This is a genomic window from Pseudomonas sp. B21-019 (genome assembly GCF_024749225.1).
Lineage (GTDB): Bacteria > Pseudomonadota > Gammaproteobacteria > Pseudomonadales > Pseudomonadaceae > Aquipseudomonas.
The window spans coordinates 3,894,257-3,951,927 of record NZ_CP087193.1 but is presented as its reverse complement, the minus strand read 5'-3'; the positions used below and the strand labels follow the sequence as shown (position 1 = coordinate 3,951,927).

Here is a 57,671-nt window from a genome sequence, read left to right as displayed (position 1 = left end):
CATGCTTCTGGCTCCTCATTCCTGTGCGAATGTATCTGTTAGCGCAGGCATGAGGAGTCAGTTGGTTCTTTTGTGATGGGTGTATTTTTCCCTGAACTGTGTAGGCAACTGACCCCATCGCGGGAAAGCTCTAATGTCAGTCAGTTAAGCCGTAATGCAATCTGTAGCAGCTGGCGAAGCCTGCGTTCGGCTGCTCAGCAGTCGTGAGTCGGACTAACGCGGTCAGCCTGATGCACCACAATCTCTGGTTTTACGACTGCTGCGCAGCCGAACGCAGGCTTCGCCAGCTGCTACAAGGAGTGCGTCGCGGCTGAAATTGTTTAACTGACTGGCATTAGGGCAAGCCCGCTCCCACAGGGAGATGCGGCCAAATGTGGGAGCGGAAGCCAATCACGCCTGCGCCGCCGTCACCGGCTGCTGTTCCGGTTTGCGCAGTGCCGTCAGCCGCGAGCCGCTGTAGTAGGTTTCGCGGAAGAAGCGCCAGCGACCGAACAGGTCGTAGACGTGGGTGATGCGCCCTTGCTCCTGGTAGTCCATGCGGATGTGCATTTTCATCGCCTGGATGTTGCGGGTGTCGCAGACGTCGACGATCTTGTTGCAGCCTTTGGCCCGCATCGCGTCCCAGAGCTTGAACTGGGCGTCCATCGACAGGCTGGTGCCAAAGTAGAGCGGGATCATTTCACCGCCGAACTCGAAAAACTCACCGGGGTTGATCCGGAACCAGCAGCCGTAATAGTGCCGGTCGAAGTAGTCCCTGGCGCTGCCCCAGATGAATCCTATGGCATCACCTTCCTCGTTCACGTACATGTGTCCGGTGTGACCCTCGGCGGCGATTTCGGCCATGGCCTTGACGCGGTTACCGTAATACTTGGTGAACGCGGTGGCGTTTTCCGGGGTGATGTTCACCAGGCGCAAGCCCGAATAGGGCCGTAGATTTTGCGGCGCCACCGGGGTCACCAGATCACGTCCCAGCCACAGCAACTCTCGATGGAAGTACACATAGCGCTTCCAGAGCGACTGGAGCGTGTGGAGCAGGCCTTTTTGTTTGATGCGTTCGCGAATCTTGTCGATGGCGCTCATGAAGTCCTCCGAGGCCGAAGCCCGGGTGTGGTGGGTAACGTTTTCGATGGCGAAAAATCAGGATTTCAACGGGTGCAGTTCGGTCGGGTAGTGCGGCTCCTCTTTGGACGCCCTCGGCACAACGGCATAGGACACCCTTGGAACACCCGCAAGACGCTGTTCCAGCACAAGGCTCAGCGACTCGCCCGGGTCCAGATAGGCATCGCCAAAGTCGGCGCCGATATGGATCGGATGGACGACGATTTCCAGCAGGCCGTCGATTGGCATTGCCACGGTGCGCAGGTCGACCGGGGTGCAGACGTTCTGGGCGGTCGCTCCGGACAGGCTGTTCAAGCGATGGTTGAGCAACGTCTTGAACACTCGCTTGGGCACACTCAAATTACTGCCCAGATCGCGTGCCAGTCGCACGGGCACCCCTTGGCGGGCGGCAAACCGCGCGACGATTTCTCCGATGGGCCAGATGTTGTGCACATGCTGATGGGAATCGAGGTGGCTGGGGTGCAGGCCGTTGTCCAGGCAGCGTTGCCATTGGGCTTCGAGTTCCTCCAGCACTGCGTCGCGATCCAGGCGGTTGAGCCAGAGGCTGTGGCGGGGCAGGCTGAGGTCGAACTCACCCTGGCTGTCGCAGAACGTCGAACGTGTGAGAATCGACAGACTCAACGGCCGGCCATACGTGAGGTTGAAGTGCAGCCCGATCCGCCCCTTGAGCAATGGCTGCCGGGCCAGGACGCAGGCCGCTTCGAAGGCCGGCATGTTGGCCATGGCGGTCGCGGAACTGATGACCCCGGCGTGGAAGGCCCCCAGTATCACCGCGTTTTCGCTCGGGCTGAGGCCGAAATCGTCAGCGTTGACTATGACTTGGCGAGGCATGGCTGCCCTCTCTTTCTTGTTCGGTGGGTGCAGCGTCTTTCGCGACAATAGGAGCCTGTATAGGTGTAAGCGTAGGAGTAACCAGCGCCGCTGCACGCCTGGCTTGCCATTTTTTTAACCAGGGTTTGATGCGGTGCCAGAGTCGCAGCGCCAACCCCAGGGTGAGGCCGCTGGGGCGCCAGGAGTAGAAACTCCAGCGCCAGTGCTCCAGTTGCCCGGTCATGCGTTCCAGGAGTTGATGGCTGGAGTTTTCCAGGCTGATCCGCGAGGCGTCGACCCAGTGCCAGTTGTCGTCCAGCCCCCAGCGGATCCACTCTTCGAGCAGCACGCGACCGCTGCCCAGGCCGGCGTATTGCGGCAAGAACGCCAGGTTGTAATCGTACAACCGGCCCTGTTCCAGCAAGCCGATACGGTAGCTGATGCAGCGCCCGTCCAGTTCCAGCACCACCACTCGCACCAGTCCCAGTTCGGCGAGGGCGGTGAACGCTTGCTCGATCCATTGCCGGTAGCGGTCATTGGTGAAAATTCCCACGCCTTGAAGGCCTTTCCAGCTCAGTGCTTCGACTTTGCCGAGGGTCCGCAACAGTGGCCTGATGGTGGCGGCGTCGGGGGTTATCCGCCGGACCTCGGCACCGCAGGCCGCGATGCGTTTACGCGCACGGCGCAGTTTGTAGCGCGGGTCGCCGGATACCTCCTGGTGGTCGGCGTCGCTGATCAGGTGCACCGGCACCCGACAACTGAGGCGGCGTTCGCCAGTCGAGCTGTGGGTCATCCAGGTGGTCAGCGCACTTTCCTCGCCGATGGGTTCGGACAATTCATTGAGTTGCAGCATCGCGTGGGGCACGCGACGGCGGATGATCACCAGCGCCTTGCGCATGCTCTCGGCATCGAGGCAACTGAGCAGGGCCAAGCGATCGGTGAGGGGATAGCCGAGGTGATGCAGGACTCGAAACGGTAACCCGCCAAAGCGCTCCACGGACACCACCAACGGCAGGCACAAGGCCAATTCATCGCCGTGCCAGCCGAGCAGAACGTGCAAGCGCTCCCCGGCAACCAGTGCCTGTTCCGATGCGCGCAGCCAGGCGAGGGTGTTGAACGGCGTGTGGTCCGTCATGCGCCAGCGCAACCCCTCATAAGCGGCTGTTGGAAAGTCCGGAGCGCACAACGACGTGCGCCATTCGAATCGAGCCATCATAGATTCAGACCGCCGCATAACTCATGGACGTTCATGAGGCGCTCCAGCTCAGGGCGAACAGGGTTTGCCCTGGCAGGTCGAAGCTGACGCGACCGTCCTGACAGTTGAATTTGCCTTCGCGACTGCGGCTGTCGGCACCGAAATACACCAGCGCTCCCTTGGTCAGCGGGCAGGTCGCCCCGGCTAGATCGACACGCTGCAAGCGCGCGCCCTTATTGACGCCCAACAGGCTGCGTTGGTGTTCGGTGGCCATCGCCAGCACGTCGACTTCGAAGGCGTCGTTGTCCAGGCGCATGACGTTTTTCAGCCAGTGCTGCCGGATGAATTGTTGAGCCAATCCCACCGGTTTGAGCTCGAAACGATCGCCGGCCAGCACCCGCACCATGCCTTTGGGGTAGTTCGGTTCGTCGGCGGCCTGGAACCAGTTGAGCATGTCCAGCAAGCCGTCCTGCGCCGAGTTGATGACCACCGAGGCCCACCACAGCGAAGCGAAATGGGTTTCCTGATCGTAGGGGCTCAGGCTTGAGCCGCTGGACAGGTTGGTCTGGTCCAGCAGCAAGGCCTTGCGTGGCCGGCCCTTGGCATCGAGGCCCACCAGTTCGGCAGCGCGGCGCACGCTGTCGCGGTAGACCCGGGTCGCCAGCAGGTCGCGAACCATCCATTCATGCCAGGCGAGGGCGTCGATCTGCTCGCCGGACTCGGCCAGCAGGCGCCGCGCCCAGTCGATACCGCGCTTGTCGGCGGCATCGTCGGTGAACGGGCCGTTGACGAAGCGCGAACTGGCGGGCATGGCAATACGTATGCCGGCCTTGGCGTTGGCCGGGTCATTGCGCACTTGCTTGGCCATGCTGTTGAAGATCGCCTGGTAGTTGGCGTAGCTCGAGTAGTTGAGGTTCGGCTCGTCGGCGAACGCGATGTAGTGAGTGCCGCCGCCACCGAGGGCGCGGGTGGCGGTGAGCCAGGCGTCGAGGCCGGCGTTGCTCGTGGTGTCGGCGCGCAGATCGGCCTGACGCTGGCTGCCGGCCAACAGCGTGATGTCCTGTGTGATGCCGAAGCGGTTCTGATAGAGCTGGCGGAACGCATCTTCGTGGTGCGGATTTTGCGCCGTGACGTCGACGAAACTGTAATAGGAGCCCGCCTGAGGCTTGAGGGCGTCGAGCGCCGCGAAACTGGATTGCGGCGGCAGCACGTAGGGCAAATAAATGCCCAGGTTCGGGGTCGGGCCGAGCGTCTCTTTATGCAGGGTCAGCCGGGCCTGGCCAGCGTCCTCGCGCAGCGGCTTGAGTTGCTGCGGGTTCTGGGCGAACAGGTTTGCCGTGCCATCGAGCCAGAACGCGACCTTGCCGCTGCCTTGCAGGCGCAGGCGCCAGACTTGTTCGTCCTGGGTGACGGGCAGTTCGAGCTGATCGAATTGCCAATAGGCGCGATAGGGCTTGAGCATCAGCGACACTTGTTTGTTATCACCCACACGTTGGGCCAGCAGAGTGCTGACGCCACCGTGAAATTTGCCGGCCAGCACCGCGTGTTCCCCCGGTGCGACTTTGAAATACAGCTCATCGCCGCCACGGGTTTCGGCGCTGAAATGCACCTTGGCCGGGGCGAACAATGCCACGGTGCGTTCGTCGTGTTCGACGGTGTAGCGGCGGAAGCTGTAGCCCGGAATTTCCAGTCGATAGCTGGCGGCACCCGGCGCCAGCGGCCAGCTCTGCTTGCCGCGTGTTTCATTGGCGGCGATCAGGCGATCGCCCTTCAGGTTGCCGTTGCCGTCGAGCAGGTACAGGTGTTCTTCGTTGGCATCGGCCTGCCACGCCGGGACCCACTGGATGGTCAACGTGTCGGGGCGATCCGCTTGCAGGTACAGGCTGCCGTCGCGAATGTCGGTCCAGCGCATGGGCGCCGCCTGAGCGCTCAAACCAAGGCCCAGGCTCAACAGCAGCACCAGGGGTTTCATGCTGATTTCCGTTGCAGTATCTGAAGCATCGGTGCCACATCACTGGGCAGGATGATCAGGGTTTGCCAGAAGGGGACGCCGCTCAACCGGCAGTACATCACCAGCAGCGCGACGGTCACCGCCAGGTAGGCGATGGACGATGCCGCCGCGGCACCGACGATGCCATACAGCGGGATCAGCAACAGGTTCAGGGCCAGGTTCAGCAGCGCGCCGAGGCCCACCAGCAGCGAAACCGTGCCGGGGCGATTCTTGCCCAGCAAGTCCAGGCGCAGGATGCTCGCGTAGCAAAGACCGAGCAGCCCCGGCAGCAGCGCCAGCAAGGCTGGGTAGGCCGGTTGATAGGCAATGCCGAACAGGGTGACGATCAGCCATTGCCCGATCACGGCCATGGTCAGGCAGGCACCGAGCATCACCGTGGCGGTCAGGCGCAAGGCCAACGGCGTCAGGCGCTCCATGCCTTCGTCCTGTTGCAGCAGGCGTTTCATCAGGGGTGTGGTCACCGCTTCCGGGACGATCAGCAGCAACTCGGCGGCAGCGCTGGCCATGGCGTAATGACCCAATGCCGTACTGCCGAGCAAGGCACCGATGAACAGGTAATCGGAGCGCAGAATGACTTGCTGGAACAACAAATCGGGATGGCTACGAGCGCTGTAGCGCAACAGTTCTTTCTGGCTGGCGCGGTCCCATTGCAACGTCAAGGGTTGCGCACGGTTGAGCCAGACCCAGCCGGCCAGCACCACCAGGCTGATGCCGGCCAGCCAACTGATCAGCGCCGCTTCCAGTGCGGCGTCTTTCCACATCCAGAACAAGGCGATAAACAGCAGCAGTGGCGCCAGCGATTCCACCAGCCGCAAGGCATTGAACGCCACCACACCGCCCGACGCGTTGTGCAAGGTCAGCAGGCCGCTCTTGAGCACGGTCAACGGCACCGCCAGCAGCAACAGCCAGGCGAGCAATCCCAGTTGTGTGGTGATATCGAGTTCGCTGCCGAACTCGCGGGTCAGCGCCACCACCAGCAACGTCAGCAAACCCGCCAGCAGGCAACCGAATACCAGCACCTGACTCAGCAGCAAACCCATGGGCCGTTGCTTGGCCGCCTGATAACCCACCGCCGAATTCAGCCCGCCGCTGGTGGCGGCGCTGATCAAATCGGGCAGGGTACTGAGCAGCGCAAACAGGCCGCGCTCGCTGGGCCCCAGAATCCGCGCCAGCAACACGTTACGCAGCAGGCGCAGGCCGATCATCGCCAGTTTGGTGCCCATGCTCAGGGCCAGGTGTTTGAGGTAGTGGCTGCGACTCATGGCCGGGCTCCGCGGTAGATGCGCCACGACAGCAACTCCGGGTTGCGTGCCGTGCGCTGGCTGATGCCGATCCGTGGTAAGGCCAATGGATCGTCGACGCCACGGTAAATCCCGCTGGCGGTGCCCAGGGCAAACGCAAAGTCGTGGTCGGCCACATGCTCGCGCACCCGCGCATCGTGGTCGCCATTGGGGTAGCAATAGACCGGCAGCGGCCGGTTGCAGCCGTTCAACAGTGCATTGCGGCTGCGGCTCAATTCTTCATCCAGGTGTTGATCGTCAAGCTCGGTGAGGATCGTGTGGCTGGCGCCGTGAGGGCCAAAGCGGATCAACCCGCTGGCTTCCAGCGCGCGCACTTGATGCCAGTCCAGGGCCTGGGGCAACGACTCTTCAGGGCATTGATTGGTGAGCCGGTTCAGTTCGCCCGGCGGCAGGTTTTTCAGGCTTTGCAGAAAATGCAAAAGCGCCAGGCTACGGCGCTGCACATCCAGATCATCGAGCAGCACCGGTAACGGTCGCCCGATCTGTCGCAGGCATTCAATCAAGTGCGTCCGGGCTTTTTCACCGTGGCTGTGCCACAGGGTTTCCCCCAGGCTTTCCCACCAGAAGCGTTGCCGGCTGCCGATGAAATCGGTGGAGAGAAAAATACTCGCCGGCATCTGATACCTTTTCAACAACGGAAAGGCATTCAGCGCGTTGTCGCGCCAGCCATCGTCGAAGGTCAGTGCGACTTTGGGGCGCTCCGACATGGCGGTGCCGGGTTGCAGAATTTCCATCAGCGGCACGCAGTCGAAGTGTTTTTTCAACCAGAGCAGCAGATGGGCAAAGGCCTTCGGCCCCACGCACAGTTCATTTCGATGAGGCAGGTCGGCGGCGCGGTCATTGGGCAGCACCCGGTGCAGCATCAGGATCACCCCGGCACCGTGCAGTTGGTGGCGGCCTACCGGCGAGTTGAGATAGAGCCAGCCACTGGTGCGTTTTAATAATTGTCTGATCGCCATGACGCGGTCCTGTCAACGATTTTGCTCGGGGTTCCACTGCGCGTACCGCTGTCCACGCAGGAACTGCCACAGACCGATACTCATCCCGGCAAGGGTCACCAGGAAGAAGCCGGCGAGGCGAAAGGGTTTGGGCAAACGGTGTTGCACATCCAGCAGGCCGGCGATGGCCACCGCATAACCGAGCAGTTGCGCGATCAGGCTCAGGCGATAGAAGCCATGGACGTTCCACAACCAGAAGTTGCTCAGCAACAACGGCAGCAACAGGATCGGTGCCAGGCGTCGAATCAGTTTGTGGCTGATCAGCGCAATCGCATACAAGCCATGGCGCCAGGGATTCAACAGCTCCCGACGCTGGGCCAGGCTCTGCAAACCGCCGACGGTGACGCGCAGACGACGGCGCCATTGTTTGTCGATCTCATCGACGCCCTGGTCGATCACCCGGGCTGTGGGCACATAGACAATGCGTTTGTGCGCCACCGGCGCGCAGGTACTGATAAAGAAATCATCGTTGACCTCCGACGGCACGTTCTGGAACAACTCGCGACGCAGGGCGAGCAGGGCGCCGTCGGCGGAGACCATGCAGCCGGTACGATTTTCCACCATGCGCAGCCAGCCTTCGTAGTGCCGATAAAGGCTGTCGCCCAGGCTCAGGCCCTGGCCCGCCACCGGGATCAACATGTGCCCGGCGCAGGCCCCGACCTGTGGATCGGCCAGGGGCGCGAGCAATTGGCCGAGGGTGTCTGTCGACCATTGGTTGTCGGCATCGGTGAACACCAGAATCTCGCCCGTGCTTAGGGCAACGGCGGCATTCAAGGTGGCTGCCTTGCCCTGACGGGGCAGGTCGAGCACGCTGATGCGCGGGTCGATGACCTTGCGGGCGCAGGCCACGGTGTCGTCGGTGGAGCCGTCGCTGGCCAGAATGATCTGTAGCGAGCGCGCCTGATAATCCTGGGCGAGCAGGATGCGCAACTTCTCTTCGATGTACTGGGCCTCGTTGTGCGCGGCGATGACGATGCTCACGTTCATCGGCTGTGCCGGCCCATGACGGCGCGCGGGAAATAGCGGCGCGAGCAGCGTCAGCAGCAGCGGGTAGCCGAACCAGGCGTACACCGGCAATAACAGGCACCACCAGAAAATGAATTCAGCCACGGGCGGGTCTCCTGGCATTCCAGCGACAAAGGCTCAGGATGAGCGCGGCACCCGCCAGGTGCAGACGCACCCAATGCAGGCCCCAGAGTTGCAGCATCAGGCGCAGGTCGCGGTGTATCAGGCTCTGGCGCAGACTTTGGGCGAGCGCTGGCAGGCTGGTGACGAACAGCATGAATAGCGCCAGTAGGGGGGAACCGTTGAGCAGGGCGGATAGCGCCATGAAATCCAACACCCAGGCGATGATCGACAGCATCGGGAAACGCAGTAAACGCAGATTCATGCCGTGGCTGCGCAGTAATTGCAGGTGACTGCCCTGACGCCAGAACTCCTTGCCCAGCCATTCGCGCCAACTGCTCTCGTAACCCCAATGCAGGGCAACGCTCTGGTTGACGGACAGCAGGCGTGCGCCAGAGTGGGAAAGGCGCATGGTGAAATCTTTGTCTTCGCCGGTGCGCAGGTTTTCGTTGAAGCCGCCGACCTTGTCGAACCATGGACGACGCATCAACAGGTTGGAACTGGGCAGCCATCGCACTGCTTTCACCGTTTCATCGTTCGGGCGCAACGTGCGGCGTTGCCAGGCGTTGGCATACCACGGGGCTTCGGCCGGGGTGTGCAGGTCCAGTCCCAGGACGTCGACCTGAACCGCGTGTTGGATGCTCAACAACAGCGTGAGCCAGTCCTCGGGCATCTCGATGTCGGCATCGATGAAGCCCAGCCATTCGCCTGTCGCCATCGCCGCCCCGCGATTGCGCAGGGCGCCGATCAGCAGCCCGGGCAGCACCAGCACCTGCGCCCCGAGCTGGCGAGCGATGTGCGGGCCCTGATCGTTGGAGCCGTTATCGACCACAATCAGCTCGCATTCCATCCCGGCAGCCTGCGCGGCTTTTTTCGCGGCAAGCAAGGTGCGGCCGATGTGTCTGGCCTCGTTGTACATCGGGATGGCAATGCTGATGCGGTTCATGCCCTGGCCTCCGTCGGCGGACGTTCCTCAGCCTTGAGGCGCAACACCCAGGTCAGGGCGAGCATGATCCACAGGTACTTGTGATTCGGTGCGCTGAGGAACATCAAAAACAGTGTCAACGACAGATAACTGATCCCCAGGTGGGTGATCAGGTCAGCCTGTTCCCAATCCCGTCGCAGCATCCAGGCTTGACGGGCGCGGACCAGGTTATACATCCCAAGGCCGAGCATGCCGACGAACAACAGCCCGGCGGGAATCCCCAGTTCACTGAAGATTTCCATGTAGGTGTTGTGAGCACGGCGGTACAAGTCGCCGGGTTTGCGGTTGGCGGAAAACACCTTGGCGTACCCGGAGGTGGCGTAGTGCAGCGGGAAGGTGCCGGGGCCGGAGCCGAGTAACGGGTGTTCACGAATGATCTGGCTGCCGACCACAAGGTATGACGTGCGGCGGCCGAGGGATTCGTCCTGGCTTTTGGCGCCTTCTTTCAAGACGCTCAAGGACTGGATGCGCTTGAGGTAACCGGCCGGCATCGAATAAATCCCCACCGGGATCACGAGCGCAATGCTGAGCATGGCAAAACCCAAGTGGCGCGGCCGGATGCGTGGCAACTGCGCGCGGTAGTGCCAGGCGCCGATCATCAAGCTCAGGAACAGGACCACCAGCCCGGAGCGGGAATCGGTTTTGGTCATGCCGCCCAACAGTAAAATGCAGCAGCCGCCCCAGAACAATCGGTGCAACAGGTTCGGGCCGCGGATCACCAGCAGCAGGGCCAGCGGCACGGCGAAGGCGATCAGCAGGGCAAACGAGTTCGCGTCTTCCAACAGCCCGGCAGCACGGCCCTGGTCCTGATACTTGGTGGAGAACATGGCCAGCACAGAGGTTGCGGCGACGCTGAGAGTCACCAGCCGGGCGAACAGATCGAGGTTCAAGTCACGGCCAATCAGCAAGGTGATCACAAACAGCACCAGGCCGACGCTCAAATCCCGTAGATGACTTTGGGACATGTCCATGCTGTCGGTATTGATCATACTCAACCCGTACAACACCATGAATCCGATCAGGTAGCGCCAGATGTTGCTGCGCAGGCGCTCGGACGGAATCTGGTGAATGGCCAGTTGCAACATCAGGACCAGGGCCAGTGACGCACCGATGAATTTGGTGCCCGACAGCGCGTTGCCCTTGAAGAAACCTTCGAACGGCACCAGCGCCGCGATGCCCAATAACCCCCAGGCGGGTTTTCGGTAGAGCACACCGACAGCGACCATGCCCAGTACCGCGCCGGGCGCCAGATAGGGGTAAGGGCTGGCCAGCAAACCGAGGCAGACCAGGGCGAGCAGACTGACGATCGAGAGCGGAAAGATCACGCGCGTGCCTCCCGTGCAGTACGGATATAAAGCTGCGACCAGCGTTCGGCCAAGGCCTTCAGGTCGTAACGGTCCTGTTGCGTACGTCTTGCGTTGTCGATCAGTTCGCCAGCCAGTGCCGGCTCACTCAGCAGCGTGTCGAGCTGCCGGGCGAGGGCGACGCTGTCGGTGGGGGGCGCCAGCAGACCGTTGTGCCGATCCTCCAGCACATCGGGAATTCCGCCGACGCTGAATGCCACCACTGGCACTCCGGCCTGCATTGCTTCGAGCAAAATCATCGGCGTGCCCTCGGTGCGCGAGCTGATCACCAGCGCATCGAGTTGCGGCCACCAGCGGTTCATGTCGGTCTGGTAACCCGGCAGGGTGATGCGGTTGTGCAAGCCGGCGGCGGCAATTCGCGCCAGCAGGGTTTCCCGTTCCGGGCCATCGCCGAGCATCACCGCGTCCAGTTGCGGATGTCGCTGACACAGCGTAATCAGCGCATCGAGAAACAGGTCCGGGCCTTTTTCATGGGTCAGCCGACCGACGTAGCCCGCCAGCCAGCGCGGGTGTCTGGCGTTGTGGGGCAGCAAGCCGTTGGCGGTTGGCAGACCATTGGGAATCACTTGCAGCTTCTCCTTCCGAACACTGGCCTTGCGGTGCAGCGCCGCGATGCTTTCGGCCACGCACACCACCCGATTCACCGACGCGGTGCGGCACAGTTGCAGGCTCAGCCAGCCGTAGAAGCGTTGCTTGCGACTGCGCGGGGTGAACCCGTGCTGGGTAATCACCAACGGCAAGTCAAACAATGTCGCGCCGACCCAGCCAAACACCAGGCCTTTGAAATTGTGCGTATTGATCAGCGGATGTTCAGCCCGCCGATAACGTAAATGACCCAGCAATTGCCCAATTCCCGCGAAAGCGCGGCAGTCGATCCCGGCCTCGCGGAACCGGTCGATCAGCGCCGGCGGCGCATCCAGAAACAGCACCTGGTGGTGCCCCGGCGTCGCCAGGCAATGGTCCAGCAACATCCGCTCAGCGCCATAAAAGCCGCCGCTGCTGATCAAATGCATGATCGGCAGCGCGCTGGCGTTGAGCGGCCCGTTCAATGGCGCACCCAATACATGAGGCTAGGCACGGTCCAGTTCTTGTGCGGGTTGTTCGGCAGGACGTCCTGATCGTTGATCACCAACAGCACCGGCAAGCCCAGTTCATGGGTGATTTGCGCTGGATGTTTGAAGCTGTGATCGAAGAACTCACGCACGTAGACGAAGGCAATCGCCAGCAGCAGACCGGTCAGCATCCCGAACGGAATGATCAGCAGCGGTTTGGGAAACGCCACCTCGCTCGGTTCGAACGGCGGGCTGAGCACCCGGGCGTTAGACAAATCGCTGTCCAGCGCGCGAGCGGTGCTGCTTTCGGCAAAGCGCTGGGCGTAGGTGGAGAACGCCGCGTGCAAGGCATTGATCTCGGTATCCATCTGCTGCAGCTTGCTCTGAGCCACTTGCAACTGGTGGATGCGATTTTTGAACTCGGCGATACGCGCGGTTTTCTGGTTGATCACCGAGGTGACAATGGCCAGGTCGCTGGTGCGTTCCTGAATCCGGTTGCTGACGATTTTCAGGAACTGCTGGCGGGTGCGGGTAATTTGCTCGCGGGCCAGCAACATCGGTTCACTGCCCGGCTGGAACACCGCCAGGTCGTTCATGTAGCGGCTGACTTGAGTCGTCAGTTGCTCACCGATCTGCCGGATCTCCCGGTCTTCGAAGGCAATGTTGTCCACCGTGGTGGTGAAGGTGAAGGGGAAGGTGTAGTCGTTGAGCCGAGTGGTATTGTTGGCCGCCGCCAGCGCGGTTTTCAGGTAGTCGAGCCAGCGCTGGCTTTGCAGCAAGCGATCCTGATACTGGTTCAGGTTCTCTTCCTCGGTGTTGATGGCGTTGAGGCGGAAGGTGATTTCTTCCTTCGGATCGGACGCACCGATCTTTTCGAGCAACGCCAGTCGAGTGCCTTCCAGGCCATCGAGCCGCACCTGATACTGCTTCTTCTTGGTTTCGTAGAAGCTCTGTGGCAGGTCGATCGATTGCAGTTCCTGACGGCTGGCCAGGTAGTTTTGCAACATCGTTGCGACAAACCGGGTGCCTTGGGCCGGATCGCTTGAGCTGTAGATAATGGAGATCACGTTGGAGCCGGGCAGGGTGTCGATCTTCAGGTTATCGATGGCCTCCTGGGTGAAAGTATCCAGGGTGGTGTCCCGCACCGGATCGATTGCAAGCCCGAGCGCGCCGCGCACCGGGTTGATCACGTATTCACGCAAGGGGTTGGTCACGAAACTCTGGATCGGTACGGTCACCAGTTTGTTGAAGGCCCCGGGGTTGGGCGTGTACTCGCCTTTGGCCTGCAGGTCGCTGATGGTCTGACGGATCAGGGCCGGCGAGCGCAGGATATTGCTCTCTGTTTCCATATCCGCCAGTGACGGCGGAATGAAAGAGGCATCACCTTGGGTCAGGGATGTGGTGGCGTCTCCCTGAGAGAGTTTTTTGGACTGCACGAGCACCTGCGCGGTGATATCGAAGCTCTGTTTGAGCACCAGTGGCAGGAGCAGGGCGATCACTGCAAAGATCAGGAAGATTCGCTTCACCAACCGCTTGTTGGCGAAGAAAATCCTGAAGAACTCATGCAGGTAGTTTTCCTTTGGGTTCATGATCGGTCACCTGAGCGTTAGTTGTTACTGCCTTTGTTGTCGACGCGGTAGCCGAAGCTGAAGCCGACCCCCTGGAACAACACCACGTCCGCCAGTTGCCGCGCGAGTTCACCGGCGCTGGCCAGTTTGGTCTTGGGCACGTAGAGCATGTCGTCCGGTTGCAGGTAAGCAATCTGCGACGCGTCACCGGACAAGGCTTTCTCCACGTCGTAGCGCACGGCCTGCACTTGGTTGCCGTTGCGGCGCATGATCACCACCGAATCGAGGCGCGCCTTGACGCTGGTGCCACGGGCCAGGGTCAACGCTTCGAGCACCGAGACCGGGCGGCGAATCGGGTAGGAGCCCGGCTGCCCGACTTCACCCAGCACATAGATTTCGTTGCCCGATGTGGATTTGAGCATGACGTCGACTGTCATCCGCCCCGGCAATTGCGCGTAACGTTGATTGAGGAACGTTTCGAGCTGGTTGACGGTCATGCCTTGCAGCGGCACGGAGCCGATTTCCGGAAAACTCGCATAGCCGTCGTTGCCCACGGTGATCTCCCGGCTCATGCCGGTAGCGGGGTGGTTCAGGGCGCTCTTGAGGTTTTGCTCGTTGCTCAGCGGGCTGGTGACCAGCACGGTCAACTGGTTGCGATTGGGCTGGAACAGGGCTTTGCGGTTATAGGCGCGCTGGATTTCCTCCCGGGCCTGGACCGAGGTCATCCCACCGATTTTCACCGAGGTGTTGGCCCCCGGAAGTTCGATGGTGCCATCGGGCAGCACCAGTTGCGTGCCGTTGAGCTGGCTGGCCGCGGTGAAGTTCAGCGCGACCTGGTCACCGGGCTGAATGCGGTAAGCCTCCGAGCCACTGGTGCTGACGTGGAAGATCACATCCAGCACGTCCTTGGGCCGCAAGGTCTGTTCGACCTTGGGCATATCGGTGGCCTGGGCGTTGGCCGGCTCGGCCGTGAGGATCTGCACCGGCATGTTCTGGGTTTCACTGGTGCTGGAGCAACCTGCAAGCGGTAGCAACAGCAGGACAAGCACTTTGGCATTCATGACTTCATCCTTCAGGTGGGTGCTTACAGGTTTTTGTAGAGCCATTTGGGCATGTAGTACTTGCGCCGGTTGAAGACGCTGCCCACCAGTTTCGCGCCGGCCTGGGTCAGGCGTTGGGCCGCGGCCTGGGCCACTTCCCAGCGGGTGTCTTCCGCGCGCACCACCATGATCACGCCGTCCACCAAAGTGCTGATGACCAGGGTGTCGACGGCCTCATACACCGCATCGCCGTCGATCACCACGAAGCGATACCGATCGACCAACTGTTCGAGCAACGGGATCAGCTGTTCGCTGGTCAGGTGCTCGGTACCGCGGATGTGCCGCCCGTTCGGCAGGACGTGGAAGGGCAGGCTGGAGACGGTCACCAGGCAGTCCTGCAGCGGCGGCGGAGAGTCGTTGAACAGCAGGTCGCGAAAGCCGCGTTCTTTGCTCAGCCCCAGCTGTTGCGTGAGGTTGCCCGTCGACTGGCTGGCGTCCACCAGCAGCACTTGGCCGTTGCTCATTGACGCCAGTTGGCTGGCCAGCGCCAGGGCACTGGTGGTGGTGCCCGTGCCTGCGTTGGCAGCGGTCAGAAAAAGGATCCGCAGATCCAGGTCGAGCACGGTCGAGGTCAGGTTGGACTCGCTCGGGCTGGCGATGGTCAGGCTGTTATTCGATGAACCGTCCATTTAACTCGCTCCGTGGCCGTTGAATACGATGAAGGGGGTTTTCAACAGAATCTTCAGATCAAGCAACAGGCTCTGCTCGGCGATGTAGGTGAGGTCCAACTCAACGCGCTGGTCGAAGTCGATATTGCTGCGCCCGGAGATCTGCCACAGGCCGGTCATGCCGGGGTAGATGCTCAAGCGTGCAAGGTGACTGTCCTTGTAACGATGGGCGTTGAACGAGGTCGGGCGCGGACCTACTAAACGCATGTCGCCGCTCACCACATTGATCAGGTTGGGTAATTCATCGAGGCTGCTGCGCCGCAGGAAGCTGCCGATGGGGGTAATCCGCGGGTCGTTGTCGATCTTGAAGTCGATGGCGTCGGCACCGTGCTTGTTCAGATGCCGCAGGGACTCCTTGAGCTCCTCGGCGTTGACCACCATGGTGCGGAACTTGTACATGCCGAACATGCGGCCGCGGTAGCCGGTGCGTTTCTGCACGAACATCACCGGCCCCGGGCTGCTGAACTTGATCGCCAGTGCCAGGCCCAGCAGTACCGGGGAGATCAACAGCAAAATCACCAGTGCACCGAGGCAGGCGAGCACCCGATTGGTGCGCGACAGGGTCCAGGACCGACCACCGCTGCGGCCGGTCACCCAGCCGTGACCCTGCACGTGGATCGCCTTGTCGAGGCGCATCCGGTGCTCGGGATCCAGGCGGTTATCACTCTGCATGTGATCGAGCAACATGCCTTTTTCATGTCCAGTCATAGAGTCCTCCGCTAAAGCCCGGCCATGTATGGCGAGTGGGCGCTACGCAGTGGGTAGTAGTCACGGAACCAGGCGATGAATCGTCCGAGTCCTTCATCCAGCTCTATCCGTGGCTGGAAACCGGTGGCCAGTGCCAGATCGCTGGCATCGGCGCAGGTGTTGAGCACGTCGCCCGGTTGCAGGGGCAGCAACTCGACGAGGGCCTTTTGCCCGAGGTGCTTTTCCAGCAGCGCCAGGTAGTCCTTGAGCGCTACCGGCTGCTGTCCGCCAATGTTGTAAATGCGCCATGGCGCCATGCTGCTGGCCGGATCCGGTTGCTCGCGGTTCCAGTCCGGTGCCGGCTGGGGGGCGCGTTCGATCAGGCGGGCGATGCTCTCGATGATGTCGTCGATGTAGGTGAAGTCCCGCTGGTGCTGGCCGTAGTTGAACAGTTTCAGCGGCTGCCCTTCGGCGATCGCCCGGGCGAACTGGATCGGCGACATGTCGGGCCGGCCCCAGGGCCCGTACACGGTGAAAAAACGCAAACCGGTGCAGGGAATGCCGAACAGATGGCTGTAGCTGTGGGCCATCGACTCGTTGGCTTTTTTGGTCGCGGCGTACAGCGACAACGGATGGTCGACGTTGTCCTTGACCGTATAAGGCGTGTGCTGGTTGGCGCCGTACACCGAACTGGACGAGGCATAGATCAAGTGCCTGACCGGGTGGTGACGGCAGCTTTCGAGAATGTTGAGGAACCCGCTCAGATTGCTGTCGAGGTAGGCCCGAGGATTTTCCAGGGAGTAACGCACCCCGGCCTGGGCCGCGAGGTGAATCACCACTTGCGGTTGTTCACACTCAAACAGTGCGTCGAGGGCCTCGGCGTCGGCCAGGTCGACTTTTGCGAGGGGGAAATCGCCGACCTGCTCGCGCACCCAATCCACGCGATCATGTTTGAGTTGCGGGTCGTAGTAGTCATTGAAGTTGTCCAGCCCGCACACCTGATGCCCGTCGCTCAACAGCCGCAACACACAATGGGCACCAATGAAGCCGGCGGCTCCAGTGACGAGTATCTTCATGATCGTGGCGCCTCGGGAGCAGCCAATGCCGCAGCTTGGATCAGGCCGACGTAGCCCGTACCAAATACGCTTACGTCCATATTGGCGCGCCTCGTAAGACGGTGGATGTAACTGAAATGAGACTGTCAAAAGGGGTATAGCCCAGCCTTGGGAAAGCGTGTCAGCAAAATGACGGGTAGCGCGGGCTGAAAACCCTGATTTCACGGGCTATTTGCTATCAAGTGCTTGCCGTTGCTGGATTTGTCGCAGTTTTTAGGGGTTTCAAGAAAACGATAAACGGTCGAAAGGCTTGTATTACAAGGGTTACAGCCGTTTTGAAGCGTCAGATTTGAGTTAATGTTTTTTTGACGCTTTTGGCAAAAAACCGGCATTTCTTGCGCTTTCATGGCTCGGTGCTAGTGTCAGAAAATGGCTGATAATCATTGGTTTCCATTGGCCAATGGCAGCCATGGAGGTACTGCATCCACCATGATCCGATACTTCAAGGAACTGTTGCTGGTTCTGTATTTACTCAAAAGCTACGACTATTACCTCGATCGTCTCGAGGCATTGGGCATCGGTTTGCCGATGTTGCTGTATGGCGGGATGTTCGTGGTGCTGACGATCGCGCTGTTCATGACCGCCTATATTCGTCAGACACTGGTCCGTCATTTGTTTGCGTTGGCGCTGTTTGGCTCGGCGATTTTCTTTGACGTGTATACGCACGTGACCGCCAGTTACCTGACTTACAGCAGCTTTGTGTCGCTGGTGTATTCCGGCGGGTTCATTCAGGAAGCGGCTTACCAGTACCGCGATGCGATCATCGGTGCGATGGTCAGTGGCTTGTTGCTGCTGTTGGGTATCGGGCTCAAGCCGCGTCGACGGCTACCATTGCCGGGGGCGCTGTTGGTGGCGGCACCGGTGCTCGGCGTGCTGCTGCTCAGTGTCGTGTTGTTCGTGCGGGCCGGCGAGGGCGCCCGTGGCTTGCCGATCATGTACACGCCGTTGGCCTATCTGAATCTGTTTACCTATGAAGCACTGCACAACACCGTCGGCCCGCGCGAGCCGGTGAGTCTGGCGCGCATCGATCAGCCGGTGGACCACGACATCGTACTGATCATCGACGAGAGCATTTCCGGTAATTACCTGGACATCAACACGCCATTCGGTGTGCACAGCAACCTCAAGGAAGCGCACCCGGGCGTGGACATCTTCAATTACGGCTATGCCGCGTCCATCGCCAATTGCAGCGCCGACACCAACGTCACGTTGCGCTATGGCGGCACCCGTGGCGATTACATGCGGATCAACACCACACTGCCGTCGATCTGGCAGTACGCGAAAAAAGCCGGGCTGCGCACGGTTTACATCGATGCCCAGCGTACGGGCGGCAACTTGCAGAACCTGATGAACAATGTCGAGAAACAGGACATCGACGAGTTCGTGCAATTCGACCAGACCAGCGTGCGTGAGCGCGACATGGCTGCGGCGGCCAAGCTGATCGATCTGCTCAACGACGGCATACCGGAGCTGGTGGTGATCAACAAGGTCGGCGCGCATTTCCCGGTACACGACAAATACCCGGATGCGTTTATGGCCTACCGCCCGACATTGCCTCGGGGGCAGTTTGTCGAGGTGGCGGACACCGGTAAGCGCGATGGCTTCAACGGTCAGCCGGATGATTGGGTGTTGTACCGCAATGCCTATAAAAATACCGTGCTGTGGAATGTCGGCGAGTTCTTCGCACGGGTTTTCGCCCAGGCGGACTTGCGCAATGCGTTGCTGATCTACACCTCGGACCATGGGCAGGATCTGCATGAGCGAGGGAACCCGGGGCTCAACACTCACTGCGGCAGTGATCCGGTGGAGGAAGAGGGGTTGGTGCCGTTGGTGGTGATTTCGGGCAGCGACTTGAAGACCCTGGACTGGCAGGCGCAAATGCCGGCCAACAAGGATCGCTCCAGTCACTACAACATCTTCCCGACGTTGTTGCAGTTGATGGGCTATGACCTGGCGGGGATCGAGGCGGTGTATGGCAAACCGTTGAGTGTGTCGACGGCGGATGATTTCACCTTCAACTATCGCTTCAATGCGCGGCTCGGCGCTGTGCCTGCGTGGAAGTACATCGATCTGAAGAGCATTGTGACGCCGGGGCCGGTGGTGCCGAGTGTGGCGGTGGGGCAGTGAGATTTTGATGAAATGGCCTGGCCTTATCGCGAGCAGGCTCGCGATAAACGATAACGCGGTCCTGCTGCCGTCCGCTATCCTAGGCCCACTGCCTTCAACGAGCCTCCTCTCATGCTTTCGGTCCAGGGCGTCTTCAAAAGCTACGCCACCCCCCAAGGCCCTTTGCCGGTATTACAAGGCGTCGACCTCTCATTGAAACCCGGCAGCAGCCTGGCGTTGATGGGCGAGTCGGGCAGTGGCAAAAGCACCTTGCTGCACCTGATCGCCGGCCTGGACAAGGTCGATCGCGGCAGCATTCGCAGCGGCGAGCATCGGCTGGAACAGATGAACGAAGGCCAATTGGCCCACTGGCGGCGCACCGAAATCGGCCTGGTGTTTCAGCAGTTCAACCTGATCGGCAGCTTGCGGGTCGAGGACAATCTGGCGTTTCAGGCGCGTCTGGCCGGGCGCCACGATCCGCGTTGGCAGGCGCATCTGGTGCAGCGTCTTGGGTTGGTGGATCTGTTGCAGCGCTATCCGGAACAACTGTCTGGCGGGCAACAACAGCGAGTTGCGCTTGGCAGGGCGTTGGCCTCGCAACCGAAACTGCTGCTGGCCGACGAACCCACCGGCAGTCTCGATGAAGCCACCAGCGATGAGGTGTTGAAGTTGTTGCTGGAGCTGCTCGACGACAGCCCGACGACGTTGCTGATGGTCACTCACAGCCCAAGGGTCGCCGCGCGGCTGGCGGAAAAAGTGGTGCTGCACAATGGCCGTCTGGCTGGCGCGGACGAGCGCTGAAGTGCGGGTTTTTCGCGAGACATTGCGGGCGCTGCTCAGCCATTGGCGGCAACACCCGGTGCAATTTTTCAGTGTGCTGACCGGGCTCTGGCTCGCCACCAGCCTGCTTACCGGCGTGCAAGCGCTGAACAGTCAGGCACGGGAAAGCTACGCACGGGCCAGTCAGCTGATCGGTGGCGAACCTCAAGCCAGCCTCAGTGCGCCCGGCGGCGGGGTGTTCCCGCAGCAATTGTTTATCGACCTGCGTCGCGCAGGTTGGCCGGTATCGCCCGTGTTGCGAGGCCGGGTGACGCTCAAGGGCCATGAAGACCAGCGCTTGCAGTTGATGGGCATTGAACCGGTGTCGCTGCCGGCCGGTTCCGCAGTGGCCGGGCAGACATTACCGATCGAGCAGGTTGTCGAGTTCTTTACGGCGCCGGGCAGCACCTGGATTTCGCCGCAGACCTTGCAGGCGTTGGGCTTGGGCGAAGGTGAAACACCGACGGCCGAGAGCGGCATCGCCTTGCCGCCACTGCGTGCCCAACCCGACATGGCCCCCGGTGTGTTGCTGGTGGACATCGGCTTCGCCCAGCAGATTCTGCAATTGCCAAATCAACTGTCACGTCTGTTGCTGCCCAAGGATTTCACCGCGACCCTGCCTGATCAGTTCAAGGGCCAACTCCAGCTCATCAGCAGCGGCGAAGAAAACAATCTTGCGCGCCTGACCGAGAGCTTCCACCTGAACCTCGATGCCCTGGGCTTTCTGTCGTTCGTGGTCGGCCTGTTCATCGTGCACGCGGCGATCGGCCTGGCGCTGGAGCAACGTCGAGGCTTGCTCAGAACCCTGCGCGCCTGCGGCATCAGCGCGCGGATGCTGATTGCCGGCCTCGCCGTCGAGCTGGGAGGTCTGGCGTTGATCGGTGGTGTCGCCGGCGTGGTCAGCGGCTACCTGCTGGCCGGCGTGCTGTTGCCGGACGTTGCCGCCAGTTTGCGCGGCTTGTACGGCGCGGAAGTGCCGGGACAGTTGAGTCTCAGCCCGCTGTGGTGGTTCAGCGGTATTGGTCTGAGCCTGTTCGGCGCGTTGCTGGCCGGCGCCAACAGTTTGCTGCGAGCGGCACGTTTGCCGTTGCTGGCGCTGGCCGATCCGCAAGCCTGGCATCAGGCCCACGCGCGCTGGTTGCGGCGTCAGGGTTGGGTCGCGGCGATGGCTGCGCTGATCGCGGTGTTGGCGTTGATGTTCGGCGACAGCCTGAGCAGTGGCTTCGTGCTAATGGCCGCGTTGTTGATCGGCGCCGCGCTGGCCTTGCCGGTGGTGTTGAACAGCGTGCTCAACCGGGTGCTTCGGCACAGTCATTCAGTGCTCGGCCAATGGTTTGTCGCCGACTGCCGTCAGCAGTTGCCGGCCCTGAGCCTGGCCTTGATGGCGCTGTTATTGGCGCTGGCGGCGAACATCGGCGCCGGCAGCATGACCGCCGGTTTCCGCCAGACCTTCAACAACTGGCTCGAACAACGCCTGACCGCCGAGTTGTATGTCAATCCGCAAAATCCGGCCCAGGCCCGAGAGCTTTACACATGGCTCAAACAACAACCCCAAGTCAGCGCGGTGCTACCCAACTGGCAAGTGTCGATTCAGTTACAGGGCTGGCCGGCGGATGTCTTCGGCGTGATCGATCACCCGACCTATCGTCAGCACTGGCCGTTGCTGGAGGCCTTGGGCGACGACCCTTGGGAACGACTGGCCAAGGACGACGCGCTGATGCTCAGCGAACAACTGGCCCGGCGGTTGAAGGTGCGCCTGGGTGATCACATGACCATTGCCACGCCCAACGGTCCATGGTCGCCACGGATCGTCGGGATCTACGCCGACTACGGCAATCCCAAGGGCCATCTGCTGGTCAACATCAATCACCTGCTGCGCGGCTGGCCGCAGCTGACACCCAGCCGTTTCAACCTGCGCATCGAGCCCGCGTCGATTCCCGCGTTCCTGGCCGCGCTGCAAGCGCGCTTCGCCCTGGACGACAGCCGCATCGTCGATCAGGCCCGGCTCAAGGGTTGGTCCACACAAGTGTTCGAGCGCACCTTCGCCGCCACCGCCGCACTCAACAGTCTGACGCTTTGCGTCGCGGGCGTGGCGCTGTTCATCAGCCTGCTGACTCAGAGCCAGAGCCGCCTCGGACAACTCGCGCCGCTGTGGGCGCTGGGCGTGACGCGGCGACAGTTGATGCTGCTCAACCTCGGGCAGACCTGGTTGCTCGCGGTGCTGACGTTGGTGCTGGCATTGCCGTTGGGCATCGCATTGGCGTGGTGCCTGGACACGGTGATCAACGTTCAGGCCTTCGGCTGGCGCTTGCCGCTACGGGTGTTTCCACTGCAACTGTTGCAGTTGATGGGCCTGGCCTTGCTCGCCACGTTGCTTGCGTCGGCGTGGCCGTTGTATTCGCTATATCGCACGCAACCGGCGGATCTGCTGAGGACGTTTGCTCATGAAGATTAAAGTCGGCGTGTTGTTACTGGCGTTGCTGAGTGGCTGCGACAACACGCCTGCGCCGGAAAAAGGCTTCGCCGGTCTCGGCCATCAGGCTGCCGCATTTACCCCGGTGGTGCCTGAGCGAGTGTTCAGTTTCCCGGCGGACCATGGCCCCCATGATGGCTTTCGCATTGAATGGTGGTACGTCACCGCCAACCTCAAGGACGATCAGGGGCGCGAGTTCGGCGCGCAATGGACGCTGTTTCGCAGCGCCTTGAAAGCGACGCCCGAGCAACCTGGCTGGGCCAATCAGACTATCTGGCTGGGCCACGCGGCCGTGACATCCGCCGCCGCACACCATGCCGCCGAACGCTATGCCCGAGGCGGTGTCGGCCAGGCCGGAGTGATCCTTAAGCCGTTCAATGCATGGATCGATGACTGGCGTTTCAGCAGTCAGGCCACCGACGAAAACCCACTGGCAGACCTGCAACTCAGCGCCCGCGACAAGGCGTTCAGCTACCAGCTTCGACTGACGTCAACCCGGCCACTGGTACTTCAGGGAGACAAAGGCTTCAGCCAGAAATCCGAACAAGGCCAGGCGTCGTACTACTACAGCCAGCCTTTTTTCCAGGCCAGCGGCACCCTCGAAATCGACGGCAAAACCTACACGGTCAACGGCCCGGCCTGGCTCGACCGCGAGTGGAGCAGTCAACCGCTGACCGCCAACCAGACCGGTTGGGACTGGTTCTCCCTGCACCTGGACAGCGGTGAGCAAGTGATGCTCTACCGCATGCGGCAAAAGGACGGCGCGCCATACCTCACCGGCACCTGGATCGACGCTCAGGGGCAGACGCAGTTGCTGCACGCCGACGATATCAGCCTCACACCGCAAGACACCGCCAAGGTCGCCGGGCGTTCGATGCCTGTGCGCTGGTCGATCAACATCCCGGGCAAGCGCCTCGAAATTACTATCGACGCCCTCAACCCCAAAGCCTGGATGGACTTGCGCATTCCTTACTGGGAAGGGCCGGTGCGGCTGAGCGGCAGTCATGGGGGGCAGGGGTATCTGGAGATGACTGGTTATTGACCCGGAACTCTCGGCGCCACGCTGTTCGGCGAAATTGAAAGATCTGAAAGCAGGGTAGAGCGTTGTGCTGACCTGTAGCGATGTGCTGAAAGTGGCCTGCCAGCACCCAAGCTGATCATTACTTGTACGTATTGATTGTTCTTGTGCGGATAGCTGTATAAGAACAATCAATTTTAATGGTCGAACCGGTGCGTTTAGGAAGTTTGTAGACGTTGTGTAAGCGGGGCCTTACGAAATATTACGTGCATAAATTTCATGTTTGTACACGAGGACATATCTGCCAAATTCTATTAAAATCCTTCCCGTTCGCCCGGTGTCAGGGCTCTTTACCGGTGCATGGATTGCCAGGCCATTACACTGGGCGAACACCTTCTTTGGGAGGTGCTGTTTAAAAGTTTCGGATATAAAAATGGGCGACCTTGGGGTCGCCCATTTTTATTGGCTGATGGAGCCAATCCGGGTCAGGATACGGTGTACGCCATCAACAGCCAGATTCTGGCGTCAACTTGAAATGGTATTCACTCCCCGCGTGCCGGCCTGGAGCTGCTGTCGGTAATTGGCTGCTCGTTGAAGCACTCGGGTCAAGGACTGAAAGTTTGTCGGTTTGGTTAAAATATCATTGGCTCCGGCGGCCCTGAAACGTTCAATCTCGCTCGAAAAAGCGTTTGCGGTGAAAGCAACGATATAGCAAGTATCGCCCAGCGGTCGTTGGCGGATTTTACGCATGGCCGCTAATCCATCCATAACAGGCATATTGATATCCATGAAAATGATATCCGGAGTCGATGTCATACACTGATTGACCGCCTCCAGGCCATTTGACGCGAGGTCAGGCGTATAACCCAATGCCTGTAACATCGCCAGAGCAACTTTCTGGTTAATTGGATGATTCTCCACCAGCAGGATATCCAGTGGATAATCCTGGGCAAAAGAAGCGTCGAAACCAACCGCTGCCTGATTGCTCTCGATGGGTATCTCCGAAACTGAAAAAAGCTCCATGGGGAGTGAGAAAAAGAACGTCGATCCAACGCCAGGCTGACTGGTGAAGGACAACGTCCCCTGTTGTGCCTCGACCAGATTCTTGCAAATGGAAAGACCGAGCCCGCTCCCGGTAAAGCGTTGACTGGTCGGCCCTTTAAACTGGGTAAAAGGCTTGAACAGGCTGCTTTGCCGAGCCAAGGGGATACCTATGCCGGTATCGCGTATGGAGAAGTCGAGGCGCGCTCGAGGGCCGTAACCACGAGTCGTGACCACGAGTGATACTTGTCCGGCTTCGGTGAATTTGACCGCATTGCCCAACAAGTTGATCAATATCTGGCGAAGGCAATCGCTATCGGCTTTGACCCACGGCGGTACGTCCGGTGAGACCTGGGCCTCAAGGACTATTGGTTTGTCCTGAATGTTTTGCCGGATCATTTCAATACTGGATGAAACCAGTACTCTCACGTCGAATACACGAGGCTTCAATTCAAGTTTGCCCGCTTCGATTTTTGCCAAGTCAAGAATATTGTCGATAAGAGACAACAGGGTTCGTCCACTGGTATGAATCGTTTTTACCAGATTATTTTGCTCGGAAGTGAGGGCAGACCCAGCCAACAACTCGGTCGCGCCGATAACCCCGTACATGGGGGTGCGGATTTCATGACTCATGGTGGCCAAGAATCTGGTTTTTGAACGATCAGCGTCCTCGGCGGCATTTTTTGCCTGATTCAATACCTGTTCGTTTATTTGCAATTGCTGAAGATGCGCACGCATGCGTAAAAGACTGAAGGCGAGAAATACCAGAATGGCAAGGAGGATATGGTGCAGGGAGTCCTGATTGAGTTGGTGGTAGTAATCCGCCAACGTCATCTCCGCCCCCACTACATAAACCGTTCCGTCCTGGGACTTCATCGGGACGAAGACAGCGCGAAAGTCTCCCCAGTGATCCGAGTAATCGATCCAGGTGGGCTCGGTGCGCTCAAAACTGTCGAGCAAAGCCTGACTGGCATCGGGATAAGGATCGAAAAAACGTACGAAATTCTGCTCTTGAATTTCTTTTTTCGATGCGCTGGAACTGACTAGATAGGCTTCCCCAGCGCGTTTGACCACACTGTAGACAAACGCGGTGCCCATGGACTCGTTGAACCTGGAAAGCCGCTGAATGGCATCCCAGTCTTGCGCTTCCGTTTTCGACTGTTTGTCGATCAGATTGTCATGGTAGCGGTCGCCGAGGATGGCCGAAGCGCCCAACGCGGCATGCAGCAGCTTGTTATTAATGTTGTCAGTGAGGATGCCTTGAGTCTCGACGTAAAGGTAGTAGATATAACCACTGACACCTACGATGTAGACCAAAAGTAACGCCCATGTTTTCCGTCTGAGTTTGAACATTCATCACAGCCTCCATACTGTGAGCTCAAGCATAAATTGAAGACTGGCTGAAAACCAATATTTCTCAGTGTGGAAATTACTTGACCGAAGCGCCAGTTTTTTGGGTTTCTTGGGTGGTCAAGATTTTGCGGAAGAGTCCAATATAGTGGAAGTTTGAAGGCTTTTGCTCCTGTATCAATAAATTTGCAGGTGATGTTTTAGCAGCCTCTTGCGAAATGCTGTGTGGATCAATTTGAGGAATGATATTAAACGTCGGATATAAAAATGGGCGACCCTGGCGTCGCCCATTTTTATTGGCTGAATTAAAGCTGCGCCCGTAACCGTCGTCCGACTACGTCCAGCATGCAGCACCTCGACAGGCGCTGCGGTGTCGAGCAAGCAAGGGAGGGATCGTGTAGTCGATGCCGTATCGAGTCATGGTCGAACCACCTGAACGAAATTGGGCAAAGGGCAGATTTGTAGTGGTCTAATGAAACCGGACACCCATTTAGGCGAGAATGCTCGCCAGATCGAGGTGTCAGATGACCAAACAACGCCGTTCCTTTTCTGCTGAATTCAAACGCGAGGCTGCCGACCTCGTGCTCAAGCAAAACTACAGCTACATCGAAGCCAGCCGTTCACTTGGCGTCGGCGAGTCGGCCCTGCGCCGCTGGGTTGATCAGGTTCAGCAAGAGCGCCAAGGTGTTACGCCGCAGAGCAAAGCATTGACCCCGGAACAACAGAAAATTCAGGAGCTGGAAGCCCGGATTGCCCGGCTTGAACGGGAAAAATCGATATTAAAAAAGGCTACCGCGCTCTTGATGTCGGAAGATCACGAGCGTACGCGCTGATCAATCAGTTGAGCGTCCATGAGCCGGTTGATTGGCTGTGCAAGCTGTTTGAAGTCACTCGTTCGTGCTACTACGCCCAGCGCCTTAGGCGCCGCACGCCTGATGTTGAACGACTTCGGTTGCGCAGCCGGGTGAACGAGTTGTTCACGCAAAGTCGTAGCGCTGCGGGCAGCCGCAGTATCTTGTCGCTGATGCTTGAAGACGGTGAACAACTTGGTCGATTCAAAGTGCGCAGCTTGATGCGCGAGCTTGATTTAGTCAGTAAACAACCCGGCTCACATGCCTACAAACGAGCGACAGTAGAAAGACTCGATATCCCGAATACCTTGAACCGTGAGTTTGATGTGCCAGCCCCGAATCAAGTCTGGTGCGGCGACATCACCTACATTTGGGCCCAGGGGAAATGGCATTACTTGGCGGTCGTACTGGATCTCTGCACGCGCCGGGTGGTGGGCTGGGCGTTGTCGGAAAAGCCGGACGCTGAACTGGTGATCAAGGCCCTGGATATGGCCTACGAGCAGCGTGGCAGGCCTTCGGGTCTGCTGTTTCACTCGGATCAGGGGTCGCAATACGCAAGCCGGCTATTTCGTCAGCGATTGTGGCGTTATCGCATGCGCCAGAGCATGAGTCGCCGGGGAAATTGCTGGGACAACGCGCCAATGGAGCGCGTGTTCCGCAGCCTAAAAACGGAATGGATACCGACCACGGGCTACAGAACGACTCAAGAAGCCAAGCGCGATATCAGCCACTTCTTGATGCATCGGTACAACTGGATTCGGCCTCACCAATTCAATGGTGGGTTGGCACCAGCTCGGGCCGAGGAAAAACTTAACGTCGTGTCCGGGATTAGTTGACCACTACAGATTACCCGTCACGAAGATTTGAATAAGTCTGCGTCTTGCGTTCGATCATCTAGTTAAAGAAAGTCAGACTTCTTTTCTCCATGCGGAAAAGGTGATGGCTGTTCCTTCTTCCTCGTTATCCTTGATCTCGATCTTGTAGGTGGCACCACCCGCAACGCCTTCAATCAATGCCTTTTCATCGTTCGCACTTAACTCGGCACCCTTGGCATTCTGTTTGTAAAACTCGACGACGTCGGAGAACTCGGTATAGGTTTTCAGCATGACCTCGAAATCATGTCGTGGGCGGCCTGCCAATTCGTCGAAGTCACCGTAAATCGGTGCGCCTTTCATGCCGGGCGTGGTGTACACGCCATCGACGCCGGCGCCCGCCAGATGGGCATTCTTCGGAAGCAACGGGAGCATCGCCTTCGGGAAGTCGGAAGGTAATTGCGAGGCGTTCCAGGAGTCTTTTTTCGGATCAGTGGTGATGTATTCGACCGTGGCAATTTTTTGCGCTCGAGCGCGTGTTTCGGGATCTTCACTTTCGGCCCAATACGCGATCAATGGCGGCAACTGTTTGCTCCAGACAATGATTGGGTCAGCGTCGCTCTTCTTGGCGCCTTTCGCCTGGAAGATGGTCAGCACGGTTTCTGGACCGGGATTGCAGGACAACGACTCTGTGCGTGATTTGACGGTACAGTGCCCATTGACCAGCCCAACGGCGATCAACTGCCCCTTTTCGTCCAGCAACAGCGCGCCGCGTTCGTCGCCGTGGTTACCGTCATCCATGGCGGTAAGCATCTTGCGCCCGGCAGGCACACCTTCCTCAAACGTCGAGAACTCTGAATCGAGAGATTCCAGTACTTGCGTCACGATCAACGAGCCATCGTTGGTGTAGCTGCCTGTCGCGTAACCGATGAAGTCAATCAAGGCGGCCCGTATCGCCGGATCTTCGTTGAGCTGTGGTGCGTGCTCCGGGGCAGGGTCGTTGGTGAGCAGCAGCACAGTGGCACCGTCTTCGCGCTTTTCTGATCGAAGTGACAGCGCAACGGCGTCAAGAGAAAGGGTCAATGCCAGAAGCATGGCGAATGGTCGTGCAATGGTAACCAAGGGTTCATTCCTTTGTTGGGTGGTGATCCGGTTTCTTTGGGAGTGACTTGTCGATGGCAATGCATCGGAAGCAAAAGGGGGACAGATTATTTTCATGGTCACGTAGAAACAAATCTGTCTCCACCATGGTTTTTAATATCGACGAACTCCGAGCGAGCCTGTCTTCTTGGTTAACGCTAAGGTAAATGCCTCCTCCGACGTGAACTTCAGTGTTTCCAGCCAGCTCATAAACCACTCGACGTCCAGTGCCACGAATATCTTTCGCCACTCAGCTTTTTTGCCTTCGCAAGCGGGTACTGCTGTCCCACTCAGTCCATGACCCTTGCCTTCGAAAAACAAAAAGTAGTCATCGTCGTAGCAGTAGCCGATCAATTTTGGCCAGTCAGCGCTGTGGGGTTGCTCCGGTACAAGATCCTTTTCGGCAATCACATAATAATTTCGGACTTTGTGGGGCTGTAGGGGAGGACGGTAGCTAGAAAGCCAGATCAGGCATTGAGTTGCTTTATCGGAGTCGTCCATCCAAGTCGATACTTTCTTGTCCAGTTCCGTAAATGTTCCTGCGGTGCCCATGCGATAAAACATTAACCAACCGTCTCGTCCTTCGTTGACTATTAAGTAGGTGTACCCATGAGCTTCGACGGTCAGCGACCAACAGCCGAAATATACTCGCTGATCCGAGAACTCGGTGACGGTGAATCCAGCATGTTGAACAGCATTTTGCAGATCGGGATAAGGCAATTGGCATACTCCTAGCAAAGTCTAAGTTCGCACCTTGAATTTTGCGCCTCCTCCGTGAGGAGGGGGAGGTCGGCCAGACGATTCTCAGGTTTGTTTTCATGAGCGCTTAGAAAATAAATCTGTCCCTTTGTCCTTATTTTATGCTTATAAATTTTCTAGATTTGTTGGTCCGCCATCATTTAGAAGTTTTGTCATTCGCCGATTGTAAAGCTCAATGTCTTGTGCGTTGTTGGCTTTGTTCAGTTCTTGACGCAGGAATCCCATGGAGTTAGATATTATCTGCTTTTCATTTCTAGACAAGTCGCGGATTAGATCGAACCCATTTGCAGCTAGGGCTGGAATCTTTTTTCGCATGTAGTAATAACAGCCAATATTTTCGAGAAGATCATTTGCATCTTCTACGGTGTTATTAATGGTTGCTACGTATTTTTTGAACGCGTTTGCTAATATGGACTCTGGACTTTTTTGTGTTTTTAGAAAGCCGCAAAGTCCTTGCCAGTTAATGATGTGTAGCTGAGTTCCCCAGTCAGGATCTTTCGTGAAATAAACGCCAGCCCCTCTGAAGTAGGCTGGGAATTCGTCTCTATTTAGCGCTTTTTCAAAGTTGCTGATCATTGGAGTTGTTCCCAGTCGTCAAATTGGCTCAGAAGTTTGTTCATGTCAGCTCCGTGATTGATTTTTTCGGACCCGATCAGGGCTGCTTCCTTCGTTCCGCTTTTTGTTTCGCCTCCAGGTACCCATTCTTTTGGATAGGCACCTGCTTCATTGCCATTTGGAATTTCATATTTAAATCTAGGATCATCAGGCTTGATTTTGACGAGGTAAATTTTGGCGGAGGAAAGGTCCGAGGAACCAAGGTTGAGCTCCTTGTTGAGCACTTGCCAGTTACCCCCACTAGCTTTGTATTTGGCAACCACGGTATCCATCTCTGATGGCAATCCTACAAATTTTCTAGGAGGGAATGTTGGATAACTAGAGCGTTCAATCCATTCGTCAATAACGACAAAGGAGCCTCCCTGCTGCTTGAAGGCTTCTTCGTGCATATTTACATAATGCTCCGGTAGATATTCACGTGTGTCAGCAGGCCTATTTCCTTTTTCAAGGTTAATCACTTCATCGTACTTAGCCTGGGACATGGGAATATTGTCGGGTTTCGTTGCATTTGCCGAATTATTGGGCAGCTTGCAATCAGGACCAGGACACGTTGAACTCAACCCCAACGGATCCACCCACCCCGTAGGGTTAGGCACGTACTGGTAGTTGTTCAACCCACCCGCAAGCTTGATCGGATCCGGCGTCAGATATCGCCCAGTGCCCGGATTGTAGTAGCGATGCCGGTTGTAATGTAAGCCCGTCTCAGCATCGAAATATTGGCCCTGGAAACGCAACGGGTTTTCGATTTCTGCGATATCGAGAGTAGCGAGATTGCCGTAAGCGCGGTATTTCGCCGACCACATGATCTCGCCGCTGTAGTCGGTGAGTTCCTGCGGCGTACCCAGGTGATCGAGTTGGAAGTAGAACGGCGTGGCTTCAAGTGGGCCTTCGCCATCGAGCATGGCCAGTGGGCGGAAGCTGCCGGGTTCGTAGATGTAGCTGCGATAGCGGTTGTCAGCGCTTTCGGCGATGAGACGTTCGCCTTGCCACAGGAATTCCGTGGTGTGGCCATCGACGGTTTTGGCGATGCGGCGGCCGAAGGCGTCGTACTTGTAGCTTGCGATGCTGCCGCCGGGGAGGCTGACACCGATCAGGCGATGTTGGCAGTCGTAACGATATTCGGTGACAAGTTTCTGCCCGGTGCCGCGACGTTCGCGAATCAGGTTGCCGTGGGCGTCGTAGTCATAGTGGCGGTCGCCCTGCATGAGCAGGCGGTTGCCTTTGACGTTGGCAAGATTCGCGGCCGGCTGGTCGCCTTGTCCCAGGAGGTTGCCCGCCGGGTCGTGGGCGAAGCTTTCAGGCGTAGCTCCGCGCACACTGATCAGACGATCGAGCGGATCGTAATGGTAGCTGCGGTTGCCTTTGCGGCTGTCGTCGATACCCGCAAGATTGCCGTTTGCGTCGTAGGCGTAGCGACGACGAAACAGGTTACGGTCCTGCTGGCTGACGGTGTGAGCTTGCAGTCGGCCTTGTTCGTCGTATTGGTATTGGCTGAGCAGCAAGCCTTGCTGGCGTTGTTGTTCGCGACCAGCGCTGAACTGGTGCGTGGTCAGGCGCGAGCCGTTGAGGTCGATGCTGCTCAGGCGACCGCCGGGTTGGTGACGGTAGTCGAGTTTGCTGCCGTCGGGGAGGCGGCAGTGGTTCAGTTGGCCGAGTTTGTCGTATTCGTAACGCGTGGTGCCCCAGCCCTGATGTTCGGTGATCAAGCGGTCTTGCAGGTCATATTCGTAGGCGAGGGGCCAATGACCGTCGTCGACGTTGACCAAACGGCCGAATGCATCATAGGTGTAGTGAATTTCCTCGCCATCGGCCAGGGTTTTCACCAGCAAGCGGCCGGCGGCATCGCGCTGGTATTCGGTGACCAACTCACTGCCGTCTTCGCCGAATTCGGTTTTCTTCAGCAGTTGGCCGTTGAGGTCGTACTCGTATGCAGTGCGGCGACCGTCGAAGCCGGTTTCCTGCTGAATCAGGCCGTTCGGGTAGTAATCGAGGTGGTAGTGCTCGCCACGTTCGTTTTCGATCTCGCTGAGCAGCAGGCGCGAGTTGTCGTAGCGGTAGCGCAACTGGCTGCCGTCCGGATTGATGCGACGACTGACCAAGTGCAGGTTATCGGCGTATTCGTAGCGGGTGACGCGGCCCAGTTCATCGCGTTCGGCAGTGACTTTGCCGTAGGCGTTGTAGGTGAATGCGCGCGTAGCGCCGCCAGGCAAAGTGATTTGTGCGAGGCGGTTGGCAGCGTCCCATTGGTAGTGGGTGATGGCGCCGGTTTCTTCCTGACGGGTGATCTGCCGGCCCAAGGCGTCGTAGCGATATTTGCGCTGGCCGCCGTCCGGTAGCTGTTCTTCGAGCAGTTGGCCGAGGTTGTTCCAGCCCAGTTGATGACGGCTGCCGTCGGGGTGACGGATTTCCAGCAGACGGCCCTGGCGGTTGTAACTGTAGTGGGTCGAATTGCCGTCCGGGTCGACTTGTTCGGTGATGTCGCCCTGATCGTTGCGCCAGTATGTCCACTTTGCCGGGCCACGGTTCACCACACGGACGTAGCCGTGGTAGTACTCGTAAGTGGTGGTGGCGTCTTCCGGCGGAATCACCGCAACCAGTCGACCGGCTTCGTTGTACTGGTATTCGGTGACGGCGCCGAGTGGGTCTTTTTCGGCGATCAGACGGCCCTTGTCATCGTAGGCCTTCAGGTGTTCGGCACCATCCGGGTCGACTTTGGCGACCAGTCGAGCCTGATCGTCGTGGGTGTAGACCTCTTCGCTGCCGTCAGCGTTGGTAACGGTGACGCTGCCCTTGTCATCCCAGGCGTAATGCGCGTCCATCTGCGAGAAGCTTGCCCAGTGATGGATGCAGCGGGCTGACTTGCCTTCTTTTTCCCATTCCCAGTAGAAGCTGGCACCACCCGCCAGTTGCCGCTCGAGAATGACGTTCTGCTCGTTATAGGCATAACGCTCGGCTTCACCGGCTGCGTTTTTGGCTTCGATCAGGCGGTGCTGGGCGTCGTAGCCATAGGTGACCAGGGTCTGGACAGTGCTCCAGGCATCTTCCAGGTTATCCGCCGGGCTAAACTGCTGGTAGTCGATGGCGACGATGTGTTTGCGGTCGTAACGCACGAGGAGGGCGCGACCGACGCCGTTATCGACACGTTTGATTCGTCCGTGAATGTCACGGGTGATGTGCAGGCGGTTGTCGTAGTTGTCGCTGATGGCGATCAGCGTCGCACCTTTGCTGTTGTAGCGGAAGTGGTAGAACTGGGTGCGTTCGCCGGCTTGGGTGAGGATCAATTCGGACGGATCGTCGCCAAGGAAAATTGCCGCTTCCGACAGGCTGTTGGTGATCGCCGGGCGCTGCACGCTGGGCAACGGGAAGGTGGTGACGCGGTTTTCGTGGTCGGTCCAGACCACCTCACCGTCGTTGATGTCGACGCGTTGCGCCAGGGCATGGCTCCAGCCGTAACCGAGGCCACAGTCGATTTCTGCGGCGCTGGTGCGATAGAGGCGCGTCCAGCTGAAGGGCAGCAGGCCACCGAGTTCACCGTCGGTCAGCGTCAGCAGCTCTTCGCCAGTAACCATCGATACCGGGCAACCATTGGTGCAGGTTTTCTTTGCACAGGCAGCGCTTTTGTCGTCAGGTGTTTTCGACTGAGTAGAAGCGTCGTCGACCTTTTCCTTTGGTGCGAGAGTAGTCTGTTTTTCTTTCTTGCCACGCGGAAACGAAGAAGCGTCTTTCACTTCCTGCTTCGGCGTATCCGTAGTCTTCGGCAGCTGATTTTTAGAACCGTTGGCGGCTGCCTCGTCGATTTTGAGCGCCGCCGTTTTGGTCGGCTTCATCGGTACGCTCTTGGCACTGGCAATCAGTGGCTTGGAAACCTCCGCGTGCGCTGGCAGGCTGTGCTTGCCGCTTAGACTCATCAGTTTCGCGGCCAGTTCTTCAAGGTATTTGAGCGCTGTGCCGGACTTGACCGTGGACAGGGTTTTGGTCCCCACCCGCACCGCGATCCCGGCACCGCCAGTGAGGCAAATACCCAATACCACGTTGATCAGGAATTCCGACGCAATGGCCGTCACCACGTCAACGATGACTTGCGGTGGCAGCATGCCGACCCACGCCACAATCGCCGAGACGTAAATGAACATCAATGGTTCGTCACTGAGGATCAGCAGACCCGAAGCAATGGACTCCTTGGACGCGGCGTAGAGCTTGTCGATCTCGACATCCGACAGGTACTTGCGCAGCTTTTCGAGGTTTTCCTTTGGGTGTGCGAGCAGTTCGAACAGGCTTTTGATGTCATCCCACAACCTGAGCAGCGCCTTCTCCAGACCATCCATCGCCCGTTTCAACAGAATGACGGAACGGCCCGCGCGGTCAGCAGCCGAGTAACTGTCCCACTGAGGCTGGAACTTGCTCGACCATTCACTTTGCAACCAGCCGTTCAGATTGCCGATCACTCCCTGGTAGGAGTCGTAGAGTGCTTTGACATTGCTTTGGGATACGTTCGGGAAAAAGGTGATGCGATACATCTGGCCCTTCTTGCAGCCGTCGATCACCTTGATGCCGCTCGGGCCGATCGTTGTTTCAATAACGGGGCCGGTGACGTCGTCGTAGAAAGTACCTTTGGTGACGGGTTCCAGTTTCACTGGTGTGTTGCCGATCGGTACGAATCGTGCTGACTCGAACATGTGGATCAGCGTGAAGTCGCCTGCCAGAGGGCAGGTCGCGTAGGTCTCGACCTTACCGGTTTTGGTCTTGCGTTTGGTCACGCTGACTTCATTGCCGACCTTGAAGGTTTGGTCGACATCCAGTGCCCAACCGGTCAGGAAGCCATCCGCCCATTCCTTGTAATCGCTCAGGCAGTTCTTGAAGTCTTTGAGAATCAGGTTCACGTCAGGGGTTTTGGCGTCCAGCACGCGCAGGACCAAGGTACCAATCGGGGTATTCATGACGTGACTTCCTTTGTCAGCTGAGCAGCAAGACGCTCTGCCAAATCTTCTGTATTGGGTTGTTGGCGAACGAAGCGCTCGACCTTTTGGCGCAAGTTATTTTCGGGAAAGGCGAAGAACAGTTCCGGGCAGTCCTCTCCCAGCCACTGCATCAGGTTGTCGACAACGGTGGTGTGATCTTTTTCCGTCAAACTATCGAGCAACTTTTGCGGCACCTCCCACCACGGCCATTCCTTCGCTGGCGGTACGGCCCTCGGCCCCACTTCCAGGCTCTGGCCATTGATCAGATAACGGTCAAACACCGGCAATACTTCACCCGCGCCAGCACCTAGCCCTTCAAGAATCGGGTAAATATGTCGCCCGTCCCAGAACCGGAAAAACACTTCGGTCCCATCGGGCATACGCACCTGGGTCAAACTGCGCAGGTGCTCGAACACCACGTCCGGCGTACTGGTGGACACTGCCAGCCAACCCCAGTCCTGGGCATCGGTTTCGGTGATCCATTGCAGAAAACCAGCATTGGGTTTCAGCTCGGCGAGGTAAGGCATGACGGGCTGCCAATCGGCGTAAGGCGTGCCGCTCCAGATCGGAATCAGTTCCGGCGCCATATGTTGCTGGTAGAAGGCCTTCAGTGGCTCGGCATCACTGGCCGCACTCACAATCAAGTACAACCGCTCACCCGTCCGCAACGGCCGTTCAGCCAGCCACGCTTGTGGAGTCATCGGATCAGATCGCACAAGCACCTGCCTTGCACTTCTCGCACTCTTCACAGAACGGTGCGTTGCGTTTGAGGGTGTTGACTTGAGCCGGTGTCAACACCGCACCAGCCTTATCCGCATCAGCCTGTTTCAACGCTCCAGGCATCAGCGGTGCCGCGCCGGTGCCGCTGCCTGGGCTGCCGCCGGAGTTCATGTTGATCACCGGTCCGCTCAGCGTCACGCCGCTGGCATCGATCTTGATGAAGGTGCCGCCGGCCTTGAGGGTGAGTTCGCTGCCGGCTTCGAGCACGACTTTCATGCCGCTGCTCAGGTGGATTTCCTGGCCGGCTTCGATGAATTGGCCGGTGCCGACCTTGATGTGCTGGTTGACGCCCACAGTGAGGTGGTCGTTGGCGCGGGCTTCGACTTTGCGGTCGGCGTAGACGGTGTGGTGTTCTTCGGCCTTGAATTCGCTGTAGCTGTTTTGCTCGACGGTGTCGTGGCGTTCGTTGCCGACGCGAATTTTCTGGTCGTGCTCGACGTTTTCGTCCCAGTCGCGCTGGGCGTGCAGGAAGATCTGCTCCTGGCCCTTTTTGTCTTCGATGCGCAGTTCGTTGAAACCGCCGCCGCCCGGAGAGCTCAGGGTTTTGAAGGTGCTGCGGGTCTTGTTCGCCGGCAGGGCGTACGGGACGACGTTTTCCTTGTGGTACAGGCAGCCGCTGATCAGCGGTTGGTCGGGATCGCCTTCGAGGAAGCTGACCAGCACTTCCATGCCGATGCGTGGAATGGCGATGCCGCCGTAGTGGGCGCCGGCCCAGGCGGAGGAGACGCGCAGCCAGCAGCTGGTCTTGTCGTCGGCCTGGCCTTCGCGGTCCCAGTGGAATTGCACTTTGACGCGGCCGTATTGGTCGCAGTGGATCTCTTCACCTTTTGGCCCGGTGACCACGGCGCTCTGGCTGCCGAGGATCCGTGGCTTGGGGTGGTTCAGCGGCGGACGGTTCGGCACGTCCCAGGGGGTGGCCTGGAAGCGGTTGCGGTAGCCCTGGTGGAAATCGTCTTTGAGGTTGGTGGTGCTGCTGGTCACCGACTCTTCCAGCACTTGCGGCTGTTTGCCTTCGTGGAGGATTTCGGTCAGCAGCCACAGGTCGTTCCACTTGGCCTTGGGGTGTTGGGTCAGGGCCAGGAAGTGGCCGCTGACCAGCAACGGCTGATCGCTTCGACCTTCGGCCAACTGGAAGTCGCTGCGGTGACGCTCAAGGGCGCGTTTGGCCAGGTGCTTGCCGCGTTCGCGGTCGATGAAGCGACCTGGGTAGTCGTAGTCTTCGAGGTCGGGCAGGGCGTCGCCACGGTTCTCGCTTTCCAGTTTCAGGCGCGGTTTTTCGAAGTCGTAATCGCGGCGGGTGGTGCGGCTGGTGCGGGTTTCCAGGCGCAGGTCGAAGCGCTTGATTACCGGGTCGTTGGCGACCATGCCGGAGTCTTGCTGGTAGGCCACGGGCGCGAGTTTCGGGAACACCGTCTGGTCATCGCCGAACACCAGCTTGTGGGCCGTGGCGCTGTGCTGGAAGTGGTAGTGAATACCTTCTTCCTCGCACAGGCGCTGGATGAACTGCAGGTCCGATTCATCGTACTGAACGCAGTAAATGCGCTCGGGATAAATCGCCCCGACTTTGAATTCGTAGGCATTGCTCTGGATGCCGTGCTCTTCGAGGACCATCCCGATGATTTTCGGCACAGTGAGGTTCTGGAAGATGCGTTGGTTGATGCGGTGCGCCAGGTAGGACAGCTGCGGGCGCAAGGTCACGGCGTAGCGGGTCAGGCGTTTGCCCGAATCGCCCTGGGCGGCGCGGTAGATCTGGCCATGAATGCCGCTGCCGTCAGGCGAGAGCTGCAAAAAGGCCGGTTTGTGCAATAGCGTTTCGAGGTCCAGGGACGGCTGCTCACTGACCAGTTCCACCTCAAACACAAAAGGCTGGCTGATGGCTTCCCGACCTTGCAGGGCAAGGACCTGGAGATCGTTTTCCAGACCTTCGACAGTCAGGGCAAAGTGAGTCTGATTGGCCGGCGCGAACATCCCTTGTTCCTCGTGCAGTGCTGCGGCGCACGCCTACACCCAAACGGGCGCTTGCGGACGCGAAAATTCCTGGAAGGCGCAAATGACATCGACCAGCAGAGCTGGCCGATGTTTGGAACCGTCAGCCGCGATTAAGCGACTGGAACACGCCAGTCATCGGAACCCGAAGTACCGGATACTTCGTGGGTCCAGGTGATTTTGCGGTAGGTGAATTGCACTTCTTCCAGGTGCGTGAAGTGCGAGTTCGACGGATCCTGGCAGTTGTGCATTTTGTTGTTGATGGCGACGATGATCGCGTCTTCCAGTTTGGTGGTGTAGTAGTGCTCTTGGGTACCTTGAGCAGAGGTGCGGTACCACTGGATAACGATTTCGCTCATGCGCTCGCCGGAGGTCAGCGCCGCTTGCAACAGTGGCGAAGACTTGTCGTATACCTTGGTGATCACGACTGGCTTGTGTACACGCTGACCGGTCGGTTGGCCGGACTGTGGGTCACGCGGGATGATCACGTCGTGGCTGAAAGCCTGAACCATGACCTGGTCTTCGTGGCCTTCCTGGTAGGTGTTGCCAACGGAGTCGGCGGTGAATGCGCCGGCAGTGATCAGGCCTTGTTTCTCGCCAGTAACGGACATGTACGCTGGTGTAGCCATGGATGTGCTCCTTGCTAAAAGTGAGGGTGCCCGGGAGGCGGTATCGCCCGGTGGGTGCCTGACTGTTATCAAGGAGCGTGCCAGAAATATTTTTTGTCATATAAATCAGGTGGTTGAGGATATTTTTTAAACGTGGAGAGGTTTTTCGGCAGCGATCACCTGAAAAAGTGCGCAACTTCTTGCGCAGTGGTGCGCAAGAAGTTGCGCACTCGGCTGGAGGGCTTGATCCACCTGGCGTTCAGCGTTGTCGAGGTGTTTTTGGGACGAATAACTGCGCAAGAAGTTGCGCATCAAGGCTATGAGCGATCATCCCGATAGACCCAGCCGTCTGTCCGGGCAATTCCAGTGGCGATGGAATTTTTTTCCGGACCTGTCGCTCTGCTGATGTAGAGACGTGCCGATTCAGCGTCCGCCAGCGAGCACCCGGTAAGCCATGAACAAGACCCTGGACGATTACAACCGCATGCGTGACTTTGTGGCGACTCCGGAACCGGCCGCCGCCAAGCGTTCGGGCAAAAAAACGGTGAAGGATCATGCGCTGCAATTCTGCATTCAGAAACATGATGCCTCGCACCTGCACTATGACTTTCGCCTGGAGCTCGATGGCGCGCTGAAAAGTTGGGCCGTGCCGAAAGGCCCGTCGCTGGACCCCAAGGTCAAGCGCCTGGCAATCCACGTCGAAGACCATCCGCTCGATTACGCCACGTTCGAAGGCACCATTCCCGAAGGGCATTACGGCGCCGGCGAGGTGATCGTTTGGGACCGTGGGGTATGGATTCCCCAGGACGACCCGGCCAAGGCGTACGCCAAGGGCCGGCTGAAATTCGAGTTGCAAGGGGAGAAGCTCGGCGGCCTGTGGAACCTCGTGCGCACGCACATGCCGGGCAAGCAGGAGCAATGGTTTCTGATCAAGCATCAGGACGGCGCGGCCAGGCCCGAAAGCGATTACGATGTGGTCGCCGCCGAGCCCGACAGCGTGCTCAGCGATCGCACCATCGTCGCCAAGTCGAAACCCGGTCCCGTTAAAAAGCCAGCGGCGAGGACGCGCAGAAATACATCATCACAGCTGACAGGCGCCCGCAAAGCCAAACTGCCGGAGCTGCTCAAACCCGAATTGGCGACACTGGTGGAATCCGCACCGGACGGCGAATGGAGCTATGAGATCAAGTTCGACGGTTACCGGGTCATGGCGCGCATCGACCACGATGAGGTCAAACTCTTCACCCGCAACGGTCACGACTGGACCCACAAATTGCCGGAGCAGGCTGCAGCGCTGGCGGCGTTGGGCCTGGAATCGGCCTGGCTCGACGGCGAAATAGTGGTGGCGGACGAGCAGGGTGTTCCGGATTTTCAGGCGCTGCAAAATGCCTTCGATGCCGGACGTAGCGCCAGCATCGTTTACTACCTGTTCGATTTGCCTTATCTCAATGGCGTGGACCTGCGCGAAGTCCCTGTCGAAGCGCGCAGGGCGGCCCTGGCGACTGTGCTCAAGCCCAATGAAAACCCGCTGTTGCGGTTCTCCGACGCGTTCAACGAGTCCCCGGAGGCGTTACTCGACAGCGCCTGTAAAATGCACATGGAAGGGTTGATTGGCAAACGCCTGGGCTCGCCTTACGTGTCCCGGCGCAGCAGTGACTGGATCAAACTAAAGTGCAAGCATCGGCAGGAATTCATCGTGGTCGGCTTCACCGATCCCAAAGGCTCGCGCAGTGCCTTTGGCGCGTTGCTGCTGGGGCTGCACGACCGTGACAGCGGGGAATTGTGCTATGCGGGCAAGGTCGGCACCGGATTCAGCGAGGCGAGCCTCAAGCGTCTTTACGAACAACTGAAACCGCTGCAGACGAAAAAACCGTCGGTGGTCAACCCGCCCACCGGTGTTGAAGCCAAGGGTGTGCATTGGCTCAAACCCGTTCTGCTGGCGGAAGTGGCCTTCGCCGAGATGACCAAGGACGGCTCGGTGCGCCAGGCCGTGTTCCATGGGCTGCGCGAGGACAAGCCTGCCGCCGATATCACCGAGGAGCGTCCGACAACCGTGAAAACCTCAACCACTAAAACTAAAACCTCCCAAGCGGCACCGTCACAAGTCGGCCTGGAGCAGGGCAAGGTGCGCATCACGCATCCGGATCGGGTGATCGATGCCAGCAGCGGCACCACCAAGATGCAATTGGCGGAGTATTACGCCAGTGTCGCCGAGTGGATTCTGCCGCAACTCAAGGACCGGCCGGTGGCGCTGGTGCGCGCACCGGACGGCATCGCCGGCGAACTGTTCTTTCAGAAGAACGCCGAGAATCTGGCCATACCCGGCATTGTCACTCTGGACAAGGCACTGACCGGCCAACCGATGATGGTCATCAACAATGCCGAAGCCCTGATTGGCGCAGTGCAGATGAGTACCGTGGAGCTGCACACCTGGAACGCCACGTCGGTCGATCTGGACAAACCCGACCGCTTCGTCCTCGACCTCGACCCGGATCCGGCGTTGCCCTGGAAGAGCATGGTCGAAGCGACCCGGCTGACCCTCACGGTGCTGGATGAGCTGGGGCTCAAGGCATTTCTCAAGACCAGCGGCGGCAAAGGGATTCACCTGGTCGTACCGCTGACTCGCAAACACGGTTGGAACGAGGTCAAGGACTTCAGCCACGCGATTGTCAGTCACATGGCCAAGCTGCTGCCGGAACGTTTTTCCGCGGTGTCGGGGCCGAAAAATCGGGTTGGGCGCATCTTCATCGATTACCTGCGCAACGGTTTGGGCGCCACCACGATCTGCGCCTACGCCGTGCGCACCCGCGAAGGGCTGCCAGTGTCGGTGCCGATCTTTCGCGAAGAAGTGGCTGAGCTCAAGGGGGCTAATCAATGGAACCTGCACACCGTGCATGAGCGCCTGGCCGAGGTGGGCGATGAGCCCTGGGCCGACCTGAAGAAAACCCGGCAGACAATTACTGCCGAGATGCGGCGGCGGATAGGGATGAAAAAATAGTGAATCAGAAGACTGTGGCGAGGGGGCTTGTCGGAACGCCGCATCGCCCCGTTTGAGTGCGTAGCACTCACAAGATCTTTGGGACATCGGAGATTTTGGGGCTGCCTTGCAGCCCAACGGGGGCAAGCCCCCTCACCACAACAACTATTGCTTGCCGACTGCGGCAGCGAGCAGCGGCGCCACCTGTTCATCGGTCAATGCGGCGTGGACTTCCATGTTCATGAGGTCGCTCCATTCCAGCACCCACTTCTGAATCGCCACCGGATCACTGGCCTCGGCAATGCCCACACCGCTGGAGCCGCCGACAGCATGCCAACGCCCCAGCATGCTGACGCCTGCGGGTGGGGCACCACCGGTCTTGAGAAAGCGTTCGATCGCGCTGTTACGTTGTTGCGGACTGATGGACCAACGGACCATGAATAACATCTGCCACCTCCTGCTACGGACTGGCACCTTTTATCTTCGCGTTCCTGGCTGGCGCCGGGGCCACGGTCACGCCTGAGTTTCCAGCTACGTCCTGGCTGGCCTGAAACCTGTTCTCCCATGAGAAGGCATAGCAGCGGACCGTGCCGCGCGTACGACCGCTGATCCTGTTTCAGGGCATTCTAATGAACGTATCGGGATAACGGTGCAAGCCATCAGGCATCACGCAACAAGTCGTTGGCATTGAGCAGCTCGTAGGCGACTTCCGGATGTTTCTCCAGCCCTCGGCGAATGGCCGCCGGGATCGACTGACGGGTTTTGCGGCACAGGCCCGGCAGTTCGCCCAAGGTGATATTGATACCGCGCATGGTGCGCACTTCATTGAAACCCGGAGCGATCTCCACGCGCAGACCCAACTGCTCATACATTCGCCGTTGCAGACGCTCCAGGTCGCTCAGGCTCTGGAGGTTTTCCAGGCGTTCGATCAGGCGTTTCTCTTCCGACTGGGTCAGGCTCAGGATGCGCAGGTCCGTGCCGGGAGTTTCCAACAGCTGCTCACGCTCGCAGATGCAAGCACCGGGAGGGCAGGGTTGGCGGATCGGAAGAGAGGTCGTCATGGGGTTCAATCATAGAGCGCTATGATCGGGTTTGCCCATGGGGTAGTTGTAGCTTTGATCGTGATGTATTCCGTCGATGCAACACGCCTCCTGTTTACACAGTGTTTAGTGTGTTGCATCGATCGGTTGAATCTATTTTATCTGCACAATCACCGGACCTTCCGTCACGATCGGCGGTTTCGCCTGGATATGCGAAGCATTTTTCTGAATCCAGTCGCGCGCGACTTTCAAGCTTGCATCGGTGCCGGTCTTGTCTGTGCAAACCGTCACTGATGTACCGCCATCACCCGTATTGAGTAGTGTGTAGCTTACGATGCCAGGCACTGTCCGCAGGGCCGTTTCGACATCGGTATTGCGCTCTTCCAGAAACTCGAAAAGCTGCTTTGCTCCAGCACCCAGGTAAGTTCTTATCACCGCATACATAGTCGTCTCCTCTGGGAGTACCGTCTTGATGCCCATCCAGATCCGCTGATGGCCGCCATCACTCCGGTATCAGTTCACCCCCGATTTATTCAGCTTAGCCAAACGTCGGTGACAAGCGACATGCCACGACCACCGGCCACTTTTGGCAGTCTAGCGACGGTTGGCGGCGACCGTCGCCGGGCGGATTTACACCTCTGTCGGTTCTCAGGGTCTTTACTTCCAGTCAGGCCCCGTATGTACAGATAGGAGAGAACAATGAGCAACGAACAGGCGGCACCCGAAACGCAAGGTGTTACGGTGAAGTTACTGGCAACGGTTGACCTTGGCCCCGAGATCGAAGGCATGGCAGGGCGCCAACTTAGAATGCGCATGGTGACCATTGAGCCTGGAGGCGTCTTCGGGCCGGTTCACAACCATATAGACAGACCCGGCACCGTCTACATACTGCAAGGAACCATCACCGACCATCGAAATGGCGTCGCCACGGATTATGGGCCGGGCGTGGGTTGGCCCGAGGACAGGAACACCACGCACTGGCTTGAGAACAGAGGCACGATTGCGGCAGTGGAGATCTCGGTCGATATTGTCAGGCAGGAGTAAGTTCAGGCCCGACATTCACATCTGCGGAGGCCAATTATGCGACTCGCCCTGACACTCCTTGCACCAGGCATAGAGGGCGTCATACATGATCAAACCATGTGCCAGCATTTCGTGGTCATCGGCATAACGCTGCGATAGTCCCAGCGAAATCGCATAGAGCCCAGCCGATTGCGGCGTCAGATCCAGGCGGGAGGTATCTGCGCCGCGCACGATTTCGGCCAACTGCTGCAAGGCAGGATCACTGAGCTGGTACTTCTTCAGGAACGCATCGAAGCTGCACAGCTCACCTACGTGGGAAAGCTCAACGCCCGGAATGTCATAAGGCGTTGCATTTTTCTCAACGGCAATCTGCAAAACCTCTCTGCTGGGCACGTACAAGAACTCGGCCTCAGGGTCGATAAAACGGGTGATCAGCCAAGGACAGGCAATGCGATCAATTTTGGGTCGTTCACGGGTAATCCACCTCATGGAACACCTCCTGCCTAATTCAGTAGGCTGGGTGATCTGGCAGGCCCGGTGCCCGCCAGAGAATAGTTGATCATTGCGCGCTTTAGCGCAGCAGGTGCACAGCCAAACCAACGAGTGCGCAGGCCATCAGTACCTGAATCACGCCGCGCTTGAAGCGGAACAAGGCAATCGCCGCCGCAATCGCGATCAGCGCGGAAGGCCAGTCCAGGTTGCCGCTGAAGCCTTTGGGCCAAAGAACGTGATAGCCGAAGAAACACGCCAGATTGAGAATCACCCCAACCACAGCGGCAGTAATCCCGGTAAGCGGTGCGGTGAACCTGAGTTCATTGTGAGTCGACTCCACCAGCGGGCCACCTGCGAGGATGAACAGGAACGAAGGCAGGAAGGTGAACCAGGTCACCAGCGTGGCGGCGACGGCACCAGCCAGAAACACCTGATCGGCCCCGAACACCTGCGAAACATAGGCGCCGACAAAGCCGACAAAAGCCACCACCATAATCAGTGGCCCCGGGGTGGTTTCACCCAGCGCCAGGCCATCGATCATCTGTGTCGGCGTCAGCCACCCATAGTGACCGACCGCGCCTTGGTAGACATAAGGCAGCACCGCATAAGCACCGCCAAACGTCAGCAGCGCGGCCTTGGTGAAGAACCAGCCCATCTGAGTCAAGGTACCTTCCCAGCCAAAGAGTGAGGTCAAGATTCCCATTGGCAATGCCCATAACGCGGCGCCGATAAGTGCCAATAGTGCCAGTTTCAACCAGCTGAACCGGGCATGCTCCGGAGACGGGGTGTCGTCATCGATCAATGCCGGGCCGAAGGACTTTTTGGCGGCACTGTGGCCTCCGGTTCTGAATTTCTCGGGCGCCAGGCGACCGCCGACATAACCGATTAACGCAGCTCCGAGCACGATTAGCGGGAACGGCACATTGAACGCGAAGATCGCGGTAAACGACGCCGCCGCTATTGCCCACAGCCAATTATTCTTCAATGCCCGTGAGCCGATCCGATGGGCCGCTTGCACGACGATGGCCGTCACGGCAGGCTTGATTCCATAGAAAAGCCCGGCCACCACCGGTACTTCGCCGAAGGCGATGTACATCCAGGACAGCGCGATCAGGATGAACAGTGAGGGCAGCACAAACAGCCCCCCGGCGATCACCCCACCCCAGGTTCGATGCATCAACCAGCCGATATAGGTGGCTAGCTGCTGAGCCTCCGGCCCTGGTAACAGCATGCAGTAGTTGAGGGCGTGCAGAAACCGCCGCTCGGAAATCCAGCGCCGCCGCTCTACCAGCTCCTGGTGCATGATCGAGATCTGTCCTGCAGGCCCGCCAAAGCTAATGAATCCCAGCTTCAGCCAGAACCAGAATGCCTCACGCAAACTGATCGGTTCAGGCCTCGACAGATCCTCTTCAGCCGCTGATGGGGAAACCTTAATCATTGGGATGTTCCTCTTTCACAAACTCGGCGAGCAGACCATCAAAGATGCCGCTGGCAGCAGCCAGCAAGTGGTCATCATGGGTAATGGTTTCGCGTAGCCCTGCCAGCACCCGTTCGATGCCGACAGCCTCCACCGGCTGAATGCCACCGATATCGAGGTAATGCACCAGTGCAGCGATGCGGTTCAGGCCTGGCTCTTGAAGTTCAAAGCTGGCTTGCAGGGTTTCAAAGGTCACGCGGTTGCCGACATGACTGAAAGTTGCGTCATCGAAGTCGAAACCCAAGGCATCTGCCGGGCAGTCCTGTGGAGTGTTGAGCCAGAGGATCTGAGCCTGCGGATCAATGAAGCGCCGAATCAACCAGGCGCAAGCCAGGCGGTCGACCCATGGGCGTTTACGCGTTGCCCAGACACGACCTTGAAAGTCGCCAAGGCTCAGCGCCGTGATTGGCTGGTCGCGGCTATGCGGCTCATCCGCAGACAGCGCTCTGCTGACCGCTGTCTCCAATTCCTGCAAAGCCGAATCGATCTGCTGTTTCGGTTTACCTGGAAAGTAATCGATGCTGGCGAGCTGTTCATAGGCTTTGCGCAGCTTGCGAATTTGTTTGGTGGTGGCCAGCGCATTCTCGGCATTGAGCTGTGCCCGGCATGCTTCGATCTCGGCGCGTAGCTTGCTGTAATCATCGCTACGGTCGAACAGCTCAATAAAGCGCTCTCCATCAGGATCAACGACAGGCAGGACGTAGGCAGTGCCATTGATGGCCAAGATGTCGCGCTCGACAGACGTTAGCGCTTCTCGACAGGCAGCGGTATCAGGTAAGAGATAGGCGCCATCGCGTAAGACCGCCGCTCCAGAGGCTTTTAGCGCGCGCCAGGCACGCATGCGTTCGGTGGCATTGGCGGTCGGCAGACCGAGAATCAACGTTAGCCAATTTTCCATGTAGCGAATTCTACGTGTTATGTAGGTATTGCTACCTTAATCCTGATTCAGGCGATGGGAAAGCTCTCCTTCAGAAGTAGGGCGTCAAACGACCCTGAACGGTCATTCTCGATTGCCTCCGCGATCAAGAGGTCGCGACTGAAATACCCGTCCGGGCAACCAGTGTTTCGGACGCGATCATGAACTGTCTGATGTGCGCTTCAGTCATGCCTGCAGACGGCAGGATCGCTTGGCCCTTGTTGTTGAACATCGCGCCGCTGCGATCCTCGATCTCAGGGGCAACCAGTAGCGGGACGATTCTCTTCGCATAAGTTTCGGCGGTGGGTGTCAGCAGCCCGATCAGGCCCTCCGCGATGCGCGATTTCAGCGAGCCCTTGCCGAAAAAATTATCGCGGATACTGGTTTTGATAAGGCCGGGATTCAGGCCAAAAACGTCCAGGTGCGGGTAGCGCTTCACCGCATCCAGAACAAGTATTTCGTTGCCGGCCACCGTGTTCATATGCGCGGACATGGCCTTGTAGGACCTTTCAGCATTGAGGTCGTCGAACGTCCCTATCTGGCCTGTGCCGGGATACCCCACGACAATCACCCTTGGTTTGGTCTTGGTCGTGGGCCTGTCTGTACCCAACTTCGACCCGACGCTGCGCAGGATGACCATGCGGTTCAGATAGCTGACCGCCAGATCGCGCTCAATGCCCTCCGCTGTTTCCTGACGTTGGGAGGCGGCAAAGATACCGGTGGTGAAAATGAGCAGGTCCAGGGATTCCGCCGGCAGCAGCCTGGCGACCTGCAGAGCCTCACTCATCAGGCTCAGGTCCGCCTGGAGAAATTCGATTCCCTGCGTGCCAGCATCACGAAAGGTTTGCCCGACGACCAGGACGCGAGCGCCGCGAGAGGCCAGCAAGCGACTCAATGCCTGACCGATGCCACCGGTGCCACCCACGACGGCGACCCGCATCCCGTTTAGGTCAAGGTTCTGTGCATCGACATGGCGCCACGTCAGGCTGGTGTCACGCTTCATGATGGCTCTCACATAAATGGCTGGAGGCGCATCATCCGCTTTATTGTTTTTGGGATAAATATGGGCTTTTGGATTTAACTGATCCATTTATGGAGCAAACGCCCAACCCTTTGAACATCAAGGATGTCGAGGAGGTTCCGACTGGGCCACGCTGGCTCTTAGCGCTCTGGCTACCTTGGCTTGAATCTCGTAAGCAGGCGCCTCGACGGTTGTGTAATCACGGGTATAGCGAGTGGAAAATTCCCGAACCCCCCATTGCTGGTACTGCTGCACGTGCTTCAATTCATGCGCCCACAGCGCGACATTGTTAAGTGCATCATCGGCACTGCGAAAGACGATGATGTCTATCAGGGTGACCGCAGTGACATCGGGATTCTGCAGCATGGTGTTTGCGGCGTTAAGCTCCACATCATCGCCTACCTTGTAGCGAGCCGAATCAAGCACTTGAATGTCATAGTAGGGTTCGAGCTGGGCTCGGATATTCAGCGGGATTGTCTGAATATCGCCATTTGCCGCGGTGTTGCGCGATTGCACAATCCAACTCTGTAATCCAGTGGAAGCCATTTTGTTCATGCTTTCAAAGATCGGCCCCATTTCCTCTTTGGAGCCTGGAGCACAAAAACAAGTGACCACGCAGGCTTCGTACTGCCCTGCTGGGCAGGCGTAAACAGAGAACGAAGTGCCAACGGAAAAGAGCAGTACCGATAACCGGAAAGCTTGACGCAAAAAGACAGCTGACAATTGGTTCTCCCAGAGGTAGTGGCGGTCGGCAGGTGATGCTTCTGGTAGCTCTCACCTGGTGTTCAACCGCGCGTTGGACCGTTGCGGCCACCGTTTGTTGCCTTCAGAGCCCACAGCTTTTTCAGGCCACTTCCCACATTACCTGAAAGGCCGTGCTTGGCCGTTTCTACCCGTCGCGTTCACAGCCGCGCGGCCGACAAACGGTCGGTCGCGCGCTGTCGATCAATGGATCATGATGGGGGCCAGTGCGGTCTGAACCCTGGACATCTGTGCTGGCGTTGTCATGCGCGTCAGCAGCCGGCCAAAGTGTGGATGCTGCACGCCCGAGATAATGTACTGCCAGCGATAGGCGCTCAGCACGCAGGCATGGATCTGCGCTGTCTCATCGACACTGAACGATCGCGAGACACTTTGAATAAAGTAGTCGGCATCGGATGCCGATTGTGCCTGCAGGATTGCATCGACGGCCGCCACCAGCGCAATCAGATCGTTCACTGCCTGGTCACACTCGGCTGGCGACAGTTTCGCATGCTCCGCCTTCCACTCCAGTTCATCGAGTACGACGTGCCGGCTTTCATCCTTCCAGTGAAATTTGAAGACATCCTTGAATAGGGGGCACAACTCCTCGCGCGGTGCGATGCTCTGTGCGTAGTGCGCCTGAACAAACAGCTCGATATGACAGGTCAGCGCCAGCACCGACCAAGTGCTGGCTGCAAGTACCGCACGCGCTACATCGTTTGGATCGGCAACTTGACGATATCCCGCTGGCAATCGCGAACCAATCATCGTCTCCATGCGCCGGAATAATTCCTGGTGCTTGATCTCGTCGTTGGAAAAGCGCACCAGCGCTTCGAGTGCAAGCTGATCGTCAAATACATGGGCTCGACCTTGATCGAGCATTTTGGCACTGATAAACCGCTCGACCAGGCCAAAGATATACGCATAGGTCCGGCCCTGAATCTGACTGAGCAGACACGCCTCGGCCTCGGCGAGAAAGGTCAGACGGTCGATCTGCGAGAGTCCATCGGGCAAGAATTTGCGCGAGAAGTCGAAGCTCCGGTCCTGTAGCAAATCGCGATCGATCTGCCATTCGGCTTTTTTCGATGATCTGACCATTTGAGCATAACGGGCGGCGTTGCCTGACTCTGAGCCGGGTAGGGTAGCGATGGTGTTCATCTAGATCTCCTGCTGCCTTGGTCGAGTTGGAATGGGGCAATTACGGTTGACGTCGGAGCCAATGACCATCGATCTCTGAGTCCGCGTTGGTGCTAATCTAGGCATCGCGGTTCAGGTGGTGAATGACCGATGCGCCTGAATACCTGCTCCGGAGTCCGGAAAAGAGGACGGGCAAGTGTTGGATGCGCTTTCTGATGTCTTGCGTGTGATCAGGCTGTCTGGAGGGGTCTTCCTCGAGGCGGAGCTCACTGCGCCCTGGTGCATCAACGGCAGAATCTCGGCGGATGATTGCAAACCGTTCCTGACGGCTCCTCGACATATCATTGCGTCGCATTTTGTCGCCGCAGGGCACATGCAAATACGAATAAACGGTGGTGCCGCCCTCGACGTGGGGGCAGGCGAACTCGTTTTGCTTCCTCGCAATGACGCCCATTCCTTTGGCAGTGACCTGAGCATTGCGCCCATGCCGGCGAGGGACGTTATTCAGCCGCCGGAAGTCGGCGGCATTTCACGAATCAAGTATGGCGGGGGCGGTGAGGCCACGCAGTTATTGTGTGGATTCCTCGGCTCTGAAACACCCTTCAGTCCGTTGCTTTCGTCGCTGCCATCCTTATTGAAACTGGACCTGCGCGCGACGGCTTCGGGCACCTGGATCGAAAGCTCATTCCGTTTTGCGGTGAGTGAAATCGCGGCGGGACGCGTCGGCTCGACAACGGTCATCGCCAAGCTATCCGAATTGCTATTCGTCGAAGCCGTCAGCCAGTATGTCGCAAGCCTTCCCGCTGAGCGGCGCGGGTGGCTGGCGGGGTTGCGGGACCCGCATATCGGGCGCGCGCTGGCGCTACTCCATGCTCGTCCAACCGAGGGCTGGACTGCAGAAGCCCTGGCGCTTGAAGTGGGCATGTCGCGCTCGGTATTCGCGGAGCGATTCACGGCATTGGTCGGACAGCCACCGATGCAATACCTGACGCTCTGGCGTATGCACGTGGCGGCTCAACACCTACGCGAAGGTCGCGGCAATGTGGCGCAAATTGGCTTTGCCGTTGGCTACGAGTCCGAAGCTGCGTTCAGTCGCGCATTCAAGCGCCAGTTCGGCACATCACCCGGCACTTGGCGCAGACAATCAGCATGAGAAGTTCCGGAGCCGATGGAGACTCACTCAGCTAAATCGAAAGACCAAACCGACATTCGTGCTCTGCCCCTTCTCGAGACACATGTTCGATCAAGAAGCCGCACCGTTCGAGTACTTTTGCCGATCCGATATTTTCAGCGTATACGGTGGCCACCAGTTGTTTAAGGTTCCAATGCAACTGCGCCTGCTGGATCAGATGCCTCACCGCCAGCGTTGCCAGTCCCTGTCCGCAAGCGTTTTGGGCAATCCGGTAGCCGACTTCTGCCGACCGCTCGGTCATATCGATGCCTTTGAGGTTCGCTCGACCCACTATATTTCCAGCGTCATCTTCGATGACGAATGGGTGCCAGGTTCCGGCGGCAAAATCAGCTAAATAAGCGTCAATGTGGTCGGTGACGCCCTGCATCGAGTAAAAGGCAGAACCGCGCGCGTCAATGTGGCGCTCGAACCATTCGCGATTGTCCAGCTCGAACGCCAGCAACGCCTCGGCATCAGTACTTTGCAGGGTACGAATTCTGACGGGCTTCATAAGGTCGCTCTCCTTGCTGGTAGCACTACTTGAATAATTGCTCGATTCAATCCCGGGAAGGCGCAGACTATCACTTCAACCCGCAGTGACGGGTCGGCCAATTTTGCCTCGCCACAGGACCGGGCGGGGGGCATAGCCTGTCGGTATCCAGGAATCGCATTCGGTATGCCATGATCTATACTCGCTCGTTAGTTGAATTCCTCATGCCTAGAAGTTTGCCGTTGGGCGGATTGATCTCTTCCTTCAGGAGAGTTTCGTATGCCAGATGACGCCAATTTTGAAGCGCCCGTCGCGCCCGATGTAAGCGGTGTAACGGACTTGCCTCCGGAAATGATTCAACAGTTGAAGGTGCGATTGACAGACGCGGCCAAGTTGCATGATGTCTTGGCCGATCCGATCATGTTTAACGGCGGCACTATCCTGGTGTTGCTGTTGACGACACTGGCGACGCTGTTACCCGCTACAAACTTTACTTGGGTGGCACCTTTGTGTTCTGCGCTCGCTGGGTTGTTCGTCGCAATGGAGCGAGCCCTCGGATTCGGTGCCCGTTGGCGTTATCACCGTGAAATGCGTTTTGCCTATGAATCAATTATCGACATGCTGGATTTTCTTCCGGTAATTCCCGCCTCCGAACGCCCGAAATATATCCGCGATATCTTTACGGCATTGTATGCGGTTCGATCTCGGGAGTCGGCGATCCCGAATGCAGGGACTAATTCAGCACCTACCTGATTACGATTCCAAACTACCTGCTTCGTTTCGGCTCAACCGGGGGGGCTTCAGTCGGCTTCATATCTTTTAGGCGTCGGTTAGCCACGACGTTATAAATGGCTGCTTTGCGATTCACCGCACCAGTTGCTCCAGCAACTCAGGCGTCACGTAGTGCGGTCCGTCGAACAGGTAGAGCGGATAACCGTCATAGGCCGCGAGTTGCGGTTTGAGTTCGGCCGCGGTCGCGGAGCGGAATCCGCCGCCGAAGTTGGGGCGAAAGGCTTCGACGATGATTCGCACACGGTCCTTGCCCAAGCGCTGGCGCATGGCGTCGGCGTAGGTTCGGGCCACCGGTGCGGTGCGGGCGTAGACGCCGACGCCATCCTGGAAGAACACGCCGATGTCATCCGGCAGCCATTGCTTGAGCCAATCGGCGGTGGCGGCGGGGCCGATGTTGGCGCCGTCGTAAACACTGATCCATAACGGTCGCGGCAGCTTGGCCAGCAGGGCGGGCAGTTCTTTGGCGCGGGTCCAGCTGGGGTCGACTTCGGCCGGGAAATACCAGCCGGTGACGTGTAGCGGCGTAGGCAATTTGGCGATGCGTTCCGAGACAGCGGCCAGTTGCTCGATGTTGTCCCGTGAGCGGTTCTCGCTGAAGTAACCGGCCAGCCCGAGAATGACATCCTGCGCCCAGGGCGCCTTGGCGATACGGGTCCAGTCGGGCAACACCGGCACGGTGGGCAAGCCGGTACCGGGAACGAATGCCTGATCGTCGACGACGGTCCATTGCACCAGCAGCTCATGGGCGCCGAGTTTTTCCCAGTGGCCGTTGATGCCGACGGTCTTGTTGTCCGGCTGCCAGACGATGCCGACAATCCCCGGGTCAAGAGCCTTGGTGTGTGTCACGTAGAGCATGCCGGAACCTGCGCCGAGGGTAGCGATAAGCAACAGGGCGACAACGGTCGCGCGACTGGCGGTATAGCCAAAGATTTTCACAGGGCTGCCTTTTTCAGGGGCGGGGGATATGCCCACGTCGAGGGCAGGTTAAACCCCAGGCACAAATAAACTCGAACGTTCATACCAGTCCTCAATAGGAATACGTCAGGCGAGCGAACACGCCTTGAGCGCGGTCATCGCCCAGCACCTTCACGCGGTACTGCAGAGAAAAATCCACGTAGGAGCGTGGGGCGTTGTAGGCATCTTCGCGGAACCAGTACCGGACGTTGTTGCCGACGCCGATGCCTGCGGCCTTGCCGGATGATGAGCTCGTGCTGCCGTCGGTATCGGTCTCGCTGTTCATCTTTGAGTCATAGTCGAATGCGGCCACGACATGGGGGAAGCTCACCCAGTGTGAACCTGCGCCGCCGATGGCGTAACTGCGGCCGACCTGCCATTCGCTGTTGAAATAGTCACGCGAGTCATTGATGTAATGACCGCCTTCAGCAAACAGCTGCGAAGTCCACCAGCTGGAGGTATCGACCCGCAAATCGGTCCCGATACTTGAGCTATAGCCCAGGCGCACCAGCCAGTCACCGTTGACGTCTGACGACCCCAAGGGGACTGTGCGCTCAACGGCAGCCATCACGTTCAGCGCCGTGAACGGCTTGACCCGCACACCAACGGCGCCTTGCAGGGCATCGATACCGCTAGCCGAATCGCTGTTCTTGCTCCATAGCGTGTCGGTGACGCGACCGTAGAGTTCGACAAAGCGTGCATTGCGATAGCCCAACGGGCGCCAGGACAGTTCGGTGCTGTTTTGCAGGCTGTCGTTGCTGTTACTGCCGCTGCTCGGCGCTGAACTCAGACCGCTGCTGGAACTGTTGCCGCGATAACTGGTAGTGCTGATCAAGCCCCAGGTACGCGACACATCGGCCACCGCGCGACGGGTGTCGAAGAGCTGCTGCGGGGACGTGTCGAGTTCACCGGCATTTTTTGCGTCGATGACTCGCTTGAAATAGGTGACGGCTTGCTCATCGTCATTGACCCGCATGGCGTTGTAGGCGGCATCCTGCGTTGCCGTCGGTGAGAGTCGGCTGCCAGCATCGGCCTTGCGAAACGATTCACGGGCGTGGTCATCGTCGCCGGCCTGGACCGACAAGTAGGCGATCTGCAGGTCGCTCATCGTTTCCAGTTCGCCGGTGTCCCGCGCCTGTTGCAGCCGTTCGCGCGCAGTTCTTCTCTGGCCGATGGCGGCGTACAGACTGGCCTCTTCGTAAGCCGGCAAGCTGCCCAGGGCCAAGGCCCGGGTAAAATCCTGGCGTGCCCCGGTATCGTCCCCCGATTGTTGACGCAAGAAGCCGCGCTGGCTCAGCAGCCGGGCGTCATCGCCATTGGCCTTGAGACCATCGCTGGCCGCCGCGATGGCTTCGGGCACATGCTTCTGCTCGGTCAGGGCGCTGACCAGCAGGCGTCGATACGCCGGGTTCTGCGGTGTGCGGCCGACGGCTTGGTTCGCCTGGGCAACCGCCGTTTCGAAGTCCTTGCGGGCCAGGGCCGCGTAAGCCTGGGCGGCGAGGTCAGTTCCGCCGTCGCGCTGGTTGCCCGGCCAGATATCACACACCAGGCCAAAGGCCGTTTCCTGACAGTTCAGGGCCGGAGCAGGGACGTGAGCGACAGTGTTCAGATCCCCATTGTTTTTCTGCCGCAGCGCTATTTGTGCGGCGCTGCGTCGGCGGGCTATTTCGCCACCTTCATCATCGACCAGTGGCTGCAGATCATCGAGCGCCTGCTGAGGCTCGCCATGGGCCAGTGCGGCGTCGGCGGCGAAGAAACGAATGTTGCGGACTTGCGCTTGCGGCAGGCCATCGATGGCGAGGGCCTGCTTCAGGTCAGTTTGAGCGGCTTGAGTCTTACCCTGCCGATCAAGGGCGTAGCTGCGCAGAATCCACGGTGCGATTTCCCCGTCATCCTGTGCCAATGCAGCGGACGCGGCTTGCTCGGCCCCAGGGTAATCGTTGGCGGCGAGCAGGGCGCTGATCAGCAGTTGCTGGTTGGCGCCGATTTCCGGGGCCCAGGCGACGGCTTTTCTGGCCTGGTCCACGGCCAGCGGCACATGGCCTTGCTGCAGGGCGCGATAGCCCTGAACCGCCAGCGGCACCGCCAGTTGACGACGAATCGCTGCGCGACGCGTCAGCAATGCGTCGTCGTCCGGGAACATCGCAAGCGCCTGGGTGGTGGCTTGATCCGCTTCCTGCAGATGCGGTTGGCGCTGCAAGGACTCGATCAGCAGCAGTCGATAGTCCATGCGTTTGGGCGCCTGAGTGATGGCCTTGCGTGCGGCCTGGGCAGCAGCGCCGAAGTCATCGCGGTCATAGGCCTTGAAGGCCTGGGCAGCAGCGCCGAAGTCATCGCGGTCATAGGCCTTGAAGGCCTGGGCAGCAGCACCGAAGCCCGGAGCCTGACGTGATTGCGGGTAGCGCCTGGGATGATCACGCAGGTCCTTGTCGCGCTGAGCCAGCACAATCAGCGTGTTCAAACGCTGGATATCGGCGCGCTGACGTAGCGCTTCGCGAGCCTTGGCGATGGCCAGGTCATAGTCTTTGCGCTCGTAAGCGCTGTACGCCTCGTTGGCGGTGACATAGGCCGGACCGGTCAATGGCAATGGCAGCGTCTGGGCATGAGCAAACGCAGGTATCAGGCTCAGCCCCGTGGCCATGAGGGTCAGTAAGGGGCGATTCATGCAGGAAGCTCCGCAGGGTAGTGGCTGTGCTGACGTGCCACGGCTTTTTCGATGGTGGCGCGAGGCAGCACGCCGCTGTCGACCAGATAGTCGCCAATGCGGCCATGATGCTGCGGGCGGTACTGCAACATCGCGCGGCTGAACACATCGCGATCCAGCAGGCCCATTTCGATCAACAGGTCGCCCAGCAATGGAGCTCGGGCATCCGGCACGGATTGGCCTTCGCGCACGTTCAGTTGACGCAATTGCGCGACGATTTCGCTCTCCCGGGCAATCAGCTGCACCGGTTCGCTGCCCAGTTCGTCGCTGACCTGTTGCAGGCCTTCGGCCGGCAGTGGGCTGGCCACGGCGACTTGCGCACAGCCGTCGGCATTCAAGCCAAGCGGCACCACGCGCCAGCGCAGGGCGAATTCATCGTCCAGCATCTGGTTCGAATCCCGCGCCTTGGCGGCCACATCGAACACCCGCGGCAAGTCGTTCTGAAAGGCGATGGCTTCCGCGAGCGTTTCGTCGTCCAGCCAGCCGTTGCTGAGTAAAATCCGCCCCAATGGGATGTGCCGGGTTTTCTGTTCGACGAGAGCATTTTGCAGGTCGGTTTCGTTGATCGCCTGCCAGGACAGCAACACGCTGCCCAGCTTGCGAGGTGCGGCAGCGACCAGGTCGGTGGACGGGAAGTCGTGCATGGTCTTGTCCCACACCAGTTTGCGGTTCAGCGCCTTGCCAACCAGGAACATGCGCCAGGCCCGTGACGCGGCCATGAAGTTGACGAAGTTGCCCACCACCATGCGCGGGATGGACAGCAAACCATGCTGCCAGCCGTATAGCACGGTAGTGAAATAGCAGCGATGCGCGATGCGCCAGGCCAGCGCGAGACCGTTGGCCAGCAGCAGGTATTGGATAAAACCGTTGGTTTCAAACGGCGTCGGGAAACTCACGTCCCACAGTCCGCTCTGGCGCAAAACAATCAGGCCCAGCAACTGCACCAGAATCACGTAGGCGATGATGCTGACGAACGCCGTCACTACGCCTTTGCGGTCGCGAAACAGTAGATAACGGTTGGCCAGCGAGCCGCTCCAGCCCATTTGTTCCCAGCCTTGCAGCCCGATGCCCAATGTCCAGCGGGCCTTCTGGCGGAACGCGGTGCGGAAGGTGTCGGGAAAGAATTCGCGCACGCACAACGGCATCTTCAGGGTCGATTCGTAAGGCTTGCGAAACCATGATTTGCGCAGCACGCGAAACTGCACCGGGAAGCGCACGAAGATCGCATTCATACCGACCTTGGCCAGGCGTGCGCCGACGTCGTAGTCCTCGGTGAGGCTGTCGGTGTTGAATGGCTGGTTCTGGGTTTCCCCGGCCAACACTTGCAAGGCACGATGTGAAAAACAGGTGCCGACCCCGGCAGATGGCACGGTATCGGTCATGCTTTCTCGCACCACCAGATCCTTGCCATGCCATTCGGCGAATTCGTCCATGTAGGTGCCGGCCACCCATTCGTACCAGTTGCGCTCCAGCGAAACCACGGGCAACTGGATCATGTCCTTGCGCGGCAGCAAGTAGTTGAACAGGCGCAATTCCAGCGGGTGCAGCACGTCTTCGCTGTCGTGCAGCACGACGCCGGCGAAGGTCATGCCGTGGGTTTTCTCGTGCAGGAAAATCGCCTGGATCACCCAGTTCAGGCAGTCGGCCTTGCAGGTCGGCCCGGCATGCGGGACTTCCACGCGATGCAGCTGCTTGTAGCGCCGACGCATGCGCTCCACTTCATCGATGGTGCGTTGGTCGTTGATGTAGGTGCCGACAAAGACCACATAGTTCTGGTAGTCCAGGGTCGACACCATGTTCTCGATCATCGGCGCGATGACGTCGTATTCCAGCCAGGCCGGAACCATGATTGCCAGCGGTTGTTCATCCCGGGCCATCAGTTGCTCGGCGGTCAGCGGCCGGTACTTGCGACCCACGGTGAATTTGCGGAACAGGCGACGAGACCAGTACCACAGGTCAATGAACAGATCGTCCAGGCTGGAAATCAGAATCAGCACCGCGACCACGATGGTCGAGGTCTCCAGGAAGCTGTAGTAGTGGGCCAGCCAATAGGGCCAATAAAGCGACGTCATCGAGGGTTACCGTTACTGGCGATTGCGACGGGCGTTACGGCCGGCCAGCAACAGGATGAGGACCAACAGGATGCCACCGGGAATCAGCCACAACAGCGACGGTGTGCGCCAGGCGTCCAGCCCCTTGGGTTCTTCGTGGTCGATCAATTGGCTGCCACTGGGGTCCTGGGTGTCGAAGGTGGTCAGCGTACCGTTGTCACCGAGGATGGCGACGTCGCCGCGACTCAGCAGAACCTGCCTGGCGAAGCGG

General features: G+C 58.9%; 47 protein-coding genes (2 of these 47 running past the window's edge). 9 read left to right on the top strand and 38 right to left on the bottom strand.

Translation table 11 applies throughout. The features are described 5' to 3' along the window. The 16 genes from LOY36_RS17555 to LOY36_RS17480 all read right to left on the bottom strand — a co-directional run. Nucleotides 1-3 carry the start of an addiction module antidote protein gene (locus tag LOY36_RS17555; RefSeq protein ID WP_019648507.1) on the bottom strand. Its footprint begins 306 nt before the window's first position, so the window shows 3 of its 309 coding nt (coding positions 1-3); it begins with the start codon at nucleotides 1-3; the stop codon falls past the left edge of the window. Nucleotides 4-390: 387 nt separating this feature from the next. Then, nucleotides 391-1,080 (bottom strand): N-acetyltransferase, encoded by a 690-nt coding sequence (locus LOY36_RS17550; RefSeq protein ID WP_258669309.1) that lies wholly within the window; start codon nucleotides 1,078-1,080, stop codon nucleotides 391-393. A 57-nt stretch (nucleotides 1,081-1,137) separates the two neighbouring features. Continuing rightward, nucleotides 1,138-1,950, bottom strand: a complete 813-nt coding sequence (locus tag LOY36_RS17545; protein WP_019648509.1) for a ChbG/HpnK family deacetylase — start codon at nucleotides 1,948-1,950, stop codon at nucleotides 1,138-1,140. After that, nucleotides 1,922-3,145 carry a GNAT family N-acetyltransferase gene (locus tag LOY36_RS17540; protein WP_258669306.1) on the bottom strand — a complete coding sequence of 408 codons (1,224 nt, stop codon included), beginning with the start codon at nucleotides 3,143-3,145 and terminating at the stop codon, nucleotides 1,922-1,924. The genes LOY36_RS17545 and LOY36_RS17540 overlap by 29 nt, the downstream gene beginning before the upstream one ends. Nucleotides 3,146-3,176: 31 nt before the next feature. Further along, a complete protein-coding gene (locus tag LOY36_RS17535; RefSeq protein WP_258669304.1) occupies nucleotides 3,177-5,096 on the bottom strand; it encodes a hypothetical protein in 1,920 nt (639 codons plus the stop codon). After that, nucleotides 5,093-6,397, bottom strand: a complete 1,305-nt coding sequence (locus LOY36_RS17530; RefSeq protein WP_064618743.1) for an oligosaccharide flippase family protein — start codon at nucleotides 6,395-6,397, stop codon at nucleotides 5,093-5,095. Before LOY36_RS17530 ends, LOY36_RS17535 begins: the two co-directional genes overlap by 4 nt. Then, entirely contained in the window at nucleotides 6,394-7,395 is a 1,002-nt protein-coding gene (locus tag LOY36_RS17525; RefSeq protein ID WP_258669302.1) for a polysaccharide deacetylase family protein, read from the bottom strand. Before LOY36_RS17525 ends, LOY36_RS17530 begins: the two co-directional genes overlap by 4 nt. 12 nt (nucleotides 7,396-7,407) lie before the next feature. After that, on the bottom strand, nucleotides 7,408-8,544 hold the full coding sequence (locus LOY36_RS17520; protein ID WP_028941302.1) for a glycosyltransferase: 1,137 nt from the start codon (nucleotides 8,542-8,544) through the stop codon (nucleotides 7,408-7,410). After that, a complete protein-coding gene (locus tag LOY36_RS17515) occupies nucleotides 8,537-9,505 on the bottom strand; it encodes a glycosyltransferase family 2 protein (protein WP_258669299.1) in 969 nt (322 codons plus the stop codon). Before LOY36_RS17515 ends, LOY36_RS17520 begins: the two co-directional genes overlap by 8 nt. Next, nucleotides 9,502-10,869, bottom strand: a complete 1,368-nt coding sequence (locus tag LOY36_RS17510; protein ID WP_258669296.1) for an O-antigen ligase — start codon at nucleotides 10,867-10,869, stop codon at nucleotides 9,502-9,504. The genes LOY36_RS17515 and LOY36_RS17510 overlap by 4 nt, the downstream gene beginning before the upstream one ends. Next, a complete protein-coding gene (locus tag LOY36_RS17505; protein WP_258674200.1) occupies nucleotides 10,866-11,921 on the bottom strand; it encodes a glycosyltransferase family 4 protein in 1,056 nt (351 codons plus the stop codon). The genes LOY36_RS17510 and LOY36_RS17505 overlap by 4 nt, the downstream gene beginning before the upstream one ends. A gap of 32 nt (nucleotides 11,922-11,953) precedes the next feature. Beyond that, nucleotides 11,954-13,549, bottom strand: a complete 1,596-nt coding sequence (locus LOY36_RS17500) for a Wzz/FepE/Etk N-terminal domain-containing protein (protein WP_019648518.1) — start codon at nucleotides 13,547-13,549, stop codon at nucleotides 11,954-11,956. A gap of 17 nt (nucleotides 13,550-13,566) precedes the next feature. Continuing rightward, on the bottom strand, nucleotides 13,567-14,589 hold the full coding sequence (locus LOY36_RS17495) for a polysaccharide biosynthesis/export family protein (RefSeq protein WP_019648519.1): 1,023 nt from the start codon (nucleotides 14,587-14,589) through the stop codon (nucleotides 13,567-13,569). Nucleotides 14,590-14,612: 23 nt separating this feature from the next. Beyond that, nucleotides 14,613-15,257, bottom strand: coding sequence for a CpsD/CapB family tyrosine-protein kinase (locus LOY36_RS17490; RefSeq protein ID WP_019648520.1), 645 nt, complete (start codon nucleotides 15,255-15,257; stop codon nucleotides 14,613-14,615). Continuing rightward, nucleotides 15,258-16,004: a sugar transferase gene (locus LOY36_RS17485; protein ID WP_258669292.1), complete on the bottom strand. Its 747-nt coding sequence runs from the start codon at nucleotides 16,002-16,004 to the stop codon at nucleotides 15,258-15,260. It abuts the gene before it with no gap. A gap of 11 nt (nucleotides 16,005-16,015) precedes the next feature. Further along, nucleotides 16,016-17,059: an NAD-dependent epimerase gene (locus LOY36_RS17480; protein WP_258669289.1), complete on the bottom strand. Its 1,044-nt coding sequence runs from the start codon at nucleotides 17,057-17,059 to the stop codon at nucleotides 16,016-16,018. Between the two features lie 468 nt (nucleotides 17,060-17,527). Between LOY36_RS17480 and LOY36_RS17475 the strand changes: the two genes are divergently transcribed. From LOY36_RS17475 to LOY36_RS17460, 4 genes are all read left to right on the top strand, one after another. Beyond that, nucleotides 17,528-19,225, top strand: coding sequence for a sulfatase-like hydrolase/transferase (locus LOY36_RS17475; RefSeq protein WP_258674199.1), 1,698 nt, complete (start codon nucleotides 17,528-17,530; stop codon nucleotides 19,223-19,225). A gap of 111 nt (nucleotides 19,226-19,336) precedes the next feature. After that, entirely contained in the window at nucleotides 19,337-20,005 is a 669-nt protein-coding gene (locus tag LOY36_RS17470) for an ABC transporter ATP-binding protein (protein WP_258669287.1), read from the top strand. A 1-nt stretch (nucleotide 20,006) separates the two neighbouring features. Beyond that, nucleotides 20,007-22,478, top strand: coding sequence for an ABC transporter permease (locus LOY36_RS17465; protein WP_258674198.1), 2,472 nt, complete (start codon nucleotides 20,007-20,009; stop codon nucleotides 22,476-22,478). Further along, nucleotides 22,468-23,538, top strand: coding sequence for a lipocalin-like domain-containing protein (locus LOY36_RS17460; RefSeq protein WP_258669285.1), 1,071 nt, complete (start codon nucleotides 22,468-22,470; stop codon nucleotides 23,536-23,538). The genes LOY36_RS17465 and LOY36_RS17460 overlap by 11 nt, the downstream gene beginning before the upstream one ends. 501 nt (nucleotides 23,539-24,039) lie before the next feature. On the opposite strand, the gene LOY36_RS17455 is transcribed toward LOY36_RS17460, so the two are convergent. Then, nucleotides 24,040-25,908, bottom strand: a complete 1,869-nt coding sequence (locus LOY36_RS17455) for an ATP-binding protein (RefSeq protein ID WP_258669282.1) — start codon at nucleotides 25,906-25,908, stop codon at nucleotides 24,040-24,042. Between the two features lie 521 nt (nucleotides 25,909-26,429). On the opposite strand from LOY36_RS17455, the gene LOY36_RS17450 reads away from it, so the two are divergent. Further along, a protein-coding gene (locus LOY36_RS17450) for an IS3 family transposase (RefSeq protein WP_230175655.1) occupies nucleotides 26,430-27,592 on the top strand; the annotation gives its coding sequence in 2 pieces (ribosomal slippage) (nucleotides 26,430-26,685 and nucleotides 26,685-27,592; 1,164 coding nt in all). A gap of 72 nt (nucleotides 27,593-27,664) precedes the next feature. Here the strand turns inward: LOY36_RS17450 and LOY36_RS17445 are convergent. The 7 genes from LOY36_RS17445 to LOY36_RS17415 form a co-directional block, all read right to left on the bottom strand. After that, a complete protein-coding gene (locus tag LOY36_RS17445) occupies nucleotides 27,665-28,663 on the bottom strand; it encodes a hypothetical protein (RefSeq protein WP_408981128.1) in 999 nt (332 codons plus the stop codon). A gap of 159 nt (nucleotides 28,664-28,822) precedes the next feature. Further along, complete coding sequence (locus LOY36_RS17440) at nucleotides 28,823-29,428, bottom strand: hypothetical protein (RefSeq protein ID WP_258669274.1); 606 nt, start codon at nucleotides 29,426-29,428, stop codon at nucleotides 28,823-28,825. 144 nt (nucleotides 29,429-29,572) lie between these two features. Beyond that, a complete protein-coding gene (locus LOY36_RS17435) occupies nucleotides 29,573-30,043 on the bottom strand; it encodes a hypothetical protein (protein ID WP_258669272.1) in 471 nt (156 codons plus the stop codon). Next, nucleotides 30,040-35,019: an RHS repeat protein gene (locus LOY36_RS17430; protein ID WP_258669270.1), complete on the bottom strand. Its 4,980-nt coding sequence runs from the start codon at nucleotides 35,017-35,019 to the stop codon at nucleotides 30,040-30,042. Before LOY36_RS17430 ends, LOY36_RS17435 begins: the two co-directional genes overlap by 4 nt. Then, the gene (locus LOY36_RS17425; RefSeq protein WP_408981094.1) at nucleotides 35,016-35,741 is read right to left on the bottom strand and encodes a DUF4123 domain-containing protein; all 726 of its coding nucleotides are present in this window, start codon (nucleotides 35,739-35,741) and stop codon (nucleotides 35,016-35,018) included. Before LOY36_RS17425 ends, LOY36_RS17430 begins: the two co-directional genes overlap by 4 nt. Before the next feature lie 4 nt (nucleotides 35,742-35,745). After that, nucleotides 35,746-37,788 carry a type VI secretion system tip protein TssI/VgrG gene (tssI, locus tag LOY36_RS17420; RefSeq protein ID WP_258669264.1) on the bottom strand — a complete coding sequence of 681 codons (2,043 nt, stop codon included), beginning with the start codon at nucleotides 37,786-37,788 and terminating at the stop codon, nucleotides 35,746-35,748. Nucleotides 37,789-37,919: 131 nt separating this feature from the next. Further along, nucleotides 37,920-38,435, bottom strand: a complete 516-nt coding sequence (locus tag LOY36_RS17415; protein ID WP_007900657.1) for an Hcp family type VI secretion system effector — start codon at nucleotides 38,433-38,435, stop codon at nucleotides 37,920-37,922. 433 nt (nucleotides 38,436-38,868) lie between these two features. On the opposite strand from LOY36_RS17415, the gene ligD reads away from it, so the two are divergent. Then, entirely contained in the window at nucleotides 38,869-41,412 is a 2,544-nt protein-coding gene (ligD, locus tag LOY36_RS17410; RefSeq protein WP_258669257.1) for a DNA ligase D, read from the top strand. Nucleotides 41,413-41,556: 144 nt separating this feature from the next. Here ligD and LOY36_RS17405 read toward each other — a convergent pair whose 3' ends face one another. The 3 genes from LOY36_RS17405 to LOY36_RS17395 form a co-directional block, all read right to left on the bottom strand. Continuing rightward, nucleotides 41,557-41,838 (bottom strand): DUF3303 domain-containing protein, encoded by a 282-nt coding sequence (locus LOY36_RS17405; RefSeq protein WP_007937010.1) that lies wholly within the window; start codon nucleotides 41,836-41,838, stop codon nucleotides 41,557-41,559. Nucleotides 41,839-42,050: 212 nt separating this feature from the next. Continuing rightward, nucleotides 42,051-42,452, bottom strand: coding sequence for a hypothetical protein (locus LOY36_RS17400; RefSeq protein ID WP_007937009.1), 402 nt, complete (start codon nucleotides 42,450-42,452; stop codon nucleotides 42,051-42,053). A gap of 132 nt (nucleotides 42,453-42,584) precedes the next feature. Continuing rightward, on the bottom strand, nucleotides 42,585-42,875 hold the full coding sequence (locus LOY36_RS17395) for a hypothetical protein (RefSeq protein WP_258669241.1): 291 nt from the start codon (nucleotides 42,873-42,875) through the stop codon (nucleotides 42,585-42,587). A gap of 255 nt (nucleotides 42,876-43,130) precedes the next feature. On the opposite strand from LOY36_RS17395, the gene LOY36_RS17390 reads away from it, so the two are divergent. Then, entirely contained in the window at nucleotides 43,131-43,475 is a 345-nt protein-coding gene (locus LOY36_RS17390) for a cupin domain-containing protein (protein WP_258669239.1), read from the top strand. A 15-nt stretch (nucleotides 43,476-43,490) separates the two neighbouring features. Here the strand turns inward: LOY36_RS17390 and LOY36_RS17385 are convergent, their stop codons facing one another. The 6 genes from LOY36_RS17385 to LOY36_RS17360 form a co-directional block, all read right to left on the bottom strand. Next, nucleotides 43,491-43,943 carry a chromate resistance protein ChrB domain-containing protein gene (locus LOY36_RS17385; protein WP_258669237.1) on the bottom strand — a complete coding sequence of 151 codons (453 nt, stop codon included), beginning with the start codon at nucleotides 43,941-43,943 and terminating at the stop codon, nucleotides 43,491-43,493. Nucleotides 43,944-44,025: 82 nt separating this feature from the next. Next, entirely contained in the window at nucleotides 44,026-45,384 is a 1,359-nt protein-coding gene (chrA, locus tag LOY36_RS17380) for a chromate efflux transporter (RefSeq protein WP_258669234.1), read from the bottom strand. Further along, nucleotides 45,377-46,321, bottom strand: coding sequence for a chromate resistance protein (locus LOY36_RS17375; RefSeq protein WP_258669231.1), 945 nt, complete (start codon nucleotides 46,319-46,321; stop codon nucleotides 45,377-45,379). Before LOY36_RS17375 ends, chrA begins: the two co-directional genes overlap by 8 nt. Before the next feature lie 124 nt (nucleotides 46,322-46,445). Further along, entirely contained in the window at nucleotides 46,446-47,429 is a 984-nt protein-coding gene (locus tag LOY36_RS17370) for an SDR family NAD(P)-dependent oxidoreductase (protein ID WP_258669224.1), read from the bottom strand. A gap of 30 nt (nucleotides 47,430-47,459) precedes the next feature. Then, complete coding sequence (locus LOY36_RS17365) at nucleotides 47,460-48,083, bottom strand: DUF4157 domain-containing protein (protein ID WP_258669219.1); 624 nt, start codon at nucleotides 48,081-48,083, stop codon at nucleotides 47,460-47,462. Nucleotides 48,084-48,305: 222 nt separating this feature from the next. After that, the gene (locus LOY36_RS17360; RefSeq protein ID WP_258669217.1) at nucleotides 48,306-49,259 is read right to left on the bottom strand and encodes a diiron oxygenase; all 954 of its coding nucleotides are present in this window, start codon (nucleotides 49,257-49,259) and stop codon (nucleotides 48,306-48,308) included. 175 nt (nucleotides 49,260-49,434) lie between these two features. Here LOY36_RS17360 and LOY36_RS17355 point away from each other — a divergent pair, with 175 nt between their 5' ends. After that, the gene (locus LOY36_RS17355) at nucleotides 49,435-50,391 is read left to right on the top strand and encodes an AraC family transcriptional regulator (protein WP_258669215.1); all 957 of its coding nucleotides are present in this window, start codon (nucleotides 49,435-49,437) and stop codon (nucleotides 50,389-50,391) included. A gap of 31 nt (nucleotides 50,392-50,422) precedes the next feature. On the opposite strand, the gene LOY36_RS17350 is transcribed toward LOY36_RS17355, so the two are convergent. Then, nucleotides 50,423-50,920, bottom strand: coding sequence for a GNAT family N-acetyltransferase (locus LOY36_RS17350; protein ID WP_258612336.1), 498 nt, complete (start codon nucleotides 50,918-50,920; stop codon nucleotides 50,423-50,425). 258 nt (nucleotides 50,921-51,178) lie between these two features. On the opposite strand from LOY36_RS17350, the gene LOY36_RS17345 reads away from it, so the two are divergent. Next, nucleotides 51,179-51,652 carry a hypothetical protein gene (locus LOY36_RS17345; protein WP_018925608.1) on the top strand — a complete coding sequence of 158 codons (474 nt, stop codon included), beginning with the start codon at nucleotides 51,179-51,181 and terminating at the stop codon, nucleotides 51,650-51,652. Between the two features lie 111 nt (nucleotides 51,653-51,763). Here LOY36_RS17345 and LOY36_RS17340 read toward each other — a convergent pair whose 3' ends face one another. The 4 genes from LOY36_RS17340 to LOY36_RS17325 form a co-directional block, all read right to left on the bottom strand. After that, the gene (locus LOY36_RS17340; RefSeq protein WP_225609300.1) at nucleotides 51,764-52,546 is read right to left on the bottom strand and encodes a hypothetical protein; all 783 of its coding nucleotides are present in this window, start codon (nucleotides 52,544-52,546) and stop codon (nucleotides 51,764-51,766) included. 172 nt (nucleotides 52,547-52,718) lie between these two features. Continuing rightward, nucleotides 52,719-55,310 (bottom strand): bacteriophage N4 adsorption protein A, encoded by a 2,592-nt coding sequence (locus LOY36_RS17335; protein WP_258669206.1) that lies wholly within the window; start codon nucleotides 55,308-55,310, stop codon nucleotides 52,719-52,721. Next, a complete protein-coding gene (locus LOY36_RS17330) occupies nucleotides 55,307-57,421 on the bottom strand; it encodes a glycosyl transferase family protein (RefSeq protein WP_258669203.1) in 2,115 nt (704 codons plus the stop codon). Before LOY36_RS17330 ends, LOY36_RS17335 begins: the two co-directional genes overlap by 4 nt. A gap of 12 nt (nucleotides 57,422-57,433) precedes the next feature. Next, nucleotides 57,434-57,671: the 3' end of a hypothetical protein gene (locus LOY36_RS17325; RefSeq protein WP_258669201.1), read on the bottom strand. Its footprint extends 1,976 nt past the window's final position; only the last 238 of its 2,214 coding nucleotides appear in the window; its start codon lies beyond the right edge, outside the window; it ends in the stop codon at nucleotides 57,434-57,436.

Excerpts from the sequence above, each read along its gene's own strand:
- LOY36_RS17550 (WP_258669309.1), bottom strand. The coding sequence starts at position 1,080 with ATGAGCGCCATCGACAAGATTCGCGAACGCATCAAACAAAAAGGCCTG.
- LOY36_RS17545 (WP_019648509.1), bottom strand. The coding sequence starts at position 1,950 with ATGCCTCGCCAAGTCATAGTCAACGCTGACGATTTCGGCCTCAGCCCG.
- LOY36_RS17540 (WP_258669306.1), bottom strand. The coding sequence starts at position 3,145 with ATGATGGCTCGATTCGAATGGCGCACGTCGTTGTGCGCTCCGGACTTT.
- LOY36_RS17535 (WP_258669304.1), bottom strand. The coding sequence starts at position 5,096 with ATGAAACCCCTGGTGCTGCTGTTGAGCCTGGGCCTTGGTTTGAGCGCT.
- LOY36_RS17530 (WP_064618743.1), bottom strand. The coding sequence starts at position 6,397 with ATGAGTCGCAGCCACTACCTCAAACACCTGGCCCTGAGCATGGGCACC.
- LOY36_RS17525 (WP_258669302.1), bottom strand. The coding sequence starts at position 7,395 with ATGGCGATCAGACAATTATTAAAACGCACCAGTGGCTGGCTCTATCTC.
- LOY36_RS17515 (WP_258669299.1), bottom strand. The coding sequence starts at position 9,505 with ATGAACCGCATCAGCATTGCCATCCCGATGTACAACGAGGCCAGACAC.
- LOY36_RS17505 (WP_258674200.1), bottom strand. The coding sequence starts at position 11,921 with ATGCATTTGATCAGCAGCGGCGGCTTTTATGGCGCTGAGCGGATGTTG.
- LOY36_RS17500 (WP_019648518.1), bottom strand. The coding sequence starts at position 13,549 with ATGAACCCAAAGGAAAACTACCTGCATGAGTTCTTCAGGATTTTCTTC.
- LOY36_RS17495 (WP_019648519.1), bottom strand. The coding sequence starts at position 14,589 with ATGAATGCCAAAGTGCTTGTCCTGCTGTTGCTACCGCTTGCAGGTTGC.
- LOY36_RS17490 (WP_019648520.1), bottom strand. The coding sequence starts at position 15,257 with ATGGACGGTTCATCGAATAACAGCCTGACCATCGCCAGCCCGAGCGAG.
- LOY36_RS17485 (WP_258669292.1), bottom strand. The coding sequence starts at position 16,004 with ATGACTGGACATGAAAAAGGCATGTTGCTCGATCACATGCAGAGTGAT.
- LOY36_RS17480 (WP_258669289.1), bottom strand. The coding sequence starts at position 17,059 with ATGAAGATACTCGTCACTGGAGCCGCCGGCTTCATTGGTGCCCATTGT.
- LOY36_RS17475 (WP_258674199.1), top strand. The coding sequence starts at position 17,528 with ATGATCCGATACTTCAAGGAACTGTTGCTGGTTCTGTATTTACTCAAA.
- LOY36_RS17470 (WP_258669287.1), top strand. The coding sequence starts at position 19,337 with ATGCTTTCGGTCCAGGGCGTCTTCAAAAGCTACGCCACCCCCCAAGGC.
- LOY36_RS17460 (WP_258669285.1), top strand. The coding sequence starts at position 22,468 with ATGAAGATTAAAGTCGGCGTGTTGTTACTGGCGTTGCTGAGTGGCTGC.
- LOY36_RS17455 (WP_258669282.1), bottom strand. The coding sequence starts at position 25,908 with ATGTTCAAACTCAGACGGAAAACATGGGCGTTACTTTTGGTCTACATC.
- LOY36_RS17445 (WP_408981128.1), bottom strand. The coding sequence starts at position 28,663 with ATGCTTCTGGCATTGACCCTTTCTCTTGACGCCGTTGCGCTGTCACTT.
- LOY36_RS17435 (WP_258669272.1), bottom strand. The coding sequence starts at position 30,043 with ATGATCAGCAACTTTGAAAAAGCGCTAAATAGAGACGAATTCCCAGCC.
- LOY36_RS17430 (WP_258669270.1), bottom strand. The coding sequence starts at position 35,019 with ATGAATACCCCGATTGGTACCTTGGTCCTGCGCGTGCTGGACGCCAAA.
- LOY36_RS17425 (WP_408981094.1), bottom strand. The coding sequence starts at position 35,741 with ATGACTCCACAAGCGTGGCTGGCTGAACGGCCGTTGCGGACGGGTGAG.
- tssI (WP_258669264.1), bottom strand. The coding sequence starts at position 37,788 with ATGTTCGCGCCGGCCAATCAGACTCACTTTGCCCTGACTGTCGAAGGT.
- LOY36_RS17415 (WP_007900657.1), bottom strand. The coding sequence starts at position 38,435 with ATGGCTACACCAGCGTACATGTCCGTTACTGGCGAGAAACAAGGCCTG.
- ligD (WP_258669257.1), top strand. The coding sequence starts at position 38,869 with ATGAACAAGACCCTGGACGATTACAACCGCATGCGTGACTTTGTGGCG.
- LOY36_RS17405 (WP_007937010.1), bottom strand. The coding sequence starts at position 41,838 with ATGTTATTCATGGTCCGTTGGTCCATCAGTCCGCAACAACGTAACAGC.
- LOY36_RS17400 (WP_007937009.1), bottom strand. The coding sequence starts at position 42,452 with ATGACGACCTCTCTTCCGATCCGCCAACCCTGCCCTCCCGGTGCTTGC.
- LOY36_RS17395 (WP_258669241.1), bottom strand. The coding sequence starts at position 42,875 with ATGTATGCGGTGATAAGAACTTACCTGGGTGCTGGAGCAAAGCAGCTT.
- LOY36_RS17390 (WP_258669239.1), top strand. The coding sequence starts at position 43,131 with ATGAGCAACGAACAGGCGGCACCCGAAACGCAAGGTGTTACGGTGAAG.
- LOY36_RS17385 (WP_258669237.1), bottom strand. The coding sequence starts at position 43,943 with ATGAGGTGGATTACCCGTGAACGACCCAAAATTGATCGCATTGCCTGT.
- chrA (WP_258669234.1), bottom strand. The coding sequence starts at position 45,384 with ATGATTAAGGTTTCCCCATCAGCGGCTGAAGAGGATCTGTCGAGGCCT.
- LOY36_RS17375 (WP_258669231.1), bottom strand. The coding sequence starts at position 46,321 with ATGGAAAATTGGCTAACGTTGATTCTCGGTCTGCCGACCGCCAATGCC.
- LOY36_RS17370 (WP_258669224.1), bottom strand. The coding sequence starts at position 47,429 with ATGGATCAGTTAAATCCAAAAGCCCATATTTATCCCAAAAACAATAAA.
- LOY36_RS17360 (WP_258669217.1), bottom strand. The coding sequence starts at position 49,259 with ATGAACACCATCGCTACCCTACCCGGCTCAGAGTCAGGCAACGCCGCC.
- LOY36_RS17350 (WP_258612336.1), bottom strand. The coding sequence starts at position 50,920 with ATGAAGCCCGTCAGAATTCGTACCCTGCAAAGTACTGATGCCGAGGCG.
- LOY36_RS17345 (WP_018925608.1), top strand. The coding sequence starts at position 51,179 with ATGCCAGATGACGCCAATTTTGAAGCGCCCGTCGCGCCCGATGTAAGC.
- LOY36_RS17340 (WP_225609300.1), bottom strand. The coding sequence starts at position 52,546 with ATGCTCTACGTGACACACACCAAGGCTCTTGACCCGGGGATTGTCGGC.
- LOY36_RS17335 (WP_258669206.1), bottom strand. The coding sequence starts at position 55,310 with ATGAATCGCCCCTTACTGACCCTCATGGCCACGGGGCTGAGCCTGATA.
- LOY36_RS17330 (WP_258669203.1), bottom strand. The coding sequence starts at position 57,421 with ATGACGTCGCTTTATTGGCCCTATTGGCTGGCCCACTACTACAGCTTC.